Consider the following 55,934-nt stretch of genomic DNA (forward strand, 5'->3'; position numbering starts at 1 on the left):
TCCGCGAGTTCGCGAGCGAGAGGGGTGTCGTCGAACGAGAAGGATGCTGCTGCTTCCGTCTCGTCGGGCTGTTTCACGTGAAACACTCTCCCTTTCGCGAGCGGCTGAACAACGCCCTCCACTCTATCCCGCCGTCGCAGCCCACCCCTCCCCACCGCCTGCGTGGGGGCGGATTCCGTGGGTCGAGTACGCTGACACCCGCCGGTCGCTCGAGGAGGCGGCGAAACCGTCGTATCGAGACAAGTCGTTTCACGTGAAACATCTCGGTGGGAGCGAGCGTTACCCGGCGGTCGAGTAGGCGGCGAAGCCGCTCTATCGAGACCCACGGTTTCACGTGAAACATCTCTTGGGAACGTGACCTATCCGTCGGTCGAGCAGACGGCGAGGCCGATCCATCGAGACCCACTGTCACGACGGCGTTGGATCTCGACACGCCCGCTTTGTGGGCTACTCGACCGGTTCACCCGGAGAACGCACGGGCTTCCTCTTCTTCTCACTCAGCACCGGCAACTTTTCGAGCTGCTTCTCGCGGCGGTACGCGTCTTCGATGCGGTCGAACACCTCGAAGTTCAGCAGCCGCCCGGCAGGCGTGTGCGGGTGTACAGCGCTCCTTCGCCCTCGTTGTGCTGAGTGAGTCGGTGCTCGAGATCGCGCGTACCGCCGATGTAGAGGGACCGATCAGAAACTCGAGAATGCATATGTATGCCATCGGCCCGTTGTTGTGTGGCTGGATGGCACGGAATCTCCCGTCGGGTGTGAGTGTGGGAACGCCGCATAGCCACTCGCTCGGGGAGGATCGAACACTGGATCTGGATACGCACGCTTCGCGGGCTACTCGATCGGCGGGGGATCAGCGGACCGTGGCTCGAATCACCCTTGACGGCTCGGCGAGCACGCCCTCGCCCACGACTTCGACACGGGCGTTCGTCACACGGAACTTCCGGAGTTGCTTCTCGGCCGCCACGATCTCGTCCGCGGCGCTCGCGCCCTTCAGCAGGATGAGCTCCCCGCCATCCCTCACCAGGGGCGCCGTGATGGGCACGAGGGTCCGAAGGGCACTCACGGCGCGCGCGGTGACTGCATCCAGGGTCGAACCTTCGCGCCAGTCCTCCGCGCGCGCCCTCACGACCGTCACGTTGTCGAGCCCGAGCGCCTCGGTCTGCTCGTTCAGCCATGCGACCCGGCGCTCCATGGGCTCGACGAGCACCCACTCCACGTCGGGGCGCGCGATCGCGAGCACGAGTCCGGGAAGACCGGCGCCCGACCCGATGTCTCCGACCCGCCCACTGAAGAGCGGGGCGATCACGGCGCTGTTCAGCACGTGTCGCGTCCAAAGCCGGGGAGGCTCGAGTGGACCGATCAGTCCTCGAGTCTCGCCGTGCTTGGCAAGCGCTGCGGTGAAACGACGAGCGAGTTCGATCCGATCGCCGAAGATCTGCTGCGCCTCAGGCGGTTCGGGCTCGATATCGTTCATCGATGTTTCACGTGAAACACACGTCAGCCGCGGCTGATGACGGTGTGACGGTCGGCGCCTTCTCCGTATGACTCCGACACGAAGCCGCGCTCCGACACGATGTCGTGAACCAGCTTGCGCTCATAGCTCGACATCGCGGGCAGCGAAGCCTGCGACGCACCCTCTTCAAGACGCACGATCGCACGGTCGACGAGTGTCGCGAGCTCGCGCTGACGAGTGTTGCGGGAGCCGCCCACATCCAGGATCAAACGTGAGAAGCGCCCGGTGCGGTTCTGCACCGCGATGCGCGTCAGCTCCTGCAGGGCCTGAACCGTGTCGGGATCGGCGATGAGGGCGACCGATCCACCCTCCGGAGCCTCGACGGAGACATAGGCGCGTCCGGACCGCACATCGAGCGCGAGATCGCCATCGATGTCGGCGATGTCGAGCAGCCCCTCGAGGAAGTCGGCGGCGACGTCGCCTTCCTGCTCGAGCTGCTCGACCGTGGCGCTGGCCGGCTCGACGGCGACCGCGGCACGCTCCACGGGGGCCTCGTCGACGGGCGCGAAGTCAGGGTTGCTGGTCATGTTTTCCTCGGGATCAATGCGGAGAGCGAGTGAGAAAGCTGCGGTCAGGATGTCGCGCCTGCGGCGCCGCCGGCTGAATCCGCCGGCTTCGGGGGCTGCTTCTGACCCTGCTGAGTCTGCTTCTTGGCTCGCTGCTTGCCGACCGGCTGCTGGCGCTTCGGTGCCGCGGCCCTTGCCTTCTCAGCCTCGTCGAACAGACGCTGCTGCTCCGCCAGGTACTTCTCCAGGGGGACGACCTTGCCCGACGAGTCGATCGCCTTGCCTTTGCGTGCGAGCCGCTCTTCGCGAGCCTTCGCGGCATCTGAGCCGGGGGTCGGCATTTCGCGGATGACGAGGAACTGCTGTCCCATCGTCCAGAGGTTCGAGACGAACCAGTAGATGACGACACCGAGCGGGAAGAAGACACCCGAGAACACGAAGGCGAAGGGCAGAACGTACAGCATGACCTTCTGCATCTGGTACGCCTGGCCGGTCTTGGCCTCGGGGGAGAGGTTCTTCGAGATGATCTGCAGCTGCGTGAAGAACTGCGACGCGATCATCAGGACGACCAGCACGAGCAGGATGCCGACTGTGACTTGCCAGCCGGGAGCCTGCGCCTCCCACGCACCGATGAGGGAGTCGTGGAGGGATGCGACACCGAACAGCTTCGCGTTGTAGAACTCCGTCATGAGCTCGTTTGTCAGCGGGCCGACACCCGTGTGATTGGGATCGGTTTTGATCGTCTGAACACCGTTGAGCACGCTGAACAGCGCGAAGAAGATCGGCATCTGAACCAGGAGCGGGAGACAGCTCGACACCGGCGTCGTGCCGTGCTTCTTGTAGAGCGCCATGGTCTCGCGACTCATCGCCTCCCGAGAGAGCTGATCACGCTTGCCTTTGTACTTCTCCTGAACTTTTCGCAGTTCAGGGGCGATTTCCATCATCTTTCGCTGGCTCTTGATCTGCTTCACGAACAGCGGGATCATGGCCGACCGAACGACGAGCACAAGGCCGATGATGGCGAGGACCCAGGTGATGCCGTCGTCCGGAGGCAGGCCGATGGCCGTGAACAGGGCGTGCCACGCCACGAGGACGAGTTCGACCAGCCACTTCAGCGGCCAGAGGATCGTTCCGATCAAGTCGAAACCGCCGCCCGAGGCGGCCGGGGTTGTGGAGGCGGCGAGCAAGAGATCCATGTGTTGGATCAGTCCTTTCGGGTGGAAGCAGGCACCACGAACCCGTGACGGGTCAATCCGTGCTGGAAGTGAGGGTGAGCGGGAACGTCATCGACGCCACCTTCCGCCCAAGGGTGACAGCGTGCGAGCCGCGCTGCGGTCAGGGCGGCGCCTTTCAGCGCCCCGTGCTGCTGGACCGCGCCGACGGCATACGCGGAACAGGACGGATAGTACTTGCAGACGTCGCCATAAGTATGGGAGATCGTCGCACGGTAGCCGTGAAGCAGCGCGAGAACGACGTTGCGGGGGAGCAGTGGCACCGCGCGGAAACCGTCTGCGGCGTCGAAATGCGCATCGCCGAGTGCGTAGGCCGGCAGAACGCTCATGCCGCCCTCCGACTGAGGCAGCGATTCACTTCGGCGCGAAGGTCGGCGAACGAGGCGGTCGCAGCGCCGGGAAGCGCGCGAATGACGATGTCGTTGCCGGGGGCGACGGCGGGAAGCGACTCTGCGCACACGGCCTTGAGGCGGCGACGGACGGTGTTGCGGACCACCGCGGAGCCGACCTGGCGGCTCACGATGAAACCGAAGCGCGGCGTCGTCTCGGCTGCGGAAGAATTCACGTAGGTCACCGTGTGGGTCGCGGCACAGCGACGCCCCCGACGGACGACAGCCTTGTACTCCGCTCCGCGGGTGAGTCGGTTCGGCCTCGCCAGCACCGGTCGGGGGTCAGGCCGACAGCTCGGTGCGCCCCTTGGCGCGGCGAGCCGAGAGGATGCCACGGCCGGCGCGGGTGCGCATGCGAAGACGGAAACCGTGCTTCTTGGCGCGGCGACGGTTGTTGGGCTGGAAGGTGCGCTTGGTCATTGGGGAATCGCTTCCGGATCAGGGGTCACCGGGACGCTCAGACCGGGGACGCTCGTACAAAGAGACTGCCTCGAGGGCATAAGTCAACCGATTTAGGTTACGCCGTGTCGGCTGAGAACTCAAACCGAGCGCAGCGAGTCGTCCATTATCTCGAAACTCACGCATGGGCCTGGCAAAGACACGCGGGGCGGTCTTACAGTGGAGTTTGCTCCCGGGACCCCCGCTGACTAGCGTGGCTCCCGCAGTTATCCACAGGTTCGGCGTGAAGACCCCGCGGCAGCCAACGGACTCATCAATACCCGGGGGGGCCATGTCACCGCACGAAGTTCCAGATGTTCCTGTCTGGTCGTCGGTGCTCGACGAGCTCACGGATGACGATCGCGTCACGCCGCAGCTCCAGGGATTCCTCAACCTCGCCGTGCCGCAGGGCGTCATGGGCGGCACGCTCTACCTCGATGTGCCGAACGATCTCACCGCTGCGCAGTTCACCAAGCGCATGCGCACGCCGATCATGGAGGCCCTGGCCAGGGTCGATCAGGAGCCGCAGACGAGCGCGACGACGTTCCGTGTCGTGGTGAATCCCGATCTCGCCGACCCGCACCTGACGGCGCCGATTCCGGTCCAGTCCACTGCGCAGACTCAGGCCCCGACGCCCATGGCGCGCCCACAGCTGCAAGAGGCCGCGCCGGCGCCATCCGGAAACTCGCGCAGCGATACGCGGCTCAACCCGAAGTACACGTTCGACAACTTCGTCATCGGTCAGTCGAACCGCTTCGCGCACGCTGCCGCCGTCGCAGTCGCCGAAGCGCCGGCGAAGGCGTACAACCCGCTCTTCATCTACGGCGACTCCGGACTCGGAAAGACCCACCTGCTGCACGCCATCGGCGACTACGCCATGAGCCTCTACTCCGGCATCCGCGTGCGATACGTCTCGAGCGAAGAGTTCACCAACGATTTCATCAACTCCATCGCCAACAACCGCGGCTCGGCTTTCCAAGCGCGGTACCGGGATGTCGACATCCTTCTCATCGACGACATCCAGTTCCTGCAGGGACGAGCCGAGACCCAGGAAGCGTTCTTCCACACTTTCAACACGCTCCACGATCACGACAAGCAGGTCGTGATCACCAGCGATGTGCCGCCCAAGCACCTCACCGGCTTCGAAGACCGGATGCGCAGCCGCTTCGAGTGGGGCCTCATCACCGACGTGCAGGCGCCCGACCTCGAGACACGCATCGCGATCCTCCGCAAGAAGGCGCAGAGCGAGCGCCTCCACATCCCCGATGAGGTGCTCGAATACATCGCCACCGTCGTGTCGTCCAACATCCGCGAGCTCGAAGGTGCACTCATTCGCGTCTCGGCATTCGCGAGCCTGAACCGTTCCACACTCGACATGTCACTCGCCCAGACCGTTCTACGCGACATCGTCGACCAGGATGACGCCAACATCATCTCGCCGACCGACATCATCTCGGCCACCGCGCATTACTTCAAGCTCACCGTCGACGATCTGTACGGTTCCAGCCGGTCGCAATCGGTCGCGACGGCTCGTCAGATCGCGATGTACCTCTGTCGTGAGCGCACGAGCCTCTCGCTTCCCAAGATCGGGCAGCTTTTCGGCAATCGGGACCACACCACCGTCATGTACGCCTACAAGAAGATCAGCGATCTCATGAAGGAACGTCGCTCGATCTACAACCAGGTGTCGGAGATCACCGCCCAACTCGGCCGCAACGGGCGCTGACGCGACCCTCGGCGAAATATGCCGCAAGAAGTCCTTGACACTCGTCGTCGACAGGGCCAAAATCGCGGTTCTTCACAGTGTGGAAAACCTGTGGATAACTCTGGACCCCTGCGGAAACCCTGTGCGCCCGGCACCCTCGGCCTGTGGATGACGGGGCACCATGCTCCAGATCCCGACATGAGTTCCGACACACGTTCCGCAGCCGCTCCACAACTCACACGGTTGTAGTTATCGTGTCCCCCTTGGCCGAGCTCGAGTTATCCACAGTTTGCACAGGGGTTAACACCATCACAGAGAGAGATTGATGAAGAGGACATCCGATCACCTTTGCGGTGAACGAACCGGATGCCGCATGCCCGGCGCACTCGGCACTAGCATCGGCCGGGGCGGGCACTAGCATGAGAAGGCCCAGCCAGATGTCAAGGGAGCGTCAGTGAAGTTTCACGTCAATCGCGATGTGTTCAGCGAAGCCGTGTCGTTCGTCGTCAAGCTCCTGCCGCAGCGAAACCCTCAGCCGATCCTTGCCGGTGTACTGATCGAGGCATCCGACGCCGGCCTGTCTCTGGCAGCGTTCGACTACGAGGCATCCGCGCGCACCACCATCGATGCGACCGTCGATGAGCCGGGCACGATCCTCGTCCACGGCCGACTCCTTTCCGAGATCGCCAGCCGGCTGCCGAATGCGCCGATCCAGGTCGAAGTCGATGAGGACGGCGGCATCGTGCTGAGCTGCGGTTCCGCACGCTTCACCCTGGCCTCGATGCCGGTGCAGGAGTACCCGGCGATTCCCGAGGTCTCCGGCGACTCGGGCCTGGTTCCGGGCGAGGACTTCGCAACCGCCATCGCCCAGGTGGCATTCGCCGCGTCGCGCGACGATGTCACCCCTGTGCTGACCGGCGTGCAGCTCGAGGTGACGGGCACAAGTCTCAGCCTGGTCGCCACGGACCGCTACCGCGTGGCGCTGCGCGAGATCCCCTGGGATGGCGGGTCGACCTCGAGCGACGAACCGACCACCGCGCTCGTCCCCGCACGGACTCTGACCGAGGTCGGAAAGACATTCGCGCACGGCGGCGACATCTCGATCGCCTTCTCCGGTTCGGGTGACCGCGAGATCATCGCCTTCACGGCCGGCAACAAGACCGTGACCTCGCTGCTGATCAAGGGCAACTTCCCGCCCGTGCGCCGCCTCTTCCCCGATCAGACCGAGCACCACGCGGTCGTCAACACTGCGGAGCTGACCGAAGCCGTGCGCCGCGTCTCGCTCGTGCTCGACCGTTCGGCGCCGCTGCGTTTCACATTCACGACCGACAGCGTCTCGATGGACGCCTCGGGCACCGAACAGGCGCGCGCTTCGGAGTCCGTTGATGCCCATCTCGTGGGCGACGACGTCACGCTCGGGCTCAACCCCCAGTACCTGCTGGAGTCGCTCGGCGCCGTTCGCAGCGAGTTCGCCCGCATCACATTCACTTCAAGTGACAACGCCAACAAGCTGAGCCCGGTCTTGATCACCCCCCAGACCTCGGTCGACAAGTCCGGCACCGAGTCGTTCAAGTACCTTCTGCAGCCCAACCTCCTGTTGCGCTGAGTCGGGCGCCGATCGCTGGGCTTGTCGAAGTTGCATGGTGCGGCCGCTGCGCGATGTGATCACATAGGTCGCTGAGCTTGTCGAAGCGCCCGGGACCATCGACCAGCTAAGGTCCGTCGACCGCGGGCCCGGGGTCGGGAGCGCTGACTAGGGTTGACCCCGTGATCGTGGAGCAGCTGAGTCTCGTCGACTTCCGCAACTATGCGGTCGCCGATGTCGCGCTCGGCACTGGTCCGAACGTCTTCGTCGGGCGCAATGGACAGGGAAAGACGAATCTCGCCGAGGCGATCGCCTATCTCGCAACTCTCGGCTCGCACCGCGTGTCTTCCGACGCTCCGATGGTGCGCGATGGTGCGGAGTCAGCCGTCATCAGAGCTCGACTCGCCCACGGCGACCGTCGCGTGCTGCTCGAAGTCCAGCTCAATCGGCAGGGGTCGAACAAGGCGCGTGTGAACGGAGCTCCCGTCAAACCGGGCGAGCTTCCCCGCCACGCGCAGGTCGTGCTTTTCGCTCCCGAAGATCTGCAGATCGTGCGGGGTGATCCGAGCTGGCGACGCCGGTTCGCCGACCAGCTCCTGGTTCAGCAGGCACCTCGCCTCGCCGGCGTCCTCGCGGACTACGATCGCGTGCTCAAGCAGCGAAACGCCCTGCTCAAGTCGGCGAAGGTGCGCGGCATCCGTGGTGACGCACTCTCCACACTCGATGTCTGGGATGACAAGCTCGTCGCCCTCGGCACCGAGATCATCGAGGAACGTTCGCGGCTGGCCGCCGACCTCGCAGCGCCGATCGCCGGTGCCTATGCGGCGATCGCCGGCGCGGACCACAGTCCCGAAATCGGCTGGGCGCTCTCGGTGAGGGGCGCCGACCGCGAGGATGGGGGCGACGAGGTGACGGACGCCGGAGCTACACCGATCCGGGATCTCTTCCGGCAGGCGCTCTCGGTTCGCCGCACCGCCGAGCTCGATCGCGGACTGACCCTCGTCGGACCGCACCGCGACGACCTCGTGCTGAGTGTTCGCGGATTGCCGGTCCGGGGATACGCCTCGCACGGTGAGTCATGGTCCTTCGCGCTGGCGCTGCGACTCGCCTCCGCCGAGCTGCTCCGGGCACAGTCGCGGCTCGGCGATCCCGTGCTGATCCTCGACGACGTCTTCGCCGAGCTCGACGCAGGTCGCCGATCGCGGCTGGCCGACCTCGTGGCAGGCTACGAGCAGGTGCTCGTCACGGCTGCCGTCGAAGAGGACGTGCCGACGGCCCTGCGCGCCCGCACGGTGCGTGTCGAGGCCGGCACGATTCTGGAGGCTGCGGATGCCTGAGCCCGAAGATCACGCGCCCGATCCGACCACCGGCGATGCCGTCGAACACACCAGCGTGCCCGAAACCATCGCGACCTACCTGCGGCTGCGGGGGCTCGAGCCGTCGGCTCGAGCCTTTCGCAAGCGCCGACGGCGGTACGAAGACGATGAGAACGGGCCGTTCACACCGGGACGAGACCCGCACGGCTTCGCCGACGTGCTCGCCGACCTCACCCGGGAGGCCGGCTGGGACACCCAGCTCGCGCGCGAGGATGTGGTCAGCGCCTGGTCGGAAGTGGCCGGCGAAGACACGGCACGGCACACTCGCCCGGTGGCGTTCTCGGAGGGCACCCTAACAGTCCAATCCGACTCGACGGCGTGGGCGAAGCAGCTCCAGCTGATGCGGTCGCACATCCTGTCCGAGATCGTCCGAAGGTTTCCGGATGCGGGGGTTCAGGTGATCCGCTTCATCGGGCCGGACGTTCCCTCTTGGAAATGGGGTCCCAGAACGATTCCAGGGCGGGGTCCGCGCGATACCTACGGCTGAGGCACGTCCGATATCGTCCGAACACATTTCCGCGCGTCAGAGGGGCGTAGAGGCCTCGCGCGCGGGTGGGACTTGGTAGACTGTGAAGGTCCCCGCCGACAGATCTGGAGTGCTCGGAACCTATGACGTCTCTGAACCCCGACAACGTTCCCAAGGAACCCGGATCGCAACCCGCTGACAGGGTCCAAAACGGCTACGGGGCAGATGACATCCAAGTGCTCGAGGGCCTCGAGGCCGTCCGCAAGCGCCCCGGCATGTACATCGGCTCGACCGGGCCGCGGGGACTCCACCACCTTGTGCAGGAGATCGTCGACAACTCCGTCGACGAGGCGATGGCGGGCTACTGCGACACGATCGTCGTGACGATCCTGCCCGACGGCGCCGTCCGATGCGTCGACAACGGCCGCGGCATCCCGGTCGACACGCACAAGACCGAAGGCAAGTCGACGGTCGAGGTCGTGCTCACGGTGCTGCACGCCGGCGGCAAGTTCGGCGGCGGCGGCTACGCCGTGTCGGGCGGCCTCCACGGCGTCGGGTCCTCGGTCGTCAACGCGCTTTCGAGCCGCCTCGAGGTCGAGGTCAAACGACAGGGATACGTGTGGCGGCAGTCCTACGCCGACGGCGGAGTGCCGCAGGCACCGCTGGAACGCGCCGAACCCAGCGAAGAGACCGGCACCACCATCACGTTCTGGCCCGACCAGACGATCTTCGAGACCGTCGACTTCGAGTACGAGACGCTGCGCACACGGTTCCAGCAGATGGCATTCCTCAACAAGGGACTGCGCATCGATCTGCGGGATGAGCGGCCGTCGGCGGCGTACGAGGAAGAGACCGAGCCCGGTCAGGTCATCCTGCAGCAGCGCAACGACAGTTTCCTGTACGAGCGCGGACTCGTCGACTACGTCGAGTACCTCAACCGTGTCCGCAAGGCGGAGCACGTCAACGACGAGGTGATCGACTTCGAATCCGAAGACGCTGACCGCAAGATCGCACTCGAAGTCGCGATGCAGTGGACCACGAGCTACACCGAGAACGTGTTCACCTATGCGAACACGATCAACACGCACGAGGGCGGCACCCACGAAGAGGGCTTCCGTGCCGCGCTCACCACGCTGGTCAACAAGTACGCGCGTGCGCAGAACCTGTTGAAGGAGAAGGACGAGAACCTTTCGGGTGATGACGTCCGCGAGGGCCTCACGGCCGTCATCTCGATAAAGCTCTCCGAGCCGCAGTTCGAGGGTCAGACAAAGACCAAGCTGGGCAACACCGAGGCCAAGGCGTTCGTGCAGAAGGTCGTCGGCGACCGGCTCGGCGACTGGTTCGACCGCAATCCCATCCAGGCGAAGAACGTCGTGCGCAAGGCGATCGACGCGGCGACCGCGCGGTTGGCGGCCCGCAAGGCGCGCGAGACCGCGCGGCGCAAGAGCGTGTTCGAATCGGCTGCGATGCCTGACAAGCTCAAGGACTGCACGTCCAAGGACCCTTCGATCAGCGAGATCTTCCTCGTCGAGGGTGACTCGGCAGGCGGCTCGGCCGTGCAGGGTCGCGACCCGCACACGCAGGCGATCCTGGCGCTCCGCGGCAAGATCCTGAACGTCGAGCGCGCTCGTCTCGATCGTGCGCTGGGCAACCGCGAGGTTCAGGCGATGATCCAGGCCTTCGGCACCGGCATCGGCGAAGACTTCGACATCGACAAAGCGCGGTATCACAAGATCGTTCTGATGGCGGATGCGGATGTCGACGGCCAGCACATCACGACGCTGCTGCTGACTCTGCTGTTCCGCTACATGCGTGGCCTCATCGAAGCCGGCTTCGTCTATCTCGCGCAGCCTCCGCTGTATCGCCTCAAGTGGTCGAACTCGCCGCACGAGTACGTGTTCAGCGATCGTGAGCGCGATGCGCTGCTGGCGGATGGCGTCGCCTCCGGCAAGCGCATCCCGAAGGACAACGGCATCCAGCGCTACAAGGGTCTTGGCGAGATGAACCCGAAGGAACTGTGGGAGACCACGATGGACCGCGCGACCCGCACGCTGAAGCAGGTGACGATCGAGGATGCCGCGGCCGCCGACGAGATATTCACCATCCTGATGGGCGAAGACGTCGAATCGCGACGCGGGTTCATCCAGCGCAACGCCAAAGACGTCCGCTTCCTCGACATCTAGACAAACTCAATGCGTTTCGCCTCGCTTCGCTCGCTCGACGACCGAGCCGAGTAACGAGATGAGACCACAGACACGGAGACACACGCATGGCTGATGACGAGCGCCCCGAACTGACGCCCGCGCACGACCACGGCAAGATCGACCAGGTCGACCTGCAGTCCGAGATGCAGCGGAGCTATCTCGACTATGCGATGAGCGTGATCGTCGGTCGTGCCCTGCCCGACGTGCGCGATGGACTCAAGCCCGTGCACCGCCGGGTGATCTACGGCATGTACGACGGCGGATTCCGTCCCGACAAGTCGTTCTCGAAGTGCGCCCGCGTCGTCGGTGAGGTCATGGGGCACTACCACCCGCACGGCGATGCCCCGATCTATGACGCCCTCGTGCGTCTCGTTCAGCCGTGGTCCCTGCGCTATCCGCTGGCGCAGGGACAGGGCAACTTCGGCTCGCCCGGCAACCAGGGCGCCGCCGCCCCGCGCTACACCGAGACCAAGATGGCTCAGCTCGCGCTCGAGATGGTGCGCGACATCGAAGAAGACACTGTCGACTTCCAGGACAACTACGACGGCCAGACGCAGGAGCCCACCGTCCTGCCGGCGCGCTTCCCGAACCTGCTGGTGAACGGCTCGGTCGGCATCGCGGTCGGCATGGCCACAAACATCCCGCCCCACAACCTGCGCGAGGTCTCGGCCGGCGCTCTGTGGTCGCTCGAGAATCCGGATGCGACCCGCGAAGAGCTGCTCGAGGCTCTCATGGAGCGGATCCCCGGCCCCGACTTCCCGACGCGCGCCCAGATCCTCGGCACCCGGGGCATCAAAGAGGCGTATCGCACCGGACGTGGCTCCATCACGATGCGCGCCGTGGTGAATGTCGAGGAGATCCAGGGCCGCAACTGCCTCGTCATCACCGAGCTGCCGTACCAGGTCAACCCCGACAACGTCGCCGTCAAGATCAGTGACCTCGCGCGCGAGGGAAAGATCACGGGCATCGCCGACATCCGTGATGAGACGTCGGACCGCACCGGCCAGCGCCTCGTGATCGTGCTGAAGCGGGATGCCGTCGCCAAGGTCGTGCTGAACAACCTGTACAAGCACACCCAGCTGCAGGAGAACTTCGGCGCGAACATGCTCGCGATCGTCGACGGGGTGCCCCGCACCCTGCCGCTCGACGGGTTCATCACGCACTGGATCGACCACCAGATCGAGGTCATCGTCCGGCGTACGCGCTACCGGCTGCGCAAGGCCGAAGAGCGCATGCACATCCTGCGCGGCTACCTCAAGGCGCTCGACGCGCTCGACGAAGTGATCGCGCTGATCCGCCGCTCGCCGACGGTCGAGGATGCCCGAGAGGGCCTCAAGGGTCTGCTCGACATCGACGACATCCAGGCGGATGCGATCCTCGCGATGCAGCTGCGCCGCCTCGCCGCACTCGAGCGCCAGAAGATCATGGATGAGGCCACCGAGCTCGAGACGCAGATCGCGGGCTTCAGGGCGATCCTGGCCGACGAGTCGCTGCAGCGGTCGATCATCCGCGATGAGCTGACCTCGATCGTGGAGCGCTTCGGCGACGACCGGCGCACCGAGATCCTGTACGGCTACGAGGGCGGGATGACGAATGAGGACCTCATCCCCGAAGAGGAGATGGTGCTCACCGTCACGCGCGACGGCTACATCAAGCGCACCCGCAGCGACAACTACCGCCAGCAGCACCGCGGGGGCAGAGGCGTCAAGGGTGCGCAGTTGCGCGCCGACGACGTGGTCGAGCACTTCTTCGTCACCACGACGCACCATTGGCTGCTGTTCTTCACCACGAAGGGTCGCGTCTACCGCACGAAGGCGTACGAGGTTCCCGAGGCCGGTCGCGACGCCAAGGGCCAGCACGTCGCGAACCTGCTCGCGCTTCTGCCCGACGAGGAGATCGCCCAGATCCTCGACATCCGCGACTACACGGTCGCGACGTATCTCGTGCTCGCAACCCGCAGCGGTCTCGTCAAGAAGACCCGACTGACGGAGTACGACACCAATCGCCAGGGCGGCGTCATCGCGATCAAGCTGCGCGAAGACGACGAGGTCGTCAGCGCCCTGCTCGTCGACGAGGGCGACGACGTGCTTCTCATCAGCCGCCATGGGATGTCGCTGCGCTTCACCGCGACGGACGACGCGCTGCGCCCGATGGGCCGCTCGACAGAGGGCGTGAAGGGGATGTCGTTCCGTTCATCCGACAGCCTGCTGTCGGCATCGGTCGCGCAGGACGATGGATTCGTGTTCGTGGTGACCGAGGGCGGGTACGCGAAGCGCACCAGTGTCTCGCAGTACCGCGGTCAGACCCGCGGTGGACTGGGGATCAAAGTGGCTCGCCTCAGCGAGGATCGCGGTGATCTCGCCGGCGGGCTGATCGTGAGCGAGGACGACGAGGTCTTGGTGGTTCTGTCCAGCGGCAAGGTGGTACGCTCTGCCGTGGCCGAGGTCCCCGCCAAGGGTCGTGACACCATGGGTGTCGTGTTCGCCCGCGCTGACGACGACGATCGCATCATCGCGATCGCGCGCAATGGCGAACGAGGCCTGGCAGAGACAGCCGAGGCGGTCGAAGTCGATGTGGCTCCCGAGCCCGTCGAAGCACCCGACACCTCCTCCCCGATCCCCGAAGAGAGTACTGACGCATGAGCACCGTAGCCGACAAGCTCGCGAAGAAGTCCAGCCACAAGACGAGCGCCAAGCAGGTGCGGCTGCGCCTGGTCTACATCGACTTCTGGTCGGCTGTGAAGCTGTCGTTCCTCGCCGCGATCGCGATCGCCATCGTCACCGTGGTGTCGTTCGTCATGATCTATCTCGTGGTGAGCACGACCGGGCTCATCGCCAAGGCGGACGACTTCTTCGGCAGCTTCTCGGACGGCAGCTTCGTGCTCTCGCAGTTCGTGAGCCTCCCCCAGGTGCTCGCCTTCTCGGCGATCGTCGCCATCCTGAACCTGGTCGTCATCACCGTGCTCGGCGCGGTCATCGCGGGCATCTACAACCTCGCCGTGAAGGTGACCGGCGGACTCCTGGTCGGCTTCACCTCGAACTGAGCATCACCCGACCGGCCCGGATCGACATTCGCGCCGGGTGGAAGGGCCTGATCAGACCACCGTTGTTCCGAGCAGCGATCCGATGAGCCAGGTCGCTGCGAGCGCGAGCGCGCCGCCGACGACGAGCCGGATGACCGCACGCCCCTTGCTCGAGCCGCCCAGCTGGGCAGAGATCGTTCCCGTCAGGACGAGCGCGAGCAGCACAGCCACGAACGTCACCGGCACCCGCCACTCCGGAGGGGGCAGCAGGATGGCGATCAGCGGCAACAGCGCTCCGAGGGTGAATGAGATCGCCGACGAGATCGCCGCGTGCCAGGGGTTGGCAAGGTCGTGCTGATCGATGCCGAGCTCGACTTCGAGGTGCGCGGACAGTGCGTCGTGAGCGGTCAGTTCTGCCGCGACCTGCCTGGCAGTGGCATCCGTGAGTCCACGATCGCGGTACAGCTGGGTCAGCTCTTCGAGCTCCTCGTCGGGCAGGTCGCGCAACTCGCGCTGCTCCTTCGCGATCAGCGCTCGTTCGCTGTCGCGTTGGCTGCTCACCGACACGTACTCGCCGAGGGCCATCGAGATCGCTCCACCCACGAGTCCGGCGATGCCCGCAGTGAAGATCGGCGCAAGTGCGTCGGTAGCACTCGCCACACCCACGACGAGAGCCGCCACCGACACGATGCCGTCGTTCGCCCCCAGCACGCCCGCGCGCAGCCAATTCAGGCGCTGCCCGGTTCCGGATGAGTGTGCTTCTCCGCGGTGGGGTGTATCGGTCACGGTTCAGTCAAGCATCACCAGGCGTGTGCGGCGTATCCGGATTCGTGAAAACGGGCCGTGTCGGGTAAAGTCTTGGAGGTTGACGGCGCTCGCGCCGCAACTATTCGGGGCTATAGCTCAGGCGGTTAGAGCGCTTCACTGATAATGAAGAGGTCCCAGGTTCAAGTCCTGGTAGCCCCACAACACAAAGCCCCGGGGCCTTAGCTCAGTTGGTAGAGCGCCTGCTTTGCAAGCAGGATGTCAGGAGTTCGAATCTCCTAGGCTCCACAGAATCGGAGAGCGCCGACCCATCGGGTCGGCGCTCTTTTTACCTGATCAAAGGTGCTTTTCCCATTCTTTGAGCGTTCCAAACCATGCCGTTTGTGGCATATCGTCCCCCAATCGGTGGACAGGCTGTAGGTAATCCACAAATCCCATCTCGCCTGTCCGGTCATTTCTCTTTCCTCGGCGACAGCATTCCGCGACGTGATGTACGCAGACCGCTAAACCTGCCTCAAACGTCGAACAAGGAAGTTCGACCGGAAGGGAAAGAAATGAACTGGTCAGGGATTCGGCTCGGAGCAGCAGCTGTAGGGCTGTCGGGGGTAGTGGCGGGGTATGTGGTCAACGTCGACCGCGCCACGAGGCAGGGACAGGATCTGGGACTCGTCCTCGCCAACTACTTCAGCATGTTCACGATCGTCTCGACGCTCCTCACCGTCGTCGCGTTGACCGTGGCCGCGGCGTGGTCGATCCATCACCCCGGATCCGCGCGTGAGCCGTTCCGGATCGCACTGGCGCTCGCGCTGGTCACCGCTCCGGTGCTGCTGCTGGGGATCGTGTTCAACGTGCTCCTGCGCGGGCCTGCTTCGGGGGCTGCGCTGAGCGACTCGCCCGGGATAGCCCTCATGGACTCGTACGCGACCGAGGTGCTGCACGTCGTGCTGCCGCTGTACCTGGTCATCGACCTGGTCTTCGCAACGCGTCGACGCGGACTGCCGTGGTGGACACTGGCGACGTTCGTCATCTATCCGCTGCTCTGGGTTGTCTACACGATGGTGCGGGGCGAACTCACCCCCGATCCCTCGGGCGCGACGACGTGGTGGTACCCGTATCCCTTCCTCGATCCGCACGGAGCCGGCGGATACCCATCCGCACTCACCTACATCGCGGTGATGCTGGTCGGATTCGTCGGGATCGGAGCGATCGTCATCGCCGTCGGACGCTTCCGCGAGCGTCGAGCGTCGACGCCGGAGTCATCGGCTCCGAAGGTCGGCGTACTCCAGGCCTGAACCCGCGGAACGAAGAGCGTCGACCACACGGTCGGCGCTCTTCGCACGCCGCGGCGAGCCGTTTCAGCTCCCGTCGGGTTGGATCACGACGACAGGACGGCGGCGGCGGCGAGCACCACCCAGGCGAGGTAGGCGACGAGGCAAGCTCGGTCCGGCCACCCGACACGCACCGCGGGCGAGCCGCCCTGCCCGTGCGCTGATGACGACACCCGGAGGAACCACAGCAGGGTCGCCCAGGGCAGGGCCGACGCGAGTGCCAGCGTCCAGCCCAGTCCGTCGGCGGATCCGAGTCCGGCCATGAGTGCCGCCACGGGGAACCCGATGAGCAGCACGCTGCCGAGTACCGTGTGGGCTCTGCCGACTCTCGTTGCCGCGGCGCGCGGAGTCATGATCGAATCGGCGTCGACGAATGCGGCGCCGATCGCACCCGCGGCGACGATCGCAAGGCCGACCGTCCACGCGCCACCGAACGGCCACAGCGCGATGCCGATCGCGGCGGGGCTGACGGCCATCGCGATGAAGCCGACCCGCATGAGCCAGCCGTGACTTCCGAGGGAGTACTCGCTGATCATCCGCCAGGACGGGTCGTACTCCGGCTCCACGAAGTGCAGGATGCCGATCAGCACCACGCAGAACATGCCGGCGACGATCGCGGTGATGGCAGCCACGTCCGCACCGGTCACGGGTTGTCCTCCTGCCTGCATCGCACTCTATCCCCCGCGCATCCGAGCCCGGCCCTAGGCTGGGGCGCATGGACATCCGCGTCGCCGCGTACGCAGTGATCACGGATGCCGAGGACCGCATTCTGCTCGCACATTGGAACGAGGGTCGCCGCGCCGCGTGGACACTGCCGGGCGGCGGCCTCGAGCCCGGCGAAGATCCCGACCGCGCAGCCCGACGCGAGGTTCGCGAAGAGACCGGCTACAAGGTCGCGATCGAGCAGCTGCTCGGCATCCATTCGCGTGTCATCCCGGTCAGCAAGCGCATGGCCGAAGACGCGGTCAACCCGCTGCATGCGATTCGGATCGTCTACCGCGCGCGGATCACCGGAGGGAGGCTGCGCGACGAGATCGACGGATCGACCGATCGCGCGGAGTGGTTTCCCCTCGCGAGCGTGCGCGAGTTGCAGCGGGTGAAGCTCGTGGACATCGGCCTGCAGATGGCGGGTATCCAATAGCGACGGATGCCGTCACCCGACCGGCTGCGAGATGTCGGCGACCGTCGCGTCGTAGGCCGCGATGAGATCGTCCGCGGCCACGAAGAGGCTGTACCCGTGAGCGCCGGCACCCATCGCGATACGCTCGCCGACGATCCTCTCGTCGGCGTAGATCGGCCACTCGGTGCTGCTGCCGATCGGCACGATCGTTCCACGCTCGTATCCCGTCGCTGCGAGCGCGCGGACGGGATCGGGAAGCTGGAGCTTGTTCACACCCACAACTGCGCGCAACTTCGGCCATGAGATGGCGCGATCGCCCGGCACGAGCGCGAAGAGATACGTGTCGTCACTGCGCTTGACGACGAGGGTCTTCACGATTCCGGCCGCCGGGATGCCGAGCAGCGCTGCCGCCTCGGTCAGGCTGTTCGCCACCGGACGTTCCCGGAGCTCGATGGTCAGACCTCGAGCGGATGCCGCTTCTCTTACCCGATGAAGCGGATCAGGCATCCGGGGCGCGCAGCGGGTCGTCCGCGACCCACAGCTCGTCGTCGGCGCGAAGCGTCTGCCACGCCGCATAGAGGATTCCGAGCGCCGCCGCGACGCCGAGGATGATGGCGATGACGCCACCGGCCCCCATGCCGGACTTCGCCGGTGGCGGCGGAGGCTTCAGGAGAGCCTTCGGCAGTGGGATGTTGATGCCGTGGTCCGACGCGAGCTTCGCGCGGGTTTCGAGGGCGGCATCCCACACCGAGAGTGCCGACCCGACGACGGCACCGGCCGCGGGCACGACACGACCGTTGAACACCTGCTTGGACGTCTTCACGCCCTTGTCGACGTACGGCGCCGCGTACCTGTCGTACGTCTCCTGCACCTGCGGCGCCACGTGCTCGCGACCGAGGTGCCCGAGCTGACGGCTCGCCTCCCTGGCGACGGAGGCGGCTTCACCCACCAGCACCTGCTGGGCTTCCCACAGGCTGTTGGCCTGCGTCTGAAGCTTGTTGAGTTCCTTCTTGCGCTTGCGGCTGAGGCTCACGAGGGCCCTCCCAATCGACCGGGGACGTGGTTCTCCCCATACTGTCAGACCCGGCGCAGGACGGGAGGGGTTGCACAGAAGTCTGAAAGAATGTACTCATGCCGATTCACACAGCTGTCGCCACCCTTCACACCAACTATGGCGACGTCGTCGTCAACCTCTTCGGCGACCACGCGCCGGGCACGGTCCAGAACTTCGTCGGCCTCTCGGACGGAACGGGCACGTGGACCGACCCCCGCACCGGCAAGCCGGGCGAGGGTCCGCTCTACAACGGGGTCGTGTTCCACCGCATCATCTCGGGCTTCATGATCCAGGGCGGTGACCCGCTGGGTCAGGGCACCGGCGGCCCGGGCTATAACTTCAACGACGAGATCAACAGCGAACTGACGTTCACCGCTCCCTACAAGCTGGCGATGGCGAACGCGGGTCTTCGCCGCAACGCGATCACCGGTCAGGCCGAGGGCACGAACGGATCGCAGTTCTTCATCACGGTGCCGGGTCAGGGCGGACGCGGTCCGGAATGGCTGCAGGGCAAGCACACGATCTTCGGCGAGGTGGCGGATGACGCATCCAAAGAGATCGTCGACACGATCGCGGGCGTCCCCACGGCATCCGGCGACCGCCCGATCGAGCCTGTGGTCATCGAGTCGATCGACATCGTCGCGGTCTAGGGCGGCCGCCCGCCTGTGACCACGGACGAGTTCCGCCGCAATCGCGAAAACTTCTGCTACCGGCATCCTGACCGCCAGAGCTTCGTGCTCTGCCAGCGGTGTCTGCGGACGATCTGCCCGGAATGCCAGACCCAGGGCGCGGTCGGAGTCATCTGCCCCGAATGCCTGAAGGATCAGCAGAAGGCTGCGTCGCCCGCGCAGACGAAGGCGGAGCGTCGGTGGTCGCGCCCACGTGCCGTCGCGGTGCGGGACTCACGTCCGCTCGCAACGTACGCCATCGTCCTCATCACGTCGGTCGCTTACCTCGTGACGATGATCCCCGGGTTCGGAACGCGGGTGCAGAACTCTCTCGTCTTCCTCGCGCCACTGCTGTACCCGGAACTCTCGGGCACCTTCGAACCCTGGCGACTGCTCACCGTGACGGTCGTGCACGGAGGTCTCTGGCATCTCGCGTTGAACATGCTCGCACTCTGGATGATCGGGCGAAGCCTCGAACCGCTTCTCGGCCGTGGCCGATTCCTCACGCTCTATCTGCTGAGCGCTCTCGGAGGCTCCGTTGCCGTCGCGCTCCTGTCGTTCACGACGCCGGTGGTCGGGGCCTCGGGTGCCATCTTCGGGCTCTTCGGCGCGCTTCTCGTGATCGGGCGGCACATCGGAGCGAATGTCGCCGGCATCGCCCTCGTGCTGGGGATCAACCTCGTCATCGGGTTCATCCCCGGTTTCAACGTGGCGTGGCAGGCCCACGTCGGCGGGCTCGTCACCGGCGCGCTCATCGCGTTCATCTTCACGCGCACGCGATCGCCGCAACAGCGGTGGCTGCAGATCGTACTGCTCGGCGTCGTCGGCGTGGTGCTGCTCGCACTCCTGCTCGTGCCGCCGCTGTTCTACTTCTGACGCGGGGGCCGGGAGTTATCCACAGGTTCATCCACAGGTGGGGATGAATCACACGGGTGTAGTTCGGGCTCTAGCGCCAGCGCGTCGTCATGAGGAAGCCGACGAATGCGATACCGAAGCCGATGACGAGGTTCCATGCCCCGATACCGGGGATGGGGTACTGCATGCCGCTCACGTAGAAGACGAGCACCCATACCAGGCCGATCAGCATCAGGCCGATCATGATCGGCTTGAACCACACCGGGTTGGGTGCGGCCTCGCCTTCTGCTTGCTCGACGAGCGAATCGTCATCTTTGCCGGGTCGTGCCATGCCCACAGTCTATCTGCCAGCCGCGGCACAGCATGCGCTGACTAGAATCCCCCTGTGGATGAAGCGCCGGCCGGCCACGCGGAGGGTGAGACCGCTCCCCGCGAAGGTGGGCGCACACCCGCTTCGCCGAAGCCTCGCAGACGCGCTTCCGTCGTGGGGGTGATGGGCGAGATCCTCATCACCGCGGGGGTCGTGACCCTTCTCTACGTCGGATGGCAGCTGTGGATCGGCGACATGATCTATGGCGCGGAGCGCAACGCGACGGGACACGAGCTCTCGCAGACCTGGGCCGAGCAGTACGTCCCGCAGCTCACGCCTGACACCGATGGCGACGCGCCCGGCGATCCCGTCACGGCGGATCCCGTCATCCTCACGCAACCGGCCGATGGCGAGACGTTCGGCATCATGCGCATCCCCCGGTTCGGCGCCGACTACGCGGTCCCGATCGCCGGCGGTATCACGCGGTCGGGCACCCTCGACAACATCGGCATCGGCCACTACCCCGGTTCGAAGATGCCGGGCGAGGTCGGCAACTTCGCCCTCGCCGCCCACCGGACCACATACGGCAAGCCGTTCAATCGCATCGCCGACCTCAGGGTGAACGACGCGATCGTGATCGAGACCCGGGACGGCTGGTACACGTATCGTTTCCGCACTCTCGAGTACGTCACCCCGAACGCGGTCGAGGTGCTCCTCCCGGTGCCGCAGGAGCTCGACGCGCCGGCCGGAACCCGGTACATCACCATGACCAGCTGCAGCCCGATGTACGCGATGAGCGAGCGGATCGTCGCCTACGGCGTCTTCGAGTCGTTCACCCCCAGATCAGCGGGCGCACCGCAGTCGGTCTCCGAGGCGGCAGCCTGATGTATGCGGCGCTGTGGCACATCCTCCCTGGCCCCTGGTGGGTGCGCGTGCTGATTCTCGTGGTCCTCGTCATGGCGGTGCTGTACGGGCTGTTCTACTATGTCTTCCCCTGGGTGAGCCAGTTCGTGAACCCGCAAGAGGTGACGGTCCAGTGATCTCCGGCACGACCCGCCGATGAGCCGCGCCGCCGTTCTCGTCGTCGACAACCACGACAGTTTCGTCCACACCCTGGTCGGCTATCTCCACGAACTCGGCGCAGAGACCGACCTCGTCGAGGCGGATGCGATAACCGATCCGGCGGAGGCGATCAGCGACTACCGCGGCATCCTCATCTCTCCCGGTCCCGGCGCACCCGCGGATGCCGGCGCATCGGTCGAGGTGGTCCGCGCGGCGGCGGATGCCGGCATCCCGCTTCTCGGTGTCTGTCTCGGCCACCAGGCGATCGGCGAGGCGTTCGGCGCAACCGTCGACCACGCGCCAGAGCTGATGCACGGCATGACCTCGCTCGTCGAGCACGACGGCAGCCCGCTGTACGCCGGCCTGCCGAATCCCTTCACGGCCACCCGCTACCACTCGCTGGCGATCGTGAACGACAGCCTGCCACGCGAACTCGTCGTGACGAGCCGCACGGCGAGCGGCGTCATCATGGGCATCGCGCATCGGACGGCGGCGGTGCAGGGCGTGCAGTTCCACCCCGAGAGCGTGCTCACCGAAGGCGGTCACCGCCTGCTGGGCAATTGGCTGCAGACGGTGGGACTCCCGGATGCCGCGGCTCGCGGCGCCGCGCTGCATCCACGACGCTGACGACCGTGACCGTCAGGGACCGGAGCAGAAGTTCAGGGTGACGGTCGAATGGATCGGCACGTCGCCCGGAGCGAGTGACTGCGATGCGACCGTCGGGGGTGCGGCCGCCTTGCAGCTCGTGTCCTCCTGCGTCGTGACGGTGAGCCCGAGGTCTTCGAGTTCACGGGTCGCCGCATCGACGGTGTAGCCCGTCACATCGTTGATCGTGACGCGACCGGACGCGACGACGAGATTCACGGTGGTGCCGACCGCGATCTCCGCTCCCTCGGTCTGGTCGGCCGAGATCACCGTCTGCGCGGCGAGCGACTGGTCGTTGCGCTGCGTGATGGTGCCGAGTACGAGGTCAGCGTCCTTCAACGCGGCGGCAGCGGCATCCTGAGACAGCCCTTCCACCACGGGCATTGTCGCCATCTCCTGGCCGAGCGAGACGTACACGCGGATGTTCTGACCGGGCGTCACCGAGGCGCCCGCCTCGGGATCGGTGCGGATGACATTGCCGATGGCCACGTCGGAATTGGGCTCGTCGACGCGGAACGCCGGCAGATCCTCGGACTCGAGCTCGGTGTTCGCCCGCTCGTAGGTCATGCCGGTCACATCGGGCACGATTCGCGAATTGGTGGGCACGTCATCGGTCGGGCGGATGGTGAGCACCCAGAAGAGCACCGAGATGAGGAGCACCGCGAGAAGGCCGACGCCCGCCCAGATCCACGCGACCGGGGGTCCCGCCTGCGTCCGCTTCATCGTCGTGTCGGTGCTCAGCTGACGCAGCGACCGGGCGGTCTCGGCCGCCTGACGCGGATTCGGGCCGTACAGCTCGCTGGTGAGCGCCCCGACCTGACGCTTCGACGGCGAACGGCCGTCGACGGTCGCGTCGATCGCCTCGCGGAAGGTCGCCGCGTCCTGGTACCGCTGGAACGGGTCCTTCGCGAGGGCACGCAGCGCCACGGCATCGAGCGATCGCGGCACGGACTCGTTGATCTCGGAGGGGGGCACGGGTGCTTCGCTGACGTGCTGGTAGGCGACCGCCACCGGCGACTCGCCTCGGAACGGCTGCCGCCCCGAGAGCAGTTCGTACAGCACGACACCCGTCGAGTAGAGGTCCGCGCGCGCGTCGACCGGCTCACCCTTGGCCTGCTCGGGTGAGAAGTACGCGGCGGTGCCGATGATCGCGGTGGTCTCGGCGACGGTCGCCGAGCTGTCGGAGACGGCGCGCGCGATGCCGAAGTCCATCACCTTGACCTGGCCGGCATCCGTCACCATCACGTTGCCCGGCTTGATGTCGCGATGCACGACACCGGCGCGATGCGAATACTCGAGAGCCTCGAGGATGCCGTCGATGTAGCGCACGGTGTCTTCGACCGGGACCGGGCCGGCGGCGATGATGTCCTTCAGCAGTCTGCCGCGGACGAGCTCCATGACGATGTACGGAACGGCGCGAACGGTGCCGTCGGGCGCGGTCTCGGAGTCCTCGCCGGCGTCGTACACGCGCACGATCGTGGGGTGGGCCATGCGCGATGCCGCCTGCGCCTCGAGCCTGAAGCGCGTGCGGAAGGCGTTGTCGTTCGCGAGCTCGCGATCGAGCACTTTGATCGCGACGTCACGGCCGAGAGTCAGGTCATAACCCCGATACACGCTGGCCATGCCGCCCCGACCGATTGCCTCGTCGACGCGGTAGCGCCCCGAAAGCACGCGCGGCTCAGCTGTCACTGTCACTCCCTGCATGGAACACAAGCCAGACTAGCCGAGCCCGTACGAGCCCCATGACAGGGGCTCGCGCGGCCGACGTCACGGGGTGGGTGTGGGGGTGGCCGCCGGGGTGATCGTCGCCTGGGCCTGGCTCGACGCTTCGGAATCGCGGCTCGCCCCGTTGCCCGTGCAGGTGACGGTGTAGGTCACGAAGAGCGACTGTCCGGGCTGGTTGGCGACCAGGAGGTCGACGGGACGCTGAGTCGGGCTGAACGACGCCTCCGGCGTGCCGGTGATCGGGAAGGTGCCGTTCACGGCGGATAGGTTGTACGCGCTCACCGAGCCGGTGCCCGACGGGCACGTGAACGCCGACCAGTTGACCTGCACCGTGGTGCCCTCCGTCACGGATGCCGCCGGAGCTCCGCCGACCTCGATCGACGGCGCCCCCGGCGCGCCGATCGGCGTGAGGTCGGTGTAATAGGTGAGCACGAGTTCGCGATCCTTCGGGACGTTGCCCTGCGGCTCGACCGAGTAGACGAGGTCGACCTGCTCCTGGGTGTCGGCAGCGCGGCCGGGCGAGCAGGTGACGGTCTCGAGACCGGCATCCAGTGCCGTCGTCCGCGCCTGATCGCAGTTCATGTCGATGAGACCCAGGGCATTGACATCGACCGTGGTCGCCGTGGGTGTGATCGACGGCGTCGTGGACGGAGTCTTGGATGGTGAGGCGGACGTCGTGGTCGGCGGCGGCTTGGGGTCGTCCTGATTCACGAGGAGAGCCCACACCGTGCCGCCGAGCACGAGCAGCAGCAGCACGATGAGAGCGATGAGCGGCCACGTCCAGGGGCTGCGCTTGCGCTTCTCGCCCTCCGCGACGACCGCGTCGTCCGCGGGCAGGAGGCTGGTCGCCGCGGCAGTGTCTGCGACGAGCAGCTGGGTCGCCGTATCGCCATCGACGGCTCCGGTGCCGCCTGCGATGGCGGGAACCGCGGCGACTGCGGCCGCGACATCCCCTCGCCGCAACGCGGACGCGGCCCGCGCGACCGCAGCCGTCGAGGCAGGGCGCTCCTCGGGCTTCTTCGCGATCATCGCGAGGACGAGGTTCTGCACGGGCACGGCGACGGTCGGCGGCAGCGGCGGGGGCTGCTCGTTGATCTGCGCCATCGCGATGGCCACCTGCGACTCGCCGGTGAACGGGCGCTTGCCGGCGAGACACTCGTACGCCACGATTCCGAGGGAGTAGGTATCGGTCGCCGGGGATGCGGGGTGCCCGGACGCCTGCTCGGGCGAGAGGTACTGGACCGTGCCCATGACCTGACCGGTCGCCGTGAGGGGCACCTGGTCGGCGATGCGGGCGATGCCGAAGTCGGTGATCTTCACTCGGCCGTCAGGCGTGATCAGCAGGTTGCCCGGCTTGATATCGCGGTGCACCAGGCCGGCAGCGTGCGCCGCCTGCAGGGCGAGGGATGTCTGGGCGACGATGTCGAGCGTCTTGTCGGTCGAGAGCGCTCCGTCGCGCTCGAGAATGGTCGAGAGCGCCTCGCCTGGCACGAGCTCCATCACGAGGAAGGCGCTGCCCGCCTCCTCGCCGTAGTCGAACACACTGGCGATGCCCTCGTGGTTGACGAGTGCGGCATGACGGGCCTCGGCGCGGAAGCGCTCGAGGAAGCCCGGGTCACCCATGTACTCGTCTTTGAGGATCTTGATGGCGACGGTGCGGCCGATGACGTGGTCGGTCGCCTCCCACACCTCGCCCATGCCGCCGATCGCGATCCGCGACTCGAGTTCGTAGCGGCCGCCGAAGGTCACACCCTGCGTCGGTCTCATCTCCCCAGCACCGCCTCCATGACCTTCTTCGCGATGGGCGCCGCGATCGTGTTGCCGCTGCCCGATTGGTTCTGCCCGCCGCCGTCTTCGACGACCACTGCGACGGCCACCTGCGGATCGTCTGCGGGGGCGAACCCGGTGAACCACAGCGTGTACGGCTGTGCGGCGCCGTTCTCGGCGGTGCCGGTCTTACCGCCCACGTCGACCCCGTCTATTCTTGCACCCGAGGCCGCCCCACTACTGACATTGGCCACCATCATCGCCCTCATCTCGGCGGCGAGATCCTCGTCCAGGGCCCGCCCGAACTCGGTGTCCTCGAACACCTGCTGGACCGAAAGATCCGGTCCGATCACTCGATCCACCATGTGTGGATTCATGACGACTCCTTCGTTCGCGATGCCGGCCGATACCATCGCCATCTGCAACGGCGTCGCCGTCACCTGACCCTGTCCGAATCCCGTCAGCGCCGTCTGCGGGTCGTCGAGAGCCCGCGGGTAGCTGGACGGCGTCGAGACGAGCGGAAGCTCGAACGGCACGTTGAAGCCGTACTTCTCCGCCTCTTCGCGGATGGCGGTGTCGCCGAGCTCCACGGCAAGCTCGGCGAACGGGATGTTGCAGCTGATCCGCAGCGCATCCGCGATCGTCACCTCGGCGCCGGGACCGCAGGTTCCGCCGCTGGCGTTGAACACCACGCTGCTGGACTGGGGCAGCCTGTATCGCGCGGGGTTCGGAAGCGTCGACTCGGGCGTGTAGTCGCCCGAAGCGAGCGCCGCCGATGCCACGACGAGTTTGAACGTCGAGCCCGGCGGGTTCAGATCGCCGCCGATCGAGCGGTCGAACAGCGGATTCGCCGGATCGGCGACGAGGCCGTCGTAGTACGCGTTGACGGCGGGGGCGTCATGGGACGCGAGCAGGTTCGTGTCGAAGTCCGGGCTCGAGACCATGGCCAGCACACGGCCGGTCCTCGGATCGATCGCAATGACTCCGCCCTGCAGATCGCCGAGCGCGTCGAAGGCGGCACGCTGAACTGCGGCATCCAGGGTCAGCACGACGTTCGATCCGCGCGGTGGCTGACCCGAGATGATCCGCTCGATGCGCGCCAGGAACTGCGAGCCCGCCGTGCCGCTCAGCGCCTGGTTCATCGACTGCTCGATCCCCGTGGCCGAGCCCAGCACGGGATTGATCCATCCGGTGACGTGCCCCCACATGTCGGCATCGGTGTAGACGCGCTGCCAGCTGTAGACATCGTTGGAGGCGACGGATGTCGCGATCGCCGATCCGCTGACGATGATCGAGCCGCGCTGCACCTGGTACGAGTCGTACAGCGCGCGCGTATTCCCGGGATTGCGGGCCAGGGCGTCGGCATCGACGACCTGGATCCAGCTGGTCGCGGCGAACAGCGCGAGGAACATGCCGAGCATGAGGATGCTGAGCCGTCGGAGCTCCTTCGTCATTCAGCCGATCACCACCCTGGGCCGACTGCGCACCGCATCTGAGATGCGCAGCAGCAGCGCGACGATCAGCCAGTTCGCGACGAGCGACGAACCGCCCGCGGCGAGGAACGGGGTCGTGAGACCGGTCAGCGGGATGATGCGCGTGACGCCGCCCACCATGATGAACACCTGCAGTGCGATCGTGAACGACAGACCGGTCGCGAGGAGCTTGCCGAAGTCGTCCTGACCGGCGAGCCCGATGCGGATGCCGCGGCTCGCGAAGACCATGTAGAGACACAGGATCGCGAACACCCCGATGAGTCCGAGCTCCTCGCCGATGCTCGGGAGGATGTAGTCGCTCTGCGACAGGGGCGTGATGTACGGCCGTCCCTGGCCGAGGCCGGTGCCGACGAGGCCGCCCTGAGCAAGCCCGAAGATGCCCTGAACGAGCTGGTAGCTGCCACCCGGGCGCTCGATGATCTCGGGGTTGAAGGCATCCAGCCAGTTCGCGAACCTTCCGCCGACATAGGGGAGCACGCGTGACGCCAGGAAGGCGCCCAGCGCAGCGAGCACCACTCCGATGAGCACCCAACTGGTCTTGCCGGTCGCGACGTACAGCATCGCGACGAACATGCCGAAGATGAGCAGGCCCGTGCCGAGGTCGCGCTGCACGACGATGATGCCGAGCGAGACGAGCCAGATCACGAGCAGGGGCCCGAGTTCCCTCGCGCGCGGCCACGTGATTCCGAGGAAGCGCGTGCCGACGGAGGTCAGCGCCTCGCGCGTGCGCACCAGGTAGCCGGCGAAGAAGATCGCCAGCAGGATCTTGGCGATCTCACCGGGCTGGAACGAGAAGATGCCGAACGAGACCCACACGTCGGCATTCGCGTCCGTGCCCAGGCCCGGGATGAGGGGCAGCAGCAGGAGCACAACACCGGCCAGTCCCGACACATACGTGTAGCGGAAGAGCACCCGGTAGTTGCGGAGCAGCACCACGATCGCGATCGCGCCGACGAGGGCGATGCCCGCCCACGCGAGTTGGCGCGTCGACGCAGCCTCCCAGCCGTGGAGCTTCAGGGCCAGGTCGATGCGGTAGATCATCGCCAGCCCGAGGCCGGTGAGCAGTGTCGCGATCGGCACGACGAAGGGATCGGCATCGCGCGCGAGCAGGCGCAGCACGATATGCAGCGCGAGGACGAGTGCGGTCAGTCCACCGCAGTAGACGAGGAACGTCCAATCGATCGCCTTGAGAGCGCCCAGCTGCACGAGCACCAGAGCCGACCCGTTGATGGCGAACGCGAAGATCAACAGGAACAGCTCGCGGTTGCGCTGCGTCTGGGGGACGCGGATGCGCTTGAGCGCACGCACGACGGCCGTGTCGGTCGATACCGCGTCCGTGGGCGGAGTCTGGCGCGTGACGCCGGCGCTCATCAGCCACCCCCCGCGGTCTCGCTGATCGAGGTGACGATGCGTCGGGCATCGTCGATCGACGTCGCCGAGATCGTCTGCTCCACCGTCTCGCGCGCGAAGTCCGAGAGCGATTCGAGGGGGATGCCGGTGTCTTCGTAAGGCGTGGACAGCGAGATCGGGCCGATGCCCTGCTGGATGCCACGGAAGATCACCACGGTGTCGTCGTCGCCGCCGACGTAATAGCGGGTCTGCGTCCACGCATACCCGCCCCAGAGCGCGGCGGCGATGAGCCCCAGCACGAGGATGAGGCCGACCACCCAGCCGATGCGCCGCCGGCGCACCCGGCGCCGGTCCTCTTCGATGAGCTCCTCGAGGAACTCGGCGGCGGGCTCGAAGTGGGTGGGCTCGTTCGCGGCCTGCCGGTTCGGATGAAGCCAGCTGGTCCGGCCCGGGCGGGCGGCCGGCACCTCGATGCCGACCGGGTTCGAAGCCGAGCCCACGATCGTCGGCGTTCCCGAGAAGATCGGATGCTGTCCGCCCACGTCGACGAGCACGATCGTGACGTTGTCGGGCGCGCCGCCATCGAGCGCCTGTTTCAGCAGGCTGTCGGCCGTGCGGCCGGGCGCCAGACCGAGACCGAGCGCCTTGGAGGTGTGGGCGTCATCCACCACCCCGGAGAGCCCGTCCGAGCACAGCAGCCAGCGGTCGCCCGCCTGCGTCGGCATGATGAATGTGTCGACCTCGGGATCGGGATCCATGTCACCCAGCACCCGCATCAGCACGGAGCGCCGGGGGTGGTAGCGCGCCTCCTCCGGTGTGATGCGGCCGGAGTCGACGAGTCGCTGAACGAAGGTGTGATCGGTCGTGATCTGGGTCAGAGCGTCGTCACGGTAGAGGTAGATTCGCGAATCGCCGATGTGCGCGATGACCGCATAGTCGTCCACCATCACGAGGGCGCTCACCGTCGTGCCCATTCCCGCCAGTTCGGGGCGCACGTGAACTGTGTCGATCAGCGCGGTCGCCGAATCGGCGATCGCGTCTCGGAGTGCACGTTCGGCGGCCGAGGTCGATTCGAAGGGCCGATCGATCTGCTCCAGGCGCGAAACCGCAAGGCTCGAGGCGACGTCACCGCCGGCGTGCCCGCCCATGCCGTCGGCTACGACGAACAGGTTCGATCCGGCATATCCGGAGTCCTGATTGTTGGAGCGCACCTTGCCGGTGTGCGAGATGGCGGCGCTCGAGCCCTGGAAGACCATAGGTGCGGGTTCCGCCCGCTACTTCCGCAGCTCGAAGGTCGTCGCGCCGACCTTGATCGGCGCCCCGATCGTCACGGGGGCAGGTGCCGCCACGCGGGCGCCGTCGTGCCACGTGCCGTTGGTCGAATCGAGGTCCTGGATCATCCACTGGTCGCCCCACAGCACGAGTCGCGCGTGATGGCTCGACGTGTAGTCGTCGCGGACCACGAGCCCAGACTCGCTCGAACGGCCGATCGTGAGCGGCTCAACGCCGAGCGGCAGTTCGAGTCCGGCTTTCGGCCCACTCGTGATCACGATCCGCGAAACGGTGGACGTCGTCGCCGGACCGCCCTTCGGGCCGGCCGGCGCGGCGGGTGCCGAAGTCACGGGGCCGGTCACTCCGGCAGCGGGGCGGGATGCCGGGGCGGCCGCGGCCGCGGCCGCAGCGGCGGGTGCGGCATCCGGCATCCGGCGCACCTTCACGCCGAACAGATCGGCGCGCAGCGAGTACACCACGGCGAAAACGAAGAACCACAGCAGCAGCAGGAATCCGACGCGCAGCAGCAGCAGAGTCAGCTCACTCAAGTCAGCGGCCCTCCGTCGCGGATGTCGTACACGCGGGTGGCGTCGGCGGCGGGCATCGGCGGCTTCGGCGGCGCGGCAGCCTGGGCGACGACGTGGAACACGATGTCGGTGCGCCCGATCGTCACTGTCGAGTCGGGGGCGAGGGCGGCTTCGACCACCTTGCGACCGTCGAGCAGCGTGCCGTTGGTCGAATTCATGTCCCGCACCATGGCCCGCTCGCCGTCCCACAGGATCTCGACGTGCCGGCGGCTGGTGCCGGGGTCCGAGATGGTCACGTCCGCGTCGCTGCCGCGGCCGATCACAGTGCGCGACTTCACGAGTGGATGCCGGCGACCCTCGACGTCGATGACGCCCCGCCACGCGACCCGGCCCTGGGCGGTCGTCGAGTCGACGCGGAGCGTTCCCGTTGAAAGCTGCTCGTCTCGCTGGAGGGCGATCGTGACCGGACCGGCGAAGGAGTAGCCCTGCGCCTTCGCGTGCTTGTGCACGAGGGTGTCGAGCTCCTGAGTGAGCGCCCCGCCGAGAGCGGTCATCTTCTCGTCATCCGCAGGGGAGAGCCGCACCGTGAACGTGTTGGGCGCGAGGATGCGATCCCGGCTGACGACGGCCGCCTTCTTGTCGAGCTCGCTGCGCAGCGCGGAAGCGATCTCGACGGGCTGGATGCCGCTGCGGAAGGTCTTCGCGAACGCGCTGTTCACTGCGCGTTCGAGACCTTTCTCGAAGCTGTCAAGTAGTCCCACTGGGCTCCTCGGAGGGGCGGTGCCGGTTGCTACATGCTAGACGTACACGCTGGATAGGCGATGGATCGATCACGCGCGCCCGTTCGCCCCCGGTGCGCGATTCGGGAGGTCGGAATCTGCGTGATATCCTCGGGAGGTTGATCGCGGCGTCCCCGGATGCCGCGCAACGCGCGAGTGGCGGAATAGGCAGACGCGCTGGCTTCAGGTGCCAGTGCCCGAAAGGGCGTGGGGGTTCAACTCCCCCCTCGCGCACGAAACGAGAACGACCCCCATGCTTTTCGGGGGTCGTTCTCGTTTCGTGCGGGAGGGGCTGCTGCGAACGCCCCGGTTGCTGCTCAGTAGCCGTCCAGCGCCGGAACGAGCGTGAACACGACCTCTTCGACCTCGCGCCCCACTCCCGGAGCGTACGCCGTGTTGCGCGACACCTCGGTGAACCCCGACCTGGACAGCACCGCGATCGCCGCCGCGTTGTGGGCGGCGGCGCGAGCGTAGAGCGGGCGCTCCGGCTCGTGCGCGACGAGCAGGCGCAGTGCGTCGGTGGCGATCCCTCTGCCCCATGCGTGTCGCGCGAGCCAGACGCTGACCTCACGGTCGCCGTCGACGGTGAAGACCGCCGCCGAGCCGGCGAAGCCGCCGTTCTCGGTCACGACGAAGTACGAGACGCCCGAGGCGGAGCGCTCTCGCGAGATCCAGACGTCGAACACGGCGCGGTCGTCGGGATCATCGGCGGTGAACGCCGCCATTGCGACAGACGCCGGATCGCGCATCATCTCGAAGATGGCGTCGAGATCGTCGTCGTCGAGGTCACGCAGCTCGATATGGCCCACGGTCATCACCGTAGCGAGCGGCTGCGATCAGGAGAAGCCGTGGATGTCGCGCAGCACCGACTCGGCTCGGCCCGCGTCTCGGTCGGCGACGGCATCCCGGAAGGATTCGTACGCCGCCGTGCGCCCGATCGGGCACTCGATGTACGGCTGCCAGCCCGGGAGCGACCGACGAATCGCGATCTCGCCCTCTCGCATGACGCGGAGGATCGCGACATTGCCGGTCGCCCGGGTCATCCGGGCGAAGAACTCATGGCTCGTCTCAGCGAGTGCCGCATGATCGTCGGCGCGGGACGCCGCGATCACGGCGTCGAGGTCGGTGAGCGCCTCGGCGAGCTCTTCGTCGGAGCACCGGGCCACCGCCATCCGGATACAGATGCCCATGAGATAGGCGACGAACTCGATAACGTCCGCCTGGACCTTGGCGTCCGGGATCGTCACGCGCGTGTAGCGGTTGGGCGAGACCTCGACCAGGCCGCTGCGCTCGAGTCGCTGGAGTGCCTCTCGGACCGGTGTACGCGATACGCCGAAGCGCTCTGCGAGCTCGTGGTCGCGCAGTCGTTCGCCGGGTGCGAGCTTTCCGCTGAGAATCGCTTCTCCGAGCAGCTCGAACACCTCGTCGCCGAGGACAGTTCCGCGCGGGTCGAGCGGAGTGAAGGGCATAGTCATGAGTTCGACCAGTGTACGACCGACCGTGGGTGGCGGGACTCTCTCAGCGCCTCGGCACACGCGGTAACCTGACGGTCGCGGCAGACCGATATATCGGTACAATGTGCGAGTCACGCTTGGCGTGGCCTATCCGGGGGGATCCGTCGACGCCCGGGCTTCGAGCTTCGCTCGGCCCGGGCGTCCGATGGGACATGCTGTGCTCTCTGCAACATTTGTGTCACCTTCTGACGCCACATGGTTCTGCCTGTCGTCCGGCTTCGTTAGCGTGGAGGGCAATACCGGTGCACAACGCACCGGGCACCTCCGAAGAACGGCATTTCATGAGCACGCAGGGCACGGTCAAGTGGTTCAACTCCGAGAAGGGATTCGGTTTCATCGCTCCCGATGAAGGCGGCGCGGACGTGTTCGCCCACTACACCGCGATCCAGGCGGGCGGCTACCGCTCGCTCGAAGAGAACCAGCGCGTCGAGTTCGAGATCGCGCAGGGTCCGAAGGGCCTTCAGGCCGAGAACATCCGACCGATCTGAGTCTCCGCGGCCCGTAGCCGCACCAGGAGAACACGGCGTGGTGCGCAGCTGCGCACCACGCCGGATCCGGGCGAACCCGCGTCCTGGTCGAGGCGCTTTCAGTCGCGCTCCCGGCCGCGTACCAGTTCGATACCAGCGCCTGCGAACTGCCGCAGAGTCGCATCCGGGAGGAACGCTCTCGTGAGCGCCGCACCGATCCTGGTCAGGTCGGCTTCGTCGCGGAAGAGCAGGTACATCGTCTCGTAGCGCGGGTGGAACTTCTGCTTGAAGCGGTGGAGCGACCCGAAGCCGTAGACCGGCTCGAGGGCCTCTGCGAGGCGATCCGACAGAGCGGCGATCGCGCCGGCATCCGGCGGGTACTCATGGGCGAGCGGCGCACCCGAGAGCGACATGATCCGCGCGCCCTCGTCTGAGAACAACCGCGCAGACATGCCGATGAGGTACTCCATGACGGGGCCGAAGCCACCTTCGCGCCGACGCATGAGATCGAGGGTCCACCCTCGCGCAGTCCCGCCCGGGCCGTAGACGGGCAGCCACGAGAGGAAGCCGTCGACATCCCCCGTCGGCGAGATGGCCAGAGCGAGCCGCACCTCCGGATCCTCGGCCTGATCGAGCGTTCCCAGCGTGAATCCCATCTCGGGGAGACCCTTGTCTCCGACCCACATCTCCGAGATCGCCCGCATCTGCTGGCGGATGCCCCACGGCTCTTCGCTGAGCCGCGTCATCCGGAATGTCATGGATTCGCGACCGGCGCGGTTCATCGACGTCCGGACGGCGTTCCACCGTTTGCCGGTGAACTCGAGGCCAGGGAGGTCGACGATCGTGTCGTCGGCCACGACGAGGCTGCGCCATCCGCCCGGCACGGCCGCTTTCGTCTCGTCGCTCGAACTGAAGAAGCAGGGGATGAGGCCGGCGAACTCGGCGGCGTGGATGAATTCCTTCACCGATTCGGTGCGGGATGCCGCCGGCCCGATCGGATCGGCGAGCACCACCGCGACGCCTGCGCGGCGCTGGTACGCAAGGATGCCGCCGGCAGCGGTGCGGGCGTAGCTGTTGCCCTCCCACGTCATCATCCACGACAGTGTGCCCCCGCCATCCGTGTGCAGTGCGGCCTTGACGTCGTCGACGGTCGGAATGGGCTGAACGCCGATCGTGGCCTTGCGTCGGGCGCGGAACGCGCCGCGGACCCAGATCAGGTAGACCAGCAGCAGGGCCCACATGGCGGCCTGTGCGAGGGCCGCGGTGAAGTCGCCGACCTGCGACTCGATCTCCGCGGCCCCGAGGACGAAGAAGAGGAAGAGCAGCAGGATGCCGGTGAAGATGTTGAACGCCGCGAGCACGATGCTCCACGCCCACGCCCACCGTCGGCCACGGCGCAGACCGTTGGCGAGGAGGGCGATCACGATGACGTCGATCGCGACGTCGATGACGCCCCCGCCGGAGGGGGTCGTCTGCCCGAACGGCCCGTCGGTCGGCACCAGCAGGGTGAGAAGCTCGACGGCCAGCAGGACGATGATGCCGACGAATGCGATGAGTCGCTGCTCGCGGACGGTCGTTCGCTGGATCCGCAGCGACCGATCCACGAACAGAATGAGGAGAACCGCGAACGCATGCTCGAGGTCGGCGAGCGAACCCCAGAAGAAGAGGGTGGTGAACGAGAACCCGAGGAGCAGCATCCACCCTCGGACGCGCCAGGGTGCGATCAGCAGACCCACGGCCGCAGCGATGCCCGCGATCGAGCCGCCCGATGGTCCGACATCGAGAACGAGCGCTTCCTCCTGTGCCCACGGCCAGGGCAGCATCGCAGCGAGCCAGAGGAACAGGGCACTCGCGAAGATCGCGAACAGCTGACCGATGCCGAAATACGCGAGCGCGACGATCGAGCCGCGACGGTGTTCGAGGTAGGCGAGACCGATGAACGATGGGATGACGAAGACGTAGACGATCGGCTGGTTGACGAAGAACGTGCCGGTGATCGGCGTCCACCACCTTCCCTCGGCCAGCGCCGGGAGACCGTACGCGACGGAGTCGAACAGCGGGTCGTCCTGGAACGGCTGCCAGAGACCAGTCCAGACGATGCCCACGACGAGAAGGATGCCGACGAGCGTCAGCGTCGTCGGGATCCGCGAGAGCATACTGATGACGGGGTTGCGCCTGCGCACGCGGGTGGCGGTCTCGGTCATCCGCTCACGATAGCGAGAGGGGCGCGTCGAGTCAGCGTCCCGTCAGTGCAGCGTAGTCCGCGAGCGCCTTCGCGTCTTCGGCATCGCGGATCGCGCGGCGGGCGGCATCCAGGGCCGACACCGGGTCTTGTGCCTGACGGGCGCTCGCGAGTTCGCGCTGTGCGGAGATGAGGCGCGAGCGCGCGTCGGCACCGGCACCGGTGTGGCCCAGGGCCGCGTCGGCGTGGGCGATGGCGTTGCGCGCTGCCGCCAGTGTGCCTGGCAGCGCGGTGCGCGCGCCGCGCAGCCGCTGCTGTGCCGTCCGTGCGTCGCCGAGAGCGAGATCCAGCCGGTCGCGCACGCGCGCGATGCCGTCGATCGTGCGGGTGGGGTGCCGGGCTGCGTCGGTCTCGAGCGCCGTCAGCTGCTCCTCGACCTTGTGGAGTTCGGCGCCGAGCCGATCGGCCTCGGCAGGAGGCAGGCCCTCGCGCGTGACCATGGCCTGGCGAAGCGCAACGCGCGCCGTTTCGAACTCGCCGGGCACCGCCTGCGCGGCCTGCGTCACGAGCCGGTGGCTCTCTTCGAGGATCCGCGCGTCTTCCTCGGCCCGTCGGAGCGATCTTTCTGCGGACGCCAGGTCATCCAGAGCAGTGCGGGTAGGGTCGCTCGAGAGCGAGGCGGCAGCCGTCAGGTGGCTGCGAGCATCCTCGATCTCGCTGACGGCGGCCGACGCGGCACGGGACGCCTCCCGCCATTCGTCTTCTGCGAAGCGTGCCGACAGCTCGGCGACGAGTTTGGCAGGGTCTCCCATCGAAGCGCGAAGGGCCGTCAGGCGGCCCTGCGCGGCCGCGATCTGATCCGTTGCCGACACATTCGCCCGCATCCACTCCGCATGTTCGGCGCGGGCGCGCGTGATCAGTGCGAGCGCCTCCTCCGCGCGGCGCATGATCCGCTTGGAGCCCTTGCGGACGTCGGCCGGCAACATGGCCGGGTCCGACACCCCGCGGTAGTCCTCGAAGGAGTCGTCGCGCACGTGGGCCGCGTTGATCCGCGCTCGCCGCAGGGATGCCGGTGCATTGCCCCCATAGAGCGCGCCCGACAGGCCGACCTCGAGTTCGAGCTCGTCCACGGCGTCGTCGAGGCGCACGAGCACGCCGCCTGCCTGTGTGCGGACGGCTTCGGCAGCCGCGCGGGCGTGCGAGGACCGTCGCGCTCGCCGCAGCCCCCACACCAGGACGACGATGGCGATCGCCGTCACCCCGAACACGATTGCGGCCGGAACGGCCCAGCCGAGGATCGCCGCGCCGGTCTCATTCATCGACATCGCCCACCAGGAGCAGTTCTCGGAGCTGGTCGACCGTGTCGACCGCGACCTGGGCGCCGGCCGACTCATGCGGCCAGCTGAAGCCCCACCGCACGAAGATCACGGGTACCCCGTTGTCGGCCCCACCCTCGACATCGTGGTGGCGGTCGCCGACGAGCACCGGGCGGCTGGTGTCGACCCCGGCGCTGCGGAGCCGGCGAAGGGCCTCCGCGACGATGTCGGCCTTGGCGCTGAGGGTCCGCTCATCGAGCGTCGCCCCCACGATCGCCGTGAAGCAGGGGGACAGGTCGAAGTGATCCATGAGGGCGTCGACCTGGACCTCGGGCTTCGAGCTCGCGGTCGCCTGCGCGATGCCGGCGGCTGCGACATCCCGGATCAGCTCATCGATTCCGGCGAACAGTCTGGCCCCGGTGGTGTAGCCGTCGGCCTTGCCCAGCGTCCGGTAGAACGACACGGCCTCGGTCGACTCCGCCGGCGTCATGCCGGCGGTCACCTGGAAGGAGTCGTACATGGGCGGCCCGATCCAGTGCACGAGTTCGGCACGGGTCGGCGCGCGCTTGCCGAAGTGCTCGAGGGTGATGGCGAGGCGGCGTAGGATGCCGTCGGACGCATCCACGATGGTGCCGTCGACATCCCAGAGGATGCAGGTCCATGGCGATCGCATCGGCATGGGATCAGCCTAAGGTGAGTCGCCGCGGGCTCGGTTCGGCGATGGGCAGGGGCCTGCTCGCGAGTCCTCGATGTCCAGCGGCGCGGATTTCTGAACCTTTCGACCTTTGCTGCATTTCTCAATGAACTTCCTGCTCACATGCCCCGGCGGAACTTCGCGCTCACCTGGGTGAGGGTCGCGCTCACCGCGGGGTGTGTGTGTGAGCGGGGAGTTCATCGCTGTGCGCGGCCCGGCAAGGTGTGTGAGCGGGACGTTCCCTGGAGGCATGTGAGCGGGAAGTTCATCAGCGCGTACGGCAAATGTTTGCGGAGGGTGATTTCGCCGTCGACCCGGACAGTCGACGGCGGCTCCCGGGCGGGCACGGCGGCCAGCCAGCCACTCACCCCGACCGCCGCGGCGTCAGAACAGCCGCGGAGCCCCGGACTCGACGCCCTTCATGCCGTCGTAGTCGAGCGTGACGCACCGGATGCCGCGATCCGCGGCCAGCACCCGCGCCTGCGGCTTGATCTCCTGGGCGGCGAACACTCCGGTCACCGGGGCGAGGTGCGGGTCGCGACCGAGCAGCTCGAGGTATCGGGTGAGCTGCTCTACGCCGTCGATGTCGCCGCGACGCTTCACCTCCACCGCGATCGTGCCACCTGCGCGGTCGCGGAGCAGGAGGTCGACGGGGCCGATCGCGGTCGGGAACTCACGCCGCACGAGAGTGAGCCCGTCGCCGATGACGTCGACCTGCTCGGCGAGCAGGCGCTGCAGCTCCGACTCGACGCCGTCCTTCACCAGCCCGGGATCGACGCCGAGTTCGTGCGACGAGTCGTGGAGGATCTCGTGGATGCGCACCAGCAGGGCGTCGCCGGACTTGGCGTGCGTCACGCGCCACCACTCGATGACGCCGTCGACGGCATCCGACTCATCCGGAGGCTCCACGTCGAGACGGCAGGGCGGGCTCATCCAGTTGAGGGGCTTGTATGAGCCGCCGTCGGAGTGCACGAGCAGGCTGCCGTCACCCTTGTGGACCAGCAGCCGAGTCGCGAGGGGCAGATGCGCGGTGAGTCGGCCGGTGTAGTCGACCGAGCAGCGAGCGATGACGAGGCGCACCCGACGAGCCTACGACGCATCGAGCGGATGCGACGCCGCTCGCTCGGAGCGCGGCGCGCTGATCAGCGGTGCTCGGCGCGGTGTCCGGCGCCGACGGTCGAGCCGGCGATCGGCCGGGCTGCGCCGGAGGCGAGACCCGACGCGATCGCGAGCGCGACGAGGATGTAGAGCGTGTTGAGCAGTCCGATGTGCTCGCTCACGAACCCGAGGATCGGCGGTCCGCACAGGAACGAGATGTAGCCGATCGTGGCGGCGGCGCTCACCCGTGCGGCGGCCTTCGCCGGATCGTCCGCGGCGGCGGACATCCCGAGCGGGAAGCCGAGCGAGACGCCCGCACCCCACAGCGCCGCGCCGATGAAGACGAGCGGCGTGTTCGGAGCAAGGATGAAGAGCAGCAGGCCGGCCGTCGCGAGCCCGGCGAGCACGCGGAGGGTGGCGACGCGGCCGAACCGGTCGACGAGCGGTCCACCGAACACGCGCACCACCGTCATGCTCACGGAGAAGACGGCCAGACCGAGCGCACCGACCGCGGCCGTCGTGTCGTGGCCCTCGACCATGCCGAGAGCAAGCCAGTCGTTCGCCCCGCCTTCGGCGAAGGCCATGCCGAGCATGATGACTCCGAGCGCATACGTGCGCGGTTCGCGCCATGCCGACAGCGACGTGTGCAGGCGTTCACGCCAGTGGCGCTTCTCGCCTTCGTCGGGATCCATCGTGATCTCTCGCGCCGGCACCATGGCGTGCGTCACGAACGCCATGAGCACGATCGCGACGGCGATGATCGAGCAGTGCACGACAACGCCGACGCCCCACCATGCGGCGAGGGCGCCGATCCCGGCACCCACCACGGTGCCGAAGCTGAAGAAGGCGTGGAACAGCGGCAGGATCGTCTTGTCGCTCTGCTTCTCGATCGCCGCGCCCTCGATGTTCATCATGACGTCGAGTGCTCCGTTGCCGAGACCGAACAGGATCAGGCCGCCGACGACGACCACATACGATTCGGCGATGTCCGTGCCCATGCCGATGATCGCGACCCCGACGGCGAAGACGAGCATGGCGGTCAGCATCCCGCTGCGCGCCCCGAAGCGGGCGAGGACGATCGGCGCGAGTGACAGTCCGACGATCGATGCGATGCCGGCGCCGAGCAGCATGAGCCCGATCTGGATGTTGTCGACTCCGAGCGTGTGCTTGATGGCCGGCACACGGGATGCCCACGTTGCGATCGACAGGCCGCTCGCGAAGAAGATCGCGAAAACGGCGGAGCGCCAGCGCACCAGCTGCGGTCGCGTGAGCTCGAGTTCCATGATGCACAGCCTACCGAATCGATTCGGGGTCGTCGAATCGATTCGACGCCTGCTGCGGAGCGGGGTAGCATCGTTCCGACATGAGCACGCGCCGAGCCACCATCTCCGACGTCGCCCGCGAGGCCGGAGTCTCGCCGTCCACGGCTTCAGTCGTCTTCAGCGGCAAGACGCCGGTGTCGGACGCGACCCGTGCCCGCGTGCTCGAGGCCGCGTCGGCGCTCGGCTACACCGGGCCCGATCCCCGTGCCGCATCGCTGCGCCGCGGGCGCTCGGGCATCGTCGGCGTGGTCTTCGAAGAGCACCTCGGCACGGCATTCCTCGACCCGGTGAAGACCCAGATGATGGACGGACTCGCCGACGCCATGGCGCCGCTGGGCGCCGGCCTCCTGCTGCTGCGCGATCGGGAGTCGGTGGGCACCGGAGCAACCCTGATGACGGCGCCACTCGACGCCGCGGTGCTCGTGGGCTGCAGCGGACTCCTTCGCGAGTCGCTCGATGCGGTCAAAGCGCGCGGCATCCCGGTCGTCGTCGTCGAGGGGGATGCGGGAGTCGGCATCCCGCGCATCGGACTCGACAATCGCGAGGCGCAGCGCCAGGCCGCCCGCCACCTGCGCGCCCACGGACACACCAGGGTCGCGGTGGCGGCTCTCCCCGTCCGAGCAGGGTGGACTCGCGGGTGGATCCCCGACGACGCCGACGTCACGATCGACGTCACCCGCGAGCGCCTGCAGGGTGCCCGAGATGTGTACCCGGATGCCGCGGCCTACGCCGCGGCGGGCAGCTTCATCGACGAAGGCCTGGCTGCCGGACGAGAGATCTTCGCCGATGCGGCGAACCGCCCGACCGCTGTGATCGCACAGAGCGACCTGCTCGCCGCGGGGGTCATCCGCGCCGCTGAGGAGGCGGGTCTGCGCGTGCCGGAGGACGTCAGCATCACGGGATTCGACGGGATCGTCGTCGACGGGCTCGCGCCCTACGAGCTCACCACGCTGGTGCAGCCCGCGGCCGACAAGGGTCGCGCGGCGGGGCTCGCGGTCACCGCGATGCTGGACGGCGGGGAAGCGGCATCCATCACGTTCACATGCGTGTTCCGCAAGGGCAACACCACGGCGGAGGCGCCGCTCGCGCTCTCGGTCGAGCCCGGCGCGAACGGGACCGCTGCGCGCCCCCGTTAGACTCGAGCCACACCCTGATCGCCCAAGCCGCGTGCGCTGAGCCGATGGCCGACGACCACGAGGAGGACGCGCATGCTCCTCCTCCTCGGCGCGTTCACGGTTCTGCCGCTGGTCTTCCCGTGGCTCGTGGCCCGCCTCGGACCGCGCGCGTTTTACGCCGCCGCCGCCCTCCCGATCGCGGCTTTCGTCCAGGCTGCGCTGCTCACGCCGGCGGTCATGGCGGGTGACATTCCGTTCGAGGCATTCGATTGGATTCCCCCGCTCGGCATCGAGCTGTCGATGCGCATGGACACCCTCTCGTGGCTCATGGCCCTGATCGTGACCGGCGTCGGCGCGCTCGTGATGATCTACTGCCGCTGGTACTTCCGCGCGACATCCGAGGGTCTCGGTCAGTTCTCAGCCGTACTCCTGGCGTTCGCGGGCGCGATGTACGGTCTCGTGCTCACCGATGACCTGGTGATGCTCGTGATGTTCTGGGAGGTCACGAGCGTGCTCTCCTACCTTCTGATCGGCTACTACCACCGCCGTGCGGCGAGCCGCCGTGCCGCGCTGCAGGCGCTGCTCGTCACCACCCTCGGCGGGCTCGTCATGCTCATCGGCGTCGTCCTGCTCGTCGTGGATGCCGGCACGTCGAGTATCTCGACGATCCTCGCCCAAGCGCCCACCGGCCACGTCGTCGATGCGGCGCTCGTGCTGCTGCTGGTCGGGGCCCTCAGCAAGTCGGCGATCTTCCCCTTCCACTTCTGGCTTCCCGGCGCGATGGCGGCGCCCACGCCGGTGAGCGCGTACCTGCATGCGGCGGCGATGGTGAAGGCGGGCATCTACCTCATCGCCCGCTTCGCGCCCGTGTTCGCCATCGCCCCGACCTGGCGACCCATCGTGATCGGCCTCGGCGTGTTCACGATCCTGCTGGGCGGGTTCCAGGCACTCCGTGAGACCGACCTCAAGCGCATCCTGGCCTTCGGCACGGTGAGCCAGCTCGGCCTGCTCGCCGTCGTACTGGGTTTCGGCACCCGCGACGCCGCGCTCGCCGGGCTCGGTCTGCTGCTCAGCCACGCGCTCTTCAAGTCCGCGCTGTTCCTCGTGGTCGGCGTCATCGACCGCCAGCTGTCCACGCGAGATATCGGCGCGATCAGCGGTGTCGGCCGGCAGGCACCCGTGCTGGCGACGTTCTCGATGATCGCGGTCGCGTCGATGGTCGGGATCATCCCGACGATCGGCTTCGTGGGCAAGGAGGGCGCGATCGCCGCGCTGCTGCACGAAGCGCTCGGCGGCTCGCCGTGGGGCATCGTCGCGTTGGCCGGCGTCGTGCTCGGATCGATTCTCACCGCGGCATACGGCATCCGCTTCATCTGGGGCGCGTTCTGGACGAAGCGCGACGCTGCGGGCTCGCGGCTGCCGCGGACGGAGTGGCCCGACCCGCCGATAGGTTTCCTCGGGGCGCCGGTGATCCTGGCGGCACTCACGGTCGTCGCCGGCTTCGCGGCGCCGCTCCTCGACGCGGCGTTCGCGCCGTACGCCGACGAGGCGCCGCTCGCCGCCCCCGGCGTCACCCCGCCCCTGCACCCCGCGCACCTCGAACTGTGGCACGGGCTCGAGCCCGCGCTGTGGATCTCGCTCGGGACGATCGCGGTCGGCGCACTCGTCTTCTGGCTCACCGCGCGCACGACGCTCACCAAGCGCCTGCTGCCCTTCACCGCGGCCGAGGTCTACAACGCCGCACTCCGCGGCATCGCGCAGCTGTCGGTTCTGACGACGAGCTTGACGCAGCGGGGCTCGCTGCCGGTCTACGTCGGCACGATCTTCGTCGTGTTCGTCGCCGCGGAAGGCACGGCGCTGATCGCCGGCGGCGGATGGACCGTGCAGGTCGATGCATACCAGACCCCGATCCAGCTCTTCGTGGCGCCGATCATGATCGCGGCCGGCCTCATCGCCGTCCGGGCGCGCAAGCGCTACACGGGCGTTGTGCTCGTGTCTGTGACCGGCCTCGGGATGGTGCTGCTGTTCGCGACGAGCGGGGCACCCGACCTGGCGCTCACGCAGATCCTCGTCGAGACCGTCACGCTCGTGGCCTTCGCGCTCGTGCTGCGCCGCATCCCGGCCAGGCTCGGTGAGCACAACGCGTCGGTGCGCCCGGTTGCGCGGGCACTGCTCGGCGCGGGCGTCGGCCTGACCATGGCCGTGGTCGCCCTCGTCGCCACCGGGGCGCGTACGGCGAGGCCCATCTCGGACCGATGGCCCGAACTTGCGTACGAGCTCGGACACGGGCGCAACGTCGTCAACGTCGCCCTCGTCGATCTGCGCGGCTGGGACACCATGGGCGAGCTCTCGGTGCTGATCGTGGCCGCGACCGGCGTCGCCTCGCTCGTGTTCGTGACACACCGCGCCGACACGCTGTCGGATCTCACGGCGCCGCTGCCGACGACCGCGGTGCGTGCGCGGCGTCCGCTCGTCGAGACGAGCGACGGCGTGAAGTCGCGCCACGAGGCACCGGGTGTGCGTCGCACCGCCTGGCTCGTCGGCGGTCCGCGCGTTCGCCCCGAGAATCGCTCGATCATCCTCGAGGTGATCGTGCGGATCCTCTTCCACTCGATCATCATCGTGTCGCTGTACCTCCTGTTCGCGGGCCACAACCTGCCCGGCGGCGGCTTCGCGGGCGGGCTCGTCGCGGGCATGGCACTCGTCATGCGCTACATCGCCGGCGGCCGGTACGAGCTCGGCGCTGCAGCACCGACCGACGCCGGACGGCTGCTCGGCGCCGGCATGGCGATCGCGATAGCCTGCGCGATCACTCCGGTGTTCTTCGGTGCCGCTCCGCTCACGAGCGCGTTCTTCGACGCCGACCTGCCGATCATCGGCCACATCGAGTTCGTCACCTCGACGCTGTTCGACGTCGGCGTCTACCTCGTCGTGATCGGGCTCGTGCTCGATGTGCTGCGAAGCCTCGGTGCCGAGGTCGACCGCCAGGCGCTCGAGCCGCGCGACAGCGCGAGCTCGCCGCAGGGGGTGAGCCGGTGATGGATGTCTCGCTCATCCTGATCGTCATCATGGCGGTGCTCTTCGCCTGCGGCGTCTACGCCATGCTCGAGCGCAGTCTGACGCGCGTGCTCATCGGCTTCCTCCTGCTGGGCAACGCCACGAACCTGCTGCTGCTGATCGTCATGGGACAGCCGGGCGTAGCGGCCTTCTTCGGTGCGGCCTCCACCGACGAGATGTCCGACCCGCTGCCGCAGGCGCTCACCCTCACGGCCATCGTCATCACGTTCGCGATCTCGGCGTTCCTCCTCGCACTGATCTATCGCTCGTGGCAGCTCGGCCAGGCCGACACGTTCACGGACGACGAGGCCGACATCGCCGTGCGCCAGCGCTCGACCGCGGCCGAAGACACCATGGACGACGAGACCGAGATCGAGGACGAGGACGACGACGCCACCTCCGACTTCGTCGGTGTCGACACCGCCCCGATCACCATCGTCACGAGCCGGGACTTCGCCCGCGTGCGCGACGATGCACCCGTCGACACGCCCGACGACCGCGGGCCGGCGGGGGGTGGTGGCGCATGAGCGGCATAGCTCCCGCCCTCGTCCCGTTGCTGGTGACGCTTCCCCTGCTCGGCGCGGCGATCGCACTCATCGCCGGCGGACACCGCCGAACCCAGATCATCGTCTCGGTGGTGACGCTCTCGGTCGTGTTCATCATCGCGGCGACACTCCTCGTCGTGGTGGATGTCGGCAACCAGGCGATCGCGGTGTCGGTCGGCGGATGGCCGATCCCGTTCGGCATCGTGCTTTACGTCGATCGCCTCGCCGCGCTCCTCGTCGTCGTGTCGAGCGTGGTTCTGCTGGCCGTCCTGCTCTTCTCGGTCGGCCAGGGCGCTGCGGACGGCGACGACGACACCCCGGTCTCGATCTTCCACCCCTCGTACCTGATCCTGGCGGCGGGCATCTTCACCGCCTTCATCGCGGGCGACCTCTTCAACCTCTATGTGGGCTTCGAGATCCTCCTGGTGGCGTCGTACGTGCTGATCACCCTCGGCAGCACCGAGTCGCGGATCCGCACCGGCGTGGTCTACATCGTCGTCTCGCTGGTCTCGTCGATCCTCTTCCTCGCGGCGATCGCGATGATCTACGGTGCCCTCGGCACCGTCAACATGGTGCAGATCTCGGAGCGGATGGGCGAGCTGCCGCAGCAGACCCAGCTCGTGCTGCACCTCATGCTCCTCCTCGCCTTCAGCATCAAGGCGGCGGTCTTCCCACTGTCGTTCTGGCTGCCGGACTCGTACCCGACGGCGCCCGCACCGGTCACCGCGGTCTTCGCCGGTCTGCTGACGAAGGTCGGCGTGTACGCGATCATCCGCACCGAGACGGAGCTCTTCCTCGACAACGACGTCAACTTCCTCCTGATGGTGGTCGCGCTGGCCACCATGATCGTCGGCATCCTGGGCGCCGTCGCGCAGGCCGAGCTCAAGCGCATCCTGTCCTTCACGCTCGTGAGCCACATCGGATACATGATCTTCGGCATAGCGATCGCGACGCCCGCGTCGATCGGCGCGACCATCTATTACATGGTCCACCACATCGTGGTGCAGACGACCCTGTTCCTGGCGGTGGGGCTCATCGAGCGCCGCGCGGGCAGCACCTCGATCCTGCGCGTCAAGGGACTGATGCGCGCGGCGCCGGTCATCGCCATCCTGTACTTCATCCCCGCGGTGAACCTCGGCGGCCTGCCACCGTTCTCGGGATTCATCGGCAAGTTCGCGCTGTTCGAGGCGGCCGCGGATGTGGGTACCCCGGTCATGCTGGTGCTCATCGTGGGTGGCGTCGCCACGAGCCTGCTCACCCTCTACGCCCTGATGCGCGCCTGGAACCTCGCGTTCTGGCGCGAGGAGGACGACTCGGCCGAGACCGAGGCGCGCATCTCGTACCTCGGCGCCTCACCGGCCGCCGCCGTCGAGACCGAGCGCCGCGTCATCCCGAAGATCATGACGGCGGCGACCACCGGAATGGTCGCCGTCACTGTCGCGCTGACCATCTTCGCCGGCCCGATCTACGACGTGTGCGCGCGCATCGGCGCATCGCTCCTCGAGCCGGTCACCCTCGTGCAGCTCGAGCAGCAGCACGACGACAGCACCGGCGGCACCCAGAAGGGAGACCTGCCTTGACCACCGTGCGAGACGCCGCTTCGGAACGCCACCGTGACAAGCGCGGCCTCCCCATCCGGCTGTGGCGCCAGCTGCCGTTCTTCGTGTGGCTCGTCGCGCTCTGGATGCTGCTGTGGGGCCAGTTCACCTGGACCGCGTTCATCATGGGCGTCATCGCGGCGGTCTTCGTGACCCGCGTCTTCCGCCTGCCGCCGGTCGAGCTGTCGGGCCGGGTCAACCTCTGGTACGGCGCGATCTTCGTGCTGCAGTTCCTCGGCGCGCTGATCCGGGGCTCGCTCACGGTCGCCTGGCAGGTGCTCGACTGGCGCCGCCAACCCGGCGCGGCGATCGTCGCGGTGCCGCTTCGAGTGGACGACGACCTGATCATGACCCACACGGCGGTGACGGCATCCCTCATTCCCGGGTCGCTCATCGTCGAGGCGGACCGGGATCGCCGCATCCTCTACCTGCACGTCATCGGCGTGCGCAGCCGTCGCGACGTCGAGCGGCAGCGCGCGAGCGTGTGGGGCTGGGAGAGGCGGATCGTGCGCGCCGTCGGGTCGCGCGCGCAACTCGAACGTGTGAGAGCGGATGCCGCCACCCACGCCAGAGGGAGCGCCTCATGACTCCGTTGCTCATCGTCATCTCCGTCGTGTTCGGCATCGCCGCGCTCCTCACGCTGTGGCGGATCGTCACGGGTCCGTCGATCCTCGACCGGGCGGTCGCCGCCGACGTCATGCTGACCGAGGTGATGTGCGTGCTGGGCGCCGACATGGCGATCAACCACCACACCCGCTCGCTGCCGGTGCTGCTCATCATCGCGGCGCTCGGCGTCTTCGGCTCGATCTCCATCGCCCGCTTCGTCGCACGAAGGGACAACACGAACCAATGACCCTCGACGACTGGCTCGACATCGCTGCGATCGCGCTCATCCTCATCGGCGCCCTGCTGTGCCTCACGGCGGCGATCGGCCTGCTGCGATTCCGCGACGTTCCGACGCGTCTGCACGCCGCGACCAAGCCGCAGGTTCTCGGCCTGATCCTCATCTGCCTCGCCATCGCGCTGTCACTGCGCTCCTGGCCCGTGGTCGCGTTCCTGGTGCCGGTCGTTCTGATCCAGCTCGCGACGGCGCCGCTGTCGGCGCACATGGTCGGCCGCCAGGCGTACCGCAACGGCACGATCGACGAGAACGCGCTGTTCGTCGACGAGCTCGCCGAATCGCGAAGGACTCCGCCCGCGGCCGGCGGCTGAGCCCCAGCGGTCGGGCGCCGGGGGGTTCGGGGTCAGTCCGCGGGGGTCAGAATCAAGGTGTCGGTGGTGGCCGCAGCCACCGCCTTCGGCGAGAACGCCCAGGGCGTCAGCTCGATCTTCTGCCACGCCTCGGTCTGGTCGATGTAGTTCGGGTGGTAGGTGTGACCGCTCGTGCCGGTGAACTGGTTCCAACTCGAGTCGTCGAAGTCCGACAGGTCGACGATCATGCGCATGGACGGCACCGTGACCGTCTCGAAGCCCTCTCCCAGCGTCCATCCTGTGGCGTCGACGACCGATGTGCCGCCGCCGACGGGGAACGGCCCGCGGTTGAAGAGATACTCGATCGGCTCGATGCCCGACTCGCCGAACGTGCCGTTGACCAGCGGCAGCGCGTGGAGGGTGCCCCACTGCCAGCGGGTCGGATTATCGCCCTGCAGCTCGACCAGCCGCTCGTACGCGTCGACCGCGGTGCGCTGCAGCGTCTCCTCCTGGTCGCTGACACCGAGACCGTCGTTCGTCCACCAGGGTGAGTCGGGGTGGTCGAGCAGCTCGTCCATGACGAGGAACATGCGTCCCTGGTCGGAGGCCGGCGCCGGGTGCTCGCGGCCACGCGCGAACACGTTCTGCAGAAGCTCGTCCCACAGCACGTTCGCGTACGCCGCAGCAGGTGAGTCCGCGGTGTTCTGGGCATCCCACTCCCGCATCAGGTCGAGCGCGGCATCCGGCCCCGCTTCACCCGTGTCGAGGTCCATGTATGCCGCAGCCAGGCGCTTGCCCATGAAGAACTCCTGATCGGCCTGGATGTCGCGCATGTCGCCCGCGGTCAGCGGGCCGCTCGCCGACTTGCGCTGCAGCAGGTCCACGATGCGCGCCGCCCGCCAGCCGTAATCCCAGTCGCGCGTGAGCAGGTACGGGTAGTCCTTCTTCACGATCGCATTGTTGGCGGTGACGATGTAGCCCTCGTCCGGGTTGTAGGCGACCGGCAGGTCCTTGAAGGGGATGTATCCCTTCCAGTCGAACGCGGACGACCAGCCCGGCTGCGGCATCGAGCCGTCGCCCTCGCCGCGGATCGGCAGCTTGCCGGGCGTCTGGTAGCCGATGTTGCCGTCCACGTCTGCGTAGATGAGGTTCTGGGCAGGCACGTCGAACCTCTTCGCGGCCGCTCGGAAGTCGTCGAAGTTCTGTGCGAGGTTCAAGGCGAAGATGGATGCCGCGGTCGTCCCCGGCTGCAGCGCGGTCCATTTCAGGGCGACGGCGTATTCGCCCTCCGGCGGATCGGTGGGCTCGCTGACCGTGCCGTCGGTGCCGGTGTAGGGGTCCGCGGCGATCGCCGTGAAGTCATCGGTCAGACCCGAAACGATCGGTCCATGCACCGTCGAGCGGATGACGAGCTCGACGTCGTCGCCTCCCGCCACCTTCAGGGTCTCGGTGCGCTCGTCGAGCGGCACGAGGGCGCCGTCGCGCCAGTACTCGTCGCCCTGCACCTTCTCGAGGTAGAGGTCCGTGACGTCGGTCGTGAGGTTCGTGAAGCCCCACGCGATGCGGTCGTTGTGGCCGATCACCACCCCGGGCACCCCCGAGAAGCCGAAGCCCGCCACGTCGAATGGACACTCCGGCGAAACCGTGGTGCATTTCAGTCCGACCTGGTGCCAGACGCTCGGCAGCGACGCGCCGAGATGCGGATCATTGGCGAGGAGCGGCATCCCGCTCTCGGTGAGACCTCCCGAGACGACCCAGGAATTCGAGCCGATGCCCTCTCCGACGCCGCCGACGAGCGTGCTCACGGCCTCGATGACACCGTCGACCTCCGACCACTCGATCGACGCCGTCGCGGCCTCGGCATCGTCCTCGGTGTCGTCTACGACGCCGGAGGCGCCGGCGGCAGGGCTCGAGATCGTCGGTACGATCACCGGGTTGCGGTCGTACGGATAGTCGGGATACAGCCCTGCGAGCTGGTCGGACGTGAAGTTCGGCGCGGCGACTGCACGCTCGGTCTCATCCTCGATGTTCGAGCGAAGGTCCCACGCCATCGCTTTCAGCCACGCCACCGAGTCCGCGGGAGTCCAGGGCTCGATCTCGTAGTCGGGATTCTGCAGGCCGAGCACCGCGTACTCGAACGACGCCTCTGCGCCGGAGTGGTCGGCGAGGTACGCGTTCACGCCCTCGGCGTAGGCGTCGTAGTAGGCCTTCACGGTGGGATCCAGCGCCTCCACCTCCTGCTCGGCGATGTCGTGCCAGCCGAGCGTGCGCAGGAACTTGTCGGTTCCGAGCTGCGATTCGCCGAAGAGCTCCGACACTCGGCCGGATGTCACGTGTCGGCGGAAGTCCATCTCCCAGAAGCGGTCCTGCGCGTGTACGAACCCCTGGGCGTAGAAGAGGTCGTGGGTGTCATCGGCCGTGATGACGGGGATGCCCAGCACGTCGCGCTGCACCGTGACATCGTCGCCGAGGCCCTCGACGGCGATCGTGCCGCTCAGGGTCGGAAAGGACCGCTGTACCGTCCAGACGAGGAATCCGGCGGCGATCAGGGCGATGACGATCACACCGGCGACGATGCTGAAGAGCGACAGCCCGATGACGCGGCCCACCGATCGCCTGCGCGGCATCGTTTCGTGGTCTGCCGACAGTGTGTTCTCGGCGGGGGGCTTCGACATTGAGAGCTTTCACTTCGAGGGGAGACCCGGTGTCACCCACCAAGGACCTCAGTGTCGCACTTTCGGGTCGCGAGACACCGTGAGGAATCGTAGCCTGGAGCGTCCCGAACCTCGAATCCCGCTTGGATTCGGGCTCAGTCCGAGCCGAAGTCGAACGCCGCGCGCTCTGATGCCTCGTCGACGGCATCGGCGAGCTTCACCTCCGCCGCGTCGGCGGGGGTGGCCTGGTCGGTGATCTCGTCTGCCCCGCCGGCGGTGACGCGTCCCACGAGGTCGCCGGCCGCGCCGCCGATGATTCCGTGCGCGGCATAGTGCTCGAGACGGGTGCGCGAGTCGGCGATGTCGAGGTTGCGCATCGTCAGCTGACCGATGCGGTCGACGGGACCGAAGGCGGCGTCGCCGACGCGCTCCATCGACAGCTTCTCGGGGGCATAAGAGAGCCAGGGTCCGGTGGTGTCGAGGATCGTGTAGTCCTCGCCGCGGCGCAGGCGCAGCGTGACGGCGCCGGTGATGGTCGAGCCCACCCACTTCTGGATCGATTCGCGCAGCATGAGGGACTGCGGCTCGAGCCAGCGGCCCTCGTACATCAGCCGCCCGAGCCGGCGGCCTTGCTCGTGATAGGTCGCCAAGGTGTCCTCGTTCAGGATGCCGTTGACCAGGCGCTCGTAGGCGATGAAGAGCAGCGCCATTCCGGGCGCCTCGTAGATGCCGCGCGACTTCGCCTCGATGATGCGGTTCTCGATCTGGTCGCTCATACCGAGCCCGTGGCGACCGCCGACGATGTTCGCCTCCCGCACGAGTGCCACGGCATCCGTGAACTCGACGCCGTTGATCGCGACCGGCCGACCGGCCTCGAAGGCGATCGTGACGTCTTCGGTGTCGATTTCGATCGCGGGATCCCAGAAACGCACTCCCATGATCGGCTCGACGGTCTCGAGTGAGACGTTCAGGTGTTCCAGGGTCTTCGCCTCATGCGTCGCACCCCAGATGTTCGCGTCGGTCGAGTACGCCTTCTCGGCGGAGTCTCGATAGGGGAAGCCGTGCGCGACGAGCCACTCGCTCATCTCCTGCCGGCCGCCGAGCTCGGTGACGAAGTCCGCGTCGAGCCAGGGCTTGTAGATGCGCAGCGCGGGGTTGGCGAGAAGCCCGTAGCGGTAGAACCGCTCGATGTCGTTGCCCTTGTAGGTCGATCCATCGCCCCAGATGTCGACGCCGTCATCCTTCATCGCGCGCACCAGGAGAGTGCCGGTGACCGCACGACCGATCGGCGTCGTGTTGAAGTAGGTGCGGCTGCCTGAGCGGATGTGGAAGGCGCCGCACGCGAGGGCGCCGAAGCCCTCTTCGACGAGGGCCACCTTGCAGTCGATGAGACGTGAGATCTCCGCGCCGTATTCGAGGGCACGGTCCGGGATCGCGTCGATGTCGTCTTCGTCGGGCTGGCCCAGATCGCCCGTGTAGGTGCAGGGGATCGCACCCTTGTCGCGCATCCAGGCGACGGCCACCGAGGTGTCGAGGCCCCCCGAGAAGGCGATGCCGACGCGCTCGCCGACGGGGAGTGACTGAAGAACCTTCGACATGGTTCAAGTCTAGTGAGGGGTTCGATGGCACCTCTCGACGACCGAAGACTGAAGGGTCCCGAGAGGTTCGAGTGCTACGCGGTGGAGTGGGGATGCTCGGGCGCGTCGATCGCGTCCTGCGCTTCTGCGGACTCTTCCTCTTCGACACTCGCGCCACGCAGCCGGCCGATCCAGAGGACGAAGAACCCGACTGCGATGACCGCGACGGCGATGCCGATGATGTACAGCACGACCGAGCCGTAGCCGTTCGGACCGTTCGGGTTGAGGAAGGGGTAGGGATACCAGAACGGCGATCCGTCGACGGGGTTCGTCGTCAGCGGGCCGCGGATGAGGGTGTAGATCACCCAGATGATCGGAATCGCCGCGATCGTCCACGCCGCGCGCCACGGCAGACGACGGCGCAGCGGACCGAGGAACAGGTCGAGGGCGAGCAGGATCGGGCCGACGACGTGCAGGACCTCGTTGGTCCAGGGGATCGAAGTGCCGGGGGCGAGTTGGATGCCGCGGAGGAGCGTGTTGTAGACGATGCCCGTGATGATCATGTACGTCGTCGTCGCCGCGAGCACTCGGGCGAGGATCGGCGGCTCGTCGGCTTCGTCGCGACGACGGAACCAGAACCACAGCGCGGCCCAGAGCAGGACGATGACCGACAGCAGATTCGAGAGGATCGTGTAGTAGCTGAAGTAGTTGACGAGGGTGACGCCGATGTCGCGTCCCTCCCTCGTCGCGATCTCCAGCGTGTTGGCGAGCTGGCGCACTATCGCGGCAGCGATGAGTCCTGCCGCGAGGACGCGGATGACCGACCAGATCTGCGCCCAGGCGTTCGATCTCAGCATGCGCTCACCATATCGGCGGCCTCGGGATCGGTCGCCGATCCGCCGCGGAAAGTCGACGGCCCGGGCACACTCCGCGGGCTCGGCGGCGCCGTCGATAGACTGGACATGCCCGTTCGCCGCACCCGTCGCGGCGCCATTCCCAGGGGGACCCATGCCAGGCATCGTCATCATCGGAGTGCAATGGGGAGACGAAGGCAAGGGCAAGGCGACCGACCTGCTCGGTGACCGCACCGACTGGGTCGTGAAGTTCAACGGTGGCAACAATGCGGGTCACACCGTCGTGATCGGCACCGAGAAGTACGCCCTGCACCTCCTGCCTTCCGGCATCCTGTCGCCCGGTGTGAACGCCGTCATCGGCAACGGCGTGGTCATCGACCTCGAAGTCCTCTTCTTCGAGCTCGAAGCGCTGCAGTCGCGCGGCGTCGACGCCTCCCGGCTGCGCATCAGCGCCAACGCCCACGTCATCACGCAGTACCACCGCACACTCGACAAGGTGACCGAGCGCTTCCTCGGCAAGCGCCAGATCGGCACCACGGGGCGTGGCATCGGCCCGGCGTATGCCGACAAGATCAACCGCGTCGGCATCCGGATTCAGGACCTCTTCGACGAGAACATCCTGCGTCAGAAGGTCGAGGGTGCGCTGGACCAGAAGAACCACCTCCTGGTGAAGGTCTTCAACCGCCGGGCGATCACGGTCGACGAGATCGTGGAGGATCTGCTGTCGTACGCCGAGCGGCTACGGCCCATGGTCGCCGACACCGGGCTGCTGCTCAACGACGCGCTCGACCGCGGCGACGTCGTCGTGTTCGAGGGCGGCCAGGCGACCATGCTCGACGTCGACCACGGCACCTACCCGTTCGTGACCTCGTCGTCCGCGACCGCGGGCGGCGCGTCGACCGGCGCCGGCGTCGGACCCAATCGCCTGGATCGGATCGTCGGCATCGTGAAGGCCTACACGACGCGCGTCGGATCAGGACCCTTCCCGACCGAGCTGTTCGACGAGCAGGGCGAATGGCTGCGCTCGCGGGGCTTCGAGTTCGGCACCACGACGGGTCGGCCGCGGCGGGTCGGCTGGTACGACGCTCCCATCACGCGGTACGCGACGCGGATCAACGGCATCACCGACCTCGTCCTCACCAAGCTCGACATCCTGACCGGTCTCGACGAGATCCCGGTGTGCGTGGCGTACGACGTCGACGGCGAACGCTTCGACGAGATGCCGGTCAATCAGTCCGACTTCCACCACGCGAGGCCGATCCTGGAGTTCCTGCCGGGCTGGAAGGAAGACATCACAGGCGCCCGCGAATTCGATGACCTTCCGCTCGCCGCGCAGGACTACGTCCTGGCGCTCGAGGAGATGAGCTCCACCCGGATCTCGGTGATCGGTGTCGGCGCATCCCGCGACGCCGTGATCGTGCGCCACGACCTCATCGCCTGATGCGGTTCTGGCTCGGCGCGTACACCGCCGACATGGAAGGTGTGGCGTCCGGGATCGGGATGCTGCTCGCCGGCGCGCCGGATGACGCGTCCGCCGCCGGGCCGCTCGGGTTCGCGGGCGACGTCGCGGCCGCCGACTCCCCGTCGTGGCTCGCTCAGCATCCGACGCTGGACGTGCTCTACGCCGCCCAAGAGGAAGCGGGCACCCTCCAGGCGTTCCGCCGCACCGGCGAGGCTTCGTTCGCGCGGCTCGGCGACGCGATCCCCGGCGGTGGGGCGCTCTGTCATATCGCGGTGGCGCCCGACGGCGGATCGCTCATCGCGTGCTCGTGGGCTGAGGGCGACGTCGTCCGGATGTCGCTGGATGCCGCGGGGCGGCCATCGTCCCCGGCCGTCGCCGCTGCGGCGACCGACCCCTACGGATCGGATCAGCCCCTCGCCGCGGCGGCCGATGTCGATCTCGGAGCCGCCGCGAGTGCGTTGCGCGCCGCGGTGGGCGCCGAGTTCGCGCACCTCGTGCCCGCGTACGCCGAGGATCCGCGTGAAGCCGCGGACGCGGCATCCGCTCGCCCCTCTCGGGCGCATCAGGCGGAGTACCTCGCCGGCGGGCTCATCGCGACGACCGACATGGGCCTCGATCTCGTCCGGTTCTGGCGGGACAGCCCGGCGGGGCTGCGCGAGGTGCAGCAGGTCGTGCTGCCGCTCGGCACCGGGCCGCGTCACCTGGTGCAGCACCCCAGCGGCCACCTGTACGTGGTCGCCGAACTGTCGTGCGAAGTCTTCGTGCTCGGTGCGGATGCCGCGGGGTCGTGGCATCTCGTCGGAGGAACGCCACTCGGCATGGGCGTGCTCGACGGCGACACTGCGGCGGGGATCACGACCTCGCGAGACGAGCACTTCATCTACGTCGGGGTGCGAGGAAGCAACACCATCGCGACGCTGCGGGTGCACGGGCAGGGCGACGTGGTCGCGCGGGTAGCCCTCGTCGAGGCCGGCGTGGACTGGCCGCGGCATCACGTGGTGGTGCGCGACACCCTGCTCGTCGCCGGACAGCGCTCGGACGACGTGGTCTCACTCACTCTCGATCTGCGTACCGGGGTGCCGGGACCCGTGAGGCACCGTACCCCCGCGCCGTCGCCGACGATGATCCTGCCCGCGCGCTGAGTCGCGTCCCGCGCTTCGGGCGCGTCGACAAGCTCAGCGACCGGACGGACCGCCTGAGCCCAGTCGCTGTCGTCGACGGATGCAGGACGATCGACGAATTCAGGACGGTTCGCGCGGATCGGTCCTGAATCGGTCGATGCCCCTGATCTCGTCGATGAGGGCCCGGGTCAGACCTTCGCGTCCTGCTTCTTGAAGAACACCTGTTTGATGATCAGCAGGATCGACGCCGTCACGGGGATGGCGATCAGAGCCCCGATGAAGCCGAGCAGCGTGCCACCGATGAGTGCGCCGATCACCACGAGCGAACCGGGTATCTCGATGGCCCTGTTCATGACCTTCGGGGTCAGCACGTAGGCCTCGATCTGGATGTAGATCAGGTAGCAGATGGCGAAGATCAGCGCTGAGATCGGGCTCGTGAACAGCGCCAGCGTGGTCGCGACGATCCAGTACAGCACGGGTCCGATCAGCGGGATGATCGTGATCGAGAAGGCGAGCACGCCCATGAGCAGCGGGTAGGGGAGGCGCAGAACCAAGTGCAGGATGGTCGCCACGACGGAGTTGAAGAACGCCAGGACGACCATGCCCATGAGGTATCCGCCGACCGAGTCGGTGATCTGGTCGGTCATCGCGCGCACACCCGGGCGCCGGCGTGCCGGCGCGAACTGCATCAGCGAGTCCTTGATGCCGGGGAGCGACGCGACGAAGTACAGCGTCAGGACGACGACGATCAGGCCGCCGGAGATGGCAGTGGCGATGCCCGCGCCGACCTTCAGCAGGCCTCCGGAGATCGCCGCGATGTTCTTCGGGTCGGTGATGAACTTCTCCACCTCGTCGACGAGCGACGTGAGTCCGGTGCCGAAGATCCCCTCGAGCCAGTGGTAGAAGTCGGACTTCTCGAAGTTGGCGATCGAATCAGGGATGCCGCTGATCAACTGGCCGACCTGGGTGATCAGGGTGGGCACGACGAGCCAGAGAAGGCCGATGCCGATG

General features: G+C 67.3%; 55 protein-coding genes and 3 tRNA genes (2 of these 58 cut by a window edge). 27 read left to right on the forward strand and 31 right to left on the reverse strand.

What is annotated here, in order from left to right:
* The 8 genes from ABD188_RS03900 to rpmH form a co-directional block, all read right to left on the reverse strand.
* Positions 1 to 77: the 5' end (the start) of a ParA family protein gene (locus ABD188_RS03900; protein ID WP_344058708.1), read on the reverse strand. 907 nt of this gene lie to the left of the window's left edge; 77 of the gene's 984 nt are visible here — the first part of the coding sequence; the start codon lies at positions 75 to 77; the stop codon falls past the left edge of the window.
* A 492-nt stretch (positions 78 to 569) separates the two neighbouring features.
* Positions 570 to 776, reverse strand: a complete 207-nt coding sequence (locus ABD188_RS20185; protein ID WP_425561363.1) for a GIY-YIG nuclease family protein — start codon at positions 774 to 776, stop codon at positions 570 to 572.
* A 74-nt stretch (positions 777 to 850) separates the two neighbouring features.
* A complete protein-coding gene (rsmG, locus tag ABD188_RS03905; protein WP_344058710.1) occupies positions 851 to 1,474 on the reverse strand; it encodes a 16S rRNA (guanine(527)-N(7))-methyltransferase RsmG in 624 nt (207 codons plus the stop codon).
* Between the two features lie 23 nt (positions 1,475 to 1,497).
* A complete protein-coding gene (locus ABD188_RS03910; RefSeq protein WP_344058712.1) occupies positions 1,498 to 2,040 on the reverse strand; it encodes a Jag family protein in 543 nt (180 codons plus the stop codon).
* Positions 2,041 to 2,084: 44 nt separating this feature from the next.
* A complete protein-coding gene (gene yidC / locus ABD188_RS03915) occupies positions 2,085 to 3,215 on the reverse strand; it encodes a membrane protein insertase YidC (RefSeq protein WP_344058714.1) in 1,131 nt (376 codons plus the stop codon).
* A gap of 8 nt (positions 3,216 to 3,223) precedes the next feature.
* On the reverse strand, positions 3,224 to 3,580 hold the full coding sequence (yidD, locus tag ABD188_RS03920; RefSeq protein WP_344058716.1) for a membrane protein insertion efficiency factor YidD: 357 nt from the start codon (positions 3,578 to 3,580) through the stop codon (positions 3,224 to 3,226).
* Positions 3,577 to 3,975, reverse strand: a complete 399-nt coding sequence (gene rnpA / locus ABD188_RS03925) for a ribonuclease P protein component (RefSeq protein ID WP_344058718.1) — start codon at positions 3,973 to 3,975, stop codon at positions 3,577 to 3,579. Before rnpA ends, yidD begins: the two co-directional genes overlap by 4 nt.
* Entirely contained in the window at positions 3,923 to 4,060 is a 138-nt protein-coding gene (gene rpmH / locus ABD188_RS03930) for a 50S ribosomal protein L34 (protein ID WP_344058720.1), read from the reverse strand. The genes rnpA and rpmH overlap by 53 nt, the downstream gene beginning before the upstream one ends.
* Before the next feature lie 310 nt (positions 4,061 to 4,370).
* Between rpmH and dnaA the strand changes: the two genes are divergently transcribed.
* The 7 genes from dnaA to ABD188_RS03965 all read left to right on the forward strand — a co-directional run bounded on the left by dnaA (position 4,371) and on the right by ABD188_RS03965 (position 14,457).
* A complete protein-coding gene (gene dnaA, locus ABD188_RS03935) occupies positions 4,371 to 5,804 on the forward strand; it encodes a chromosomal replication initiator protein DnaA (RefSeq protein WP_344058722.1) in 1,434 nt (477 codons plus the stop codon).
* Positions 5,805 to 6,237: 433 nt separating this feature from the next.
* The gene (gene dnaN / locus ABD188_RS03940; RefSeq protein ID WP_344058724.1) at positions 6,238 to 7,389 is read left to right on the forward strand and encodes a DNA polymerase III subunit beta; all 1,152 of its coding nucleotides are present in this window, start codon (positions 6,238 to 6,240) and stop codon (positions 7,387 to 7,389) included.
* A gap of 161 nt (positions 7,390 to 7,550) precedes the next feature.
* On the forward strand, positions 7,551 to 8,705 hold the full coding sequence (recF, locus tag ABD188_RS03945; RefSeq protein WP_344058726.1) for a DNA replication/repair protein RecF: 1,155 nt from the start codon (positions 7,551 to 7,553) through the stop codon (positions 8,703 to 8,705).
* Positions 8,698 to 9,231: a DciA family protein gene (locus tag ABD188_RS03950; protein WP_344058728.1), complete on the forward strand. Its 534-nt coding sequence runs from the start codon at positions 8,698 to 8,700 to the stop codon at positions 9,229 to 9,231. Before recF ends, ABD188_RS03950 begins: the two co-directional genes overlap by 8 nt.
* Positions 9,232 to 9,353: 122 nt before the next feature.
* The gene (gyrB, locus tag ABD188_RS03955; protein WP_344058730.1) at positions 9,354 to 11,393 is read left to right on the forward strand and encodes a DNA topoisomerase (ATP-hydrolyzing) subunit B; all 2,040 of its coding nucleotides are present in this window, start codon (positions 9,354 to 9,356) and stop codon (positions 11,391 to 11,393) included.
* 86 nt (positions 11,394 to 11,479) lie between these two features.
* Entirely contained in the window at positions 11,480 to 14,056 is a 2,577-nt protein-coding gene (gene gyrA, locus ABD188_RS03960; RefSeq protein WP_344058732.1) for a DNA gyrase subunit A, read from the forward strand.
* Positions 14,053 to 14,457 carry a DUF3566 domain-containing protein gene (locus ABD188_RS03965; RefSeq protein WP_344058734.1) on the forward strand — a complete coding sequence of 135 codons (405 nt, stop codon included), beginning with the start codon at positions 14,053 to 14,055 and terminating at the stop codon, positions 14,455 to 14,457. Before gyrA ends, ABD188_RS03965 begins: the two co-directional genes overlap by 4 nt.
* A 51-nt stretch (positions 14,458 to 14,508) precedes the next feature.
* On the opposite strand, the gene ABD188_RS03970 is transcribed toward ABD188_RS03965, so the two are convergent.
* Positions 14,509 to 15,222 (reverse strand): VIT1/CCC1 transporter family protein, encoded by a 714-nt coding sequence (locus tag ABD188_RS03970; RefSeq protein ID WP_344058736.1) that lies wholly within the window; start codon positions 15,220 to 15,222, stop codon positions 14,509 to 14,511.
* Between the two features lie 106 nt (positions 15,223 to 15,328).
* On the opposite strand from ABD188_RS03970, the gene ABD188_RS03975 reads away from it, so the two are divergent.
* From ABD188_RS03975 to ABD188_RS03985, 3 genes are all read left to right on the forward strand, one after another.
* Positions 15,329 to 15,402, forward strand: a tRNA-Ile gene (locus ABD188_RS03975).
* Between the two features lie 14 nt (positions 15,403 to 15,416).
* Positions 15,417 to 15,489: transfer RNA gene (locus ABD188_RS03980), tRNA-Ala, on the forward strand.
* Positions 15,490 to 15,755: 266 nt separating this feature from the next.
* Positions 15,756 to 16,493 carry a Pr6Pr family membrane protein gene (locus tag ABD188_RS03985; RefSeq protein WP_344058738.1) on the forward strand — a complete coding sequence of 246 codons (738 nt, stop codon included), beginning with the start codon at positions 15,756 to 15,758 and terminating at the stop codon, positions 16,491 to 16,493.
* An 83-nt stretch (positions 16,494 to 16,576) separates the two neighbouring features.
* Here ABD188_RS03985 and ABD188_RS03990 read toward each other — a convergent pair whose 3' ends face one another.
* Positions 16,577 to 17,176, reverse strand: a complete 600-nt coding sequence (locus tag ABD188_RS03990) for a DUF998 domain-containing protein (protein WP_344058740.1) — start codon at positions 17,174 to 17,176, stop codon at positions 16,577 to 16,579.
* A 68-nt stretch (positions 17,177 to 17,244) separates the two neighbouring features.
* Here ABD188_RS03990 and ABD188_RS03995 point away from each other — a divergent pair, with 68 nt between their 5' ends.
* Positions 17,245 to 17,670, forward strand: coding sequence for an NUDIX hydrolase (locus ABD188_RS03995; RefSeq protein WP_344058742.1), 426 nt, complete (start codon positions 17,245 to 17,247; stop codon positions 17,668 to 17,670).
* A gap of 12 nt (positions 17,671 to 17,682) precedes the next feature.
* Here ABD188_RS03995 and ABD188_RS04000 read toward each other — a convergent pair whose 3' ends face one another.
* A complete protein-coding gene (locus ABD188_RS04000) occupies positions 17,683 to 18,156 on the reverse strand; it encodes an aminoacyl-tRNA deacylase (RefSeq protein WP_344058744.1) in 474 nt (157 codons plus the stop codon).
* Positions 18,149 to 18,682 (reverse strand): DNA helicase, encoded by a 534-nt coding sequence (locus tag ABD188_RS04005; protein WP_344058746.1) that lies wholly within the window; start codon positions 18,680 to 18,682, stop codon positions 18,149 to 18,151. The genes ABD188_RS04000 and ABD188_RS04005 overlap by 8 nt, the downstream gene beginning before the upstream one ends.
* Positions 18,683 to 18,780: 98 nt before the next feature.
* On the opposite strand from ABD188_RS04005, the gene ABD188_RS04010 reads away from it, so the two are divergent.
* Positions 18,781 to 19,353: a peptidylprolyl isomerase gene (locus ABD188_RS04010; RefSeq protein WP_344058748.1), complete on the forward strand. Its 573-nt coding sequence runs from the start codon at positions 18,781 to 18,783 to the stop codon at positions 19,351 to 19,353.
* Between the two features lie 15 nt (positions 19,354 to 19,368).
* A complete protein-coding gene (locus tag ABD188_RS04015; protein WP_344058750.1) occupies positions 19,369 to 20,247 on the forward strand; it encodes a rhomboid family intramembrane serine protease in 879 nt (292 codons plus the stop codon).
* A 70-nt stretch (positions 20,248 to 20,317) separates the two neighbouring features.
* On the opposite strand, the gene ABD188_RS04020 is transcribed toward ABD188_RS04015, so the two are convergent.
* On the reverse strand, positions 20,318 to 20,557 hold the full coding sequence (locus ABD188_RS04020) for a cell division protein CrgA (protein WP_344058752.1): 240 nt from the start codon (positions 20,555 to 20,557) through the stop codon (positions 20,318 to 20,320).
* Between the two features lie 162 nt (positions 20,558 to 20,719).
* On the opposite strand from ABD188_RS04020, the gene ABD188_RS04025 reads away from it, so the two are divergent.
* The 3 genes from ABD188_RS04025 to ABD188_RS04035 are packed head-to-tail and all read left to right on the forward strand — an operon-like array spanning position 20,720 to position 22,225.
* A complete protein-coding gene (locus tag ABD188_RS04025; RefSeq protein WP_425561364.1) occupies positions 20,720 to 21,421 on the forward strand; it encodes a class E sortase in 702 nt (233 codons plus the stop codon).
* Positions 21,421 to 21,576 carry a hypothetical protein gene (locus tag ABD188_RS04030; RefSeq protein WP_344058756.1) on the forward strand — a complete coding sequence of 52 codons (156 nt, stop codon included), beginning with the start codon at positions 21,421 to 21,423 and terminating at the stop codon, positions 21,574 to 21,576. The genes ABD188_RS04025 and ABD188_RS04030 overlap by 1 nt, the downstream gene beginning before the upstream one ends.
* Before the next feature lie 19 nt (positions 21,577 to 21,595).
* The gene (locus ABD188_RS04035) at positions 21,596 to 22,225 is read left to right on the forward strand and encodes an anthranilate synthase component II (RefSeq protein WP_344058758.1); all 630 of its coding nucleotides are present in this window, start codon (positions 21,596 to 21,598) and stop codon (positions 22,223 to 22,225) included.
* A 12-nt stretch (positions 22,226 to 22,237) separates the two neighbouring features.
* Here ABD188_RS04035 and pknB read toward each other — a convergent pair whose 3' ends face one another.
* The 7 genes from pknB to ABD188_RS04070 all read right to left on the reverse strand — a co-directional run bounded on the left by pknB (position 22,238) and on the right by ABD188_RS04070 (position 31,138).
* Complete coding sequence (pknB, locus tag ABD188_RS04040) at positions 22,238 to 23,947, reverse strand: Stk1 family PASTA domain-containing Ser/Thr kinase (protein WP_344058760.1); 1,710 nt, start codon at positions 23,945 to 23,947, stop codon at positions 22,238 to 22,240.
* 63 nt (positions 23,948 to 24,010) lie between these two features.
* A complete protein-coding gene (locus ABD188_RS04045; RefSeq protein ID WP_344058762.1) occupies positions 24,011 to 25,735 on the reverse strand; it encodes a serine/threonine-protein kinase in 1,725 nt (574 codons plus the stop codon).
* Complete coding sequence (locus tag ABD188_RS04050; RefSeq protein WP_344058764.1) at positions 25,732 to 27,189, reverse strand: peptidoglycan D,D-transpeptidase FtsI family protein; 1,458 nt, start codon at positions 27,187 to 27,189, stop codon at positions 25,732 to 25,734. The genes ABD188_RS04045 and ABD188_RS04050 overlap by 4 nt, the downstream gene beginning before the upstream one ends.
* Positions 27,190 to 28,599, reverse strand: coding sequence for an FtsW/RodA/SpoVE family cell cycle protein (locus ABD188_RS04055; RefSeq protein ID WP_344058766.1), 1,410 nt, complete (start codon positions 28,597 to 28,599; stop codon positions 27,190 to 27,192). It lies immediately after the preceding gene.
* Positions 28,599 to 29,834, reverse strand: coding sequence for a PP2C family protein-serine/threonine phosphatase (locus ABD188_RS04060; protein WP_344058768.1), 1,236 nt, complete (start codon positions 29,832 to 29,834; stop codon positions 28,599 to 28,601). The genes ABD188_RS04055 and ABD188_RS04060 overlap by 1 nt, the downstream gene beginning before the upstream one ends.
* 18 nt (positions 29,835 to 29,852) lie before the next feature.
* Complete coding sequence (locus ABD188_RS04065; RefSeq protein ID WP_344058770.1) at positions 29,853 to 30,398, reverse strand: FHA domain-containing protein FhaB/FipA; 546 nt, start codon at positions 30,396 to 30,398, stop codon at positions 29,853 to 29,855.
* On the reverse strand, positions 30,395 to 31,138 hold the full coding sequence (locus tag ABD188_RS04070; RefSeq protein ID WP_344058772.1) for an FHA domain-containing protein: 744 nt from the start codon (positions 31,136 to 31,138) through the stop codon (positions 30,395 to 30,397). The genes ABD188_RS04065 and ABD188_RS04070 overlap by 4 nt, the downstream gene beginning before the upstream one ends.
* Before the next feature lie 168 nt (positions 31,139 to 31,306).
* Here ABD188_RS04070 and ABD188_RS04075 point away from each other — a divergent pair.
* A tRNA-Leu gene (locus tag ABD188_RS04075) sits at positions 31,307 to 31,390 on the forward strand.
* Between the two features lie 83 nt (positions 31,391 to 31,473).
* Here ABD188_RS04075 and ABD188_RS04080 read toward each other — a convergent pair.
* Both ABD188_RS04080 and ABD188_RS04085 read right to left on the reverse strand, forming a co-directional pair.
* A complete protein-coding gene (locus ABD188_RS04080) occupies positions 31,474 to 31,965 on the reverse strand; it encodes a GNAT family N-acetyltransferase (protein ID WP_344058774.1) in 492 nt (163 codons plus the stop codon).
* Between the two features lie 27 nt (positions 31,966 to 31,992).
* Positions 31,993 to 32,631, reverse strand: a complete 639-nt coding sequence (locus ABD188_RS04085) for a GntR family transcriptional regulator (RefSeq protein ID WP_344058776.1) — start codon at positions 32,629 to 32,631, stop codon at positions 31,993 to 31,995.
* A gap of 320 nt (positions 32,632 to 32,951) precedes the next feature.
* Here ABD188_RS04085 and ABD188_RS04090 point away from each other — a divergent pair, with 320 nt between their 5' ends.
* Positions 32,952 to 33,158 (forward strand): cold-shock protein, encoded by a 207-nt coding sequence (locus ABD188_RS04090; protein ID WP_251455122.1) that lies wholly within the window; start codon positions 32,952 to 32,954, stop codon positions 33,156 to 33,158.
* A 98-nt stretch (positions 33,159 to 33,256) separates the two neighbouring features.
* On the opposite strand, the gene ABD188_RS04095 is transcribed toward ABD188_RS04090, so the two are convergent.
* The 5 genes from ABD188_RS04095 to ABD188_RS04115 form a co-directional block, all read right to left on the reverse strand.
* Positions 33,257 to 35,341, reverse strand: coding sequence for a bifunctional lysylphosphatidylglycerol flippase/synthetase MprF (locus tag ABD188_RS04095; protein WP_344058780.1), 2,085 nt, complete (start codon positions 35,339 to 35,341; stop codon positions 33,257 to 33,259).
* A 31-nt stretch (positions 35,342 to 35,372) separates the two neighbouring features.
* On the reverse strand, positions 35,373 to 36,638 hold the full coding sequence (locus ABD188_RS04100; protein ID WP_344058782.1) for a coiled-coil domain-containing protein: 1,266 nt from the start codon (positions 36,636 to 36,638) through the stop codon (positions 35,373 to 35,375).
* Complete coding sequence (locus ABD188_RS04105) at positions 36,631 to 37,314, reverse strand: HAD hydrolase-like protein (RefSeq protein ID WP_344058783.1); 684 nt, start codon at positions 37,312 to 37,314, stop codon at positions 36,631 to 36,633. Before ABD188_RS04105 ends, ABD188_RS04100 begins: the two co-directional genes overlap by 8 nt.
* Before the next feature lie 399 nt (positions 37,315 to 37,713).
* Positions 37,714 to 38,409 (reverse strand): endonuclease NucS, encoded by a 696-nt coding sequence (gene nucS, locus ABD188_RS04110; protein ID WP_344058784.1) that lies wholly within the window; start codon positions 38,407 to 38,409, stop codon positions 37,714 to 37,716.
* Positions 38,410 to 38,471: 62 nt separating this feature from the next.
* Positions 38,472 to 39,710 (reverse strand): MFS transporter, encoded by a 1,239-nt coding sequence (locus ABD188_RS04115; protein WP_344058786.1) that lies wholly within the window; start codon positions 39,708 to 39,710, stop codon positions 38,472 to 38,474.
* Between the two features lie 80 nt (positions 39,711 to 39,790).
* Here ABD188_RS04115 and ABD188_RS04120 point away from each other — a divergent pair, with 80 nt between their 5' ends.
* The 7 genes from ABD188_RS04120 (at position 39,791) to mnhG (ending at position 47,276) form a co-directional block, all read left to right on the forward strand.
* Positions 39,791 to 40,885, forward strand: coding sequence for a LacI family DNA-binding transcriptional regulator (locus ABD188_RS04120; protein ID WP_344058788.1), 1,095 nt, complete (start codon positions 39,791 to 39,793; stop codon positions 40,883 to 40,885).
* 72 nt (positions 40,886 to 40,957) lie between these two features.
* Complete coding sequence (locus ABD188_RS04125) at positions 40,958 to 43,903, forward strand: Na+/H+ antiporter subunit A (protein WP_344058790.1); 2,946 nt, start codon at positions 40,958 to 40,960, stop codon at positions 43,901 to 43,903.
* Entirely contained in the window at positions 43,903 to 44,448 is a 546-nt protein-coding gene (locus ABD188_RS04130) for a Na(+)/H(+) antiporter subunit C (RefSeq protein ID WP_344058791.1), read from the forward strand. The genes ABD188_RS04125 and ABD188_RS04130 overlap by 1 nt, the downstream gene beginning before the upstream one ends.
* The gene (locus tag ABD188_RS04135) at positions 44,445 to 46,046 is read left to right on the forward strand and encodes a Na+/H+ antiporter subunit D (protein ID WP_344058793.1); all 1,602 of its coding nucleotides are present in this window, start codon (positions 44,445 to 44,447) and stop codon (positions 46,044 to 46,046) included. The genes ABD188_RS04130 and ABD188_RS04135 overlap by 4 nt, the downstream gene beginning before the upstream one ends.
* Before the next feature lie 5 nt (positions 46,047 to 46,051).
* Positions 46,052 to 46,651 (forward strand): Na+/H+ antiporter subunit E, encoded by a 600-nt coding sequence (locus tag ABD188_RS04140; protein WP_425561365.1) that lies wholly within the window; start codon positions 46,052 to 46,054, stop codon positions 46,649 to 46,651.
* Positions 46,648 to 46,917, forward strand: a complete 270-nt coding sequence (locus ABD188_RS04145) for an MrpF/PhaF family protein (RefSeq protein WP_344058795.1) — start codon at positions 46,648 to 46,650, stop codon at positions 46,915 to 46,917. The genes ABD188_RS04140 and ABD188_RS04145 overlap by 4 nt, the downstream gene beginning before the upstream one ends.
* On the forward strand, positions 46,914 to 47,276 hold the full coding sequence (gene mnhG, locus ABD188_RS04150; RefSeq protein ID WP_344058797.1) for a monovalent cation/H(+) antiporter subunit G: 363 nt from the start codon (positions 46,914 to 46,916) through the stop codon (positions 47,274 to 47,276). Before ABD188_RS04145 ends, mnhG begins: the two co-directional genes overlap by 4 nt.
* A gap of 32 nt (positions 47,277 to 47,308) precedes the next feature.
* Here the strand turns inward: mnhG and ABD188_RS04155 are convergent, their stop codons facing one another.
* The 3 genes from ABD188_RS04155 to ABD188_RS04165 all read right to left on the reverse strand — a co-directional run bounded on the left by ABD188_RS04155 (position 47,309) and on the right by ABD188_RS04165 (position 52,343).
* Positions 47,309 to 49,930: a penicillin acylase family protein gene (locus ABD188_RS04155; protein WP_344058799.1), complete on the reverse strand. Its 2,622-nt coding sequence runs from the start codon at positions 49,928 to 49,930 to the stop codon at positions 47,309 to 47,311.
* A gap of 134 nt (positions 49,931 to 50,064) precedes the next feature.
* Positions 50,065 to 51,507, reverse strand: a complete 1,443-nt coding sequence (argG, locus tag ABD188_RS04160; RefSeq protein ID WP_344058801.1) for an argininosuccinate synthase — start codon at positions 51,505 to 51,507, stop codon at positions 50,065 to 50,067.
* 74 nt (positions 51,508 to 51,581) lie between these two features.
* Positions 51,582 to 52,343 (reverse strand): Pr6Pr family membrane protein, encoded by a 762-nt coding sequence (locus ABD188_RS04165; protein WP_344058803.1) that lies wholly within the window; start codon positions 52,341 to 52,343, stop codon positions 51,582 to 51,584.
* Between the two features lie 151 nt (positions 52,344 to 52,494).
* Here ABD188_RS04165 and ABD188_RS04170 point away from each other — a divergent pair, with 151 nt between their 5' ends.
* Both ABD188_RS04170 and ABD188_RS04175 read left to right on the forward strand, forming a co-directional pair.
* Complete coding sequence (locus tag ABD188_RS04170) at positions 52,495 to 53,781, forward strand: adenylosuccinate synthase (protein ID WP_344058805.1); 1,287 nt, start codon at positions 52,495 to 52,497, stop codon at positions 53,779 to 53,781.
* Positions 53,781 to 54,944 (forward strand): lactonase family protein, encoded by a 1,164-nt coding sequence (locus tag ABD188_RS04175; protein ID WP_344058807.1) that lies wholly within the window; start codon positions 53,781 to 53,783, stop codon positions 54,942 to 54,944. The genes ABD188_RS04170 and ABD188_RS04175 overlap by 1 nt, the downstream gene beginning before the upstream one ends.
* Before the next feature lie 167 nt (positions 54,945 to 55,111).
* On the opposite strand, the gene ABD188_RS04180 is transcribed toward ABD188_RS04175, so the two are convergent.
* A protein-coding gene (locus ABD188_RS04180) for an AI-2E family transporter (protein WP_344058809.1) crosses the window boundary here: on the reverse strand, positions 55,112 to 55,934 show its 3' portion. Its footprint extends 395 nt past the window's final position; 823 of the gene's 1,218 nt are visible here — the last part of the coding sequence; the start codon falls outside the window, past its right edge; it ends in the stop codon at positions 55,112 to 55,114.

The sequence above is a fragment of the Microbacterium pumilum genome, from assembly GCF_039530225.1.
In the GTDB taxonomy this organism is placed as follows: domain Bacteria; phylum Actinomycetota; class Actinomycetes; order Actinomycetales; family Microbacteriaceae; genus Microbacterium; species Microbacterium pumilum.

Excerpts from the sequence above, each read along its gene's own strand:
- ABD188_RS20185 (WP_425561363.1), bottom strand. The coding sequence starts at position 776 with ATGCGGCGTTCCCACACTCACACCCGACGGGAGATTCCGTGCCATCCA.
- rsmG (WP_344058710.1), bottom strand. The coding sequence starts at position 1,474 with ATGAACGATATCGAGCCCGAACCGCCTGAGGCGCAGCAGATCTTCGGC.
- ABD188_RS03910 (WP_344058712.1), bottom strand. The coding sequence starts at position 2,040 with ATGACCAGCAACCCTGACTTCGCGCCCGTCGACGAGGCCCCCGTGGAG.
- yidC (WP_344058714.1), bottom strand. The coding sequence starts at position 3,215 with ATGGATCTCTTGCTCGCCGCCTCCACAACCCCGGCCGCCTCGGGCGGC.
- yidD (WP_344058716.1), bottom strand. The coding sequence starts at position 3,580 with ATGAGCGTTCTGCCGGCCTACGCACTCGGCGATGCGCATTTCGACGCC.
- rpmH (WP_344058720.1), bottom strand. The coding sequence starts at position 4,060 with ATGACCAAGCGCACCTTCCAGCCCAACAACCGTCGCCGCGCCAAGAAG.
- dnaA (WP_344058722.1), top strand. The coding sequence starts at position 4,371 with ATGTCACCGCACGAAGTTCCAGATGTTCCTGTCTGGTCGTCGGTGCTC.
- ABD188_RS03950 (WP_344058728.1), top strand. The coding sequence starts at position 8,698 with ATGCCTGAGCCCGAAGATCACGCGCCCGATCCGACCACCGGCGATGCC.
- gyrB (WP_344058730.1), top strand. The coding sequence starts at position 9,354 with ATGACGTCTCTGAACCCCGACAACGTTCCCAAGGAACCCGGATCGCAA.
- gyrA (WP_344058732.1), top strand. The coding sequence starts at position 11,480 with ATGGCTGATGACGAGCGCCCCGAACTGACGCCCGCGCACGACCACGGC.
- ABD188_RS03965 (WP_344058734.1), top strand. The coding sequence starts at position 14,053 with ATGAGCACCGTAGCCGACAAGCTCGCGAAGAAGTCCAGCCACAAGACG.
- ABD188_RS03985 (WP_344058738.1), top strand. The coding sequence starts at position 15,756 with ATGAACTGGTCAGGGATTCGGCTCGGAGCAGCAGCTGTAGGGCTGTCG.
- ABD188_RS03995 (WP_344058742.1), top strand. The coding sequence starts at position 17,245 with ATGGACATCCGCGTCGCCGCGTACGCAGTGATCACGGATGCCGAGGAC.
- ABD188_RS04000 (WP_344058744.1), bottom strand. The coding sequence starts at position 18,156 with ATGCCTGATCCGCTTCATCGGGTAAGAGAAGCGGCATCCGCTCGAGGT.
- ABD188_RS04010 (WP_344058748.1), top strand. The coding sequence starts at position 18,781 with ATGCCGATTCACACAGCTGTCGCCACCCTTCACACCAACTATGGCGAC.
- ABD188_RS04020 (WP_344058752.1), bottom strand. The coding sequence starts at position 20,557 with ATGGCACGACCCGGCAAAGATGACGATTCGCTCGTCGAGCAAGCAGAA.
- ABD188_RS04025 (WP_425561364.1), top strand. The coding sequence starts at position 20,720 with ATGGGCGAGATCCTCATCACCGCGGGGGTCGTGACCCTTCTCTACGTC.
- ABD188_RS04030 (WP_344058756.1), top strand. The coding sequence starts at position 21,421 with ATGTATGCGGCGCTGTGGCACATCCTCCCTGGCCCCTGGTGGGTGCGC.
- ABD188_RS04035 (WP_344058758.1), top strand. The coding sequence starts at position 21,596 with ATGAGCCGCGCCGCCGTTCTCGTCGTCGACAACCACGACAGTTTCGTC.
- pknB (WP_344058760.1), bottom strand. The coding sequence starts at position 23,947 with ATGCAGGGAGTGACAGTGACAGCTGAGCCGCGCGTGCTTTCGGGGCGC.
- ABD188_RS04045 (WP_344058762.1), bottom strand. The coding sequence starts at position 25,735 with ATGAGACCGACGCAGGGTGTGACCTTCGGCGGCCGCTACGAACTCGAG.
- ABD188_RS04050 (WP_344058764.1), bottom strand. The coding sequence starts at position 27,189 with ATGACGAAGGAGCTCCGACGGCTCAGCATCCTCATGCTCGGCATGTTC.
- ABD188_RS04055 (WP_344058766.1), bottom strand. The coding sequence starts at position 28,599 with ATGAGCGCCGGCGTCACGCGCCAGACTCCGCCCACGGACGCGGTATCG.
- ABD188_RS04060 (WP_344058768.1), bottom strand. The coding sequence starts at position 29,834 with ATGGTCTTCCAGGGCTCGAGCGCCGCCATCTCGCACACCGGCAAGGTG.
- ABD188_RS04085 (WP_344058776.1), bottom strand. The coding sequence starts at position 32,631 with ATGACTATGCCCTTCACTCCGCTCGACCCGCGCGGAACTGTCCTCGGC.
- ABD188_RS04090 (WP_251455122.1), top strand. The coding sequence starts at position 32,952 with ATGAGCACGCAGGGCACGGTCAAGTGGTTCAACTCCGAGAAGGGATTC.
- ABD188_RS04095 (WP_344058780.1), bottom strand. The coding sequence starts at position 35,341 with ATGACCGAGACCGCCACCCGCGTGCGCAGGCGCAACCCCGTCATCAGT.
- ABD188_RS04100 (WP_344058782.1), bottom strand. The coding sequence starts at position 36,638 with ATGAATGAGACCGGCGCGGCGATCCTCGGCTGGGCCGTTCCGGCCGCA.
- ABD188_RS04105 (WP_344058783.1), bottom strand. The coding sequence starts at position 37,314 with ATGCCGATGCGATCGCCATGGACCTGCATCCTCTGGGATGTCGACGGC.
- ABD188_RS04115 (WP_344058786.1), bottom strand. The coding sequence starts at position 39,710 with ATGGAACTCGAGCTCACGCGACCGCAGCTGGTGCGCTGGCGCTCCGCC.
- ABD188_RS04120 (WP_344058788.1), top strand. The coding sequence starts at position 39,791 with ATGAGCACGCGCCGAGCCACCATCTCCGACGTCGCCCGCGAGGCCGGA.
- ABD188_RS04125 (WP_344058790.1), top strand. The coding sequence starts at position 40,958 with ATGCTCCTCCTCCTCGGCGCGTTCACGGTTCTGCCGCTGGTCTTCCCG.
- ABD188_RS04130 (WP_344058791.1), top strand. The coding sequence starts at position 43,903 with ATGGATGTCTCGCTCATCCTGATCGTCATCATGGCGGTGCTCTTCGCC.
- ABD188_RS04135 (WP_344058793.1), top strand. The coding sequence starts at position 44,445 with ATGAGCGGCATAGCTCCCGCCCTCGTCCCGTTGCTGGTGACGCTTCCC.
- ABD188_RS04145 (WP_344058795.1), top strand. The coding sequence starts at position 46,648 with ATGACTCCGTTGCTCATCGTCATCTCCGTCGTGTTCGGCATCGCCGCG.
- mnhG (WP_344058797.1), top strand. The coding sequence starts at position 46,914 with ATGACCCTCGACGACTGGCTCGACATCGCTGCGATCGCGCTCATCCTC.
- ABD188_RS04155 (WP_344058799.1), bottom strand. The coding sequence starts at position 49,930 with ATGTCGAAGCCCCCCGCCGAGAACACACTGTCGGCAGACCACGAAACG.
- argG (WP_344058801.1), bottom strand. The coding sequence starts at position 51,507 with ATGTCGAAGGTTCTTCAGTCACTCCCCGTCGGCGAGCGCGTCGGCATC.
- ABD188_RS04165 (WP_344058803.1), bottom strand. The coding sequence starts at position 52,343 with ATGCTGAGATCGAACGCCTGGGCGCAGATCTGGTCGGTCATCCGCGTC.
- ABD188_RS04170 (WP_344058805.1), top strand. The coding sequence starts at position 52,495 with ATGCCAGGCATCGTCATCATCGGAGTGCAATGGGGAGACGAAGGCAAG.
- ABD188_RS04175 (WP_344058807.1), top strand. The coding sequence starts at position 53,781 with ATGCGGTTCTGGCTCGGCGCGTACACCGCCGACATGGAAGGTGTGGCG.